This is a genomic window from Teredinibacter haidensis (assembly GCF_014211975.1).
GTDB lineage: Bacteria > Pseudomonadota > Gammaproteobacteria > Pseudomonadales > Cellvibrionaceae > Teredinibacter > Teredinibacter haidensis.
Genome location: NZ_CP060084.1, coordinates 4,287,468 through 4,345,138 on the forward strand (window position 1 = coordinate 4,287,468; position 57,671 = coordinate 4,345,138).

53 protein-coding genes and 1 other RNA gene (2 of these 54 cut by a window edge) are annotated in these 57,671 nt (G+C 49.0%); 31 read left to right on the forward strand and 23 right to left on the reverse strand.

Features of this window, described 5'->3' with window-relative positions; all coding sequences use genetic code 11:
* The 5 genes from gcvT to H5715_RS17500 form a co-directional block, all read left to right on the forward strand.
* Positions 1–1,048 carry the 3' portion of a glycine cleavage system aminomethyltransferase GcvT gene (gene gcvT / locus H5715_RS17480; RefSeq protein ID WP_075184816.1) on the forward strand. It extends 44 nt beyond the left edge of the window, so the window shows 1,048 of its 1,092 coding nt (coding positions 45–1,092); its start codon lies beyond the left edge, outside the window; its stop codon occupies positions 1,046–1,048.
* A 41-nt stretch (positions 1,049–1,089) separates the two neighbouring features.
* Positions 1,090–1,482 (forward strand): glycine cleavage system protein GcvH, encoded by a 393-nt coding sequence (gcvH, locus tag H5715_RS17485; RefSeq protein WP_075184817.1) that lies wholly within the window; start codon positions 1,090–1,092, stop codon positions 1,480–1,482.
* Between the two features lie 84 nt (positions 1,483–1,566).
* The gene (locus tag H5715_RS17490; RefSeq protein ID WP_185906566.1) at positions 1,567–1,755 is read left to right on the forward strand and encodes a hypothetical protein; all 189 of its coding nucleotides are present in this window, start codon (positions 1,567–1,569) and stop codon (positions 1,753–1,755) included.
* Between the two features lie 329 nt (positions 1,756–2,084).
* Positions 2,085–3,101: a hypothetical protein gene (locus H5715_RS17495; protein ID WP_075184820.1), complete on the forward strand. Its 1,017-nt coding sequence runs from the start codon at positions 2,085–2,087 to the stop codon at positions 3,099–3,101.
* Positions 3,102–3,112: 11 nt separating this feature from the next.
* A complete protein-coding gene (locus H5715_RS17500) occupies positions 3,113–3,538 on the forward strand; it encodes a type 2 periplasmic-binding domain-containing protein (RefSeq protein WP_075184821.1) in 426 nt (141 codons plus the stop codon).
* A gap of 393 nt (positions 3,539–3,931) precedes the next feature.
* Here H5715_RS17500 and H5715_RS17505 read toward each other — a convergent pair whose 3' ends face one another.
* The 4 genes from H5715_RS17505 to H5715_RS17520 form a co-directional block, all read right to left on the reverse strand.
* The gene (locus H5715_RS17505) at positions 3,932–5,551 is read right to left on the reverse strand and encodes a methyl-accepting chemotaxis protein (RefSeq protein ID WP_075184822.1); all 1,620 of its coding nucleotides are present in this window, start codon (positions 5,549–5,551) and stop codon (positions 3,932–3,934) included.
* A 282-nt stretch (positions 5,552–5,833) separates the two neighbouring features.
* Complete coding sequence (locus H5715_RS17510) at positions 5,834–6,709, reverse strand: HDOD domain-containing protein (protein ID WP_075184823.1); 876 nt, start codon at positions 6,707–6,709, stop codon at positions 5,834–5,836.
* A gap of 46 nt (positions 6,710–6,755) precedes the next feature.
* Positions 6,756–7,901, reverse strand: a complete 1,146-nt coding sequence (locus H5715_RS17515) for an imelysin family protein (protein ID WP_139309736.1) — start codon at positions 7,899–7,901, stop codon at positions 6,756–6,758.
* A gap of 38 nt (positions 7,902–7,939) precedes the next feature.
* Positions 7,940–8,593, reverse strand: a complete 654-nt coding sequence (locus tag H5715_RS17520) for a histidinol-phosphatase (protein WP_083607948.1) — start codon at positions 8,591–8,593, stop codon at positions 7,940–7,942.
* Positions 8,594–8,814: 221 nt separating this feature from the next.
* Between H5715_RS17520 and H5715_RS17525 the strand changes: the two genes are divergently transcribed.
* The 12 genes from H5715_RS17525 to H5715_RS17580 all read left to right on the forward strand — a co-directional run bounded on the left by H5715_RS17525 (position 8,815) and on the right by H5715_RS17580 (position 19,902).
* A complete protein-coding gene (locus tag H5715_RS17525) occupies positions 8,815–9,318 on the forward strand; it encodes an RNA pyrophosphohydrolase (protein WP_075184825.1) in 504 nt (167 codons plus the stop codon).
* Positions 9,312–11,573, forward strand: coding sequence for a phosphoenolpyruvate--protein phosphotransferase (gene ptsP / locus H5715_RS17530; protein WP_075184826.1), 2,262 nt, complete (start codon positions 9,312–9,314; stop codon positions 11,571–11,573). The genes H5715_RS17525 and ptsP overlap by 7 nt, the downstream gene beginning before the upstream one ends.
* Positions 11,574–11,681: 108 nt before the next feature.
* On the forward strand, positions 11,682–12,512 hold the full coding sequence (gene lgt / locus H5715_RS17535; protein ID WP_075184827.1) for a prolipoprotein diacylglyceryl transferase: 831 nt from the start codon (positions 11,682–11,684) through the stop codon (positions 12,510–12,512).
* A gap of 25 nt (positions 12,513–12,537) precedes the next feature.
* Positions 12,538–13,371 carry a thymidylate synthase gene (locus tag H5715_RS17540; RefSeq protein WP_075184828.1) on the forward strand — a complete coding sequence of 278 codons (834 nt, stop codon included), beginning with the start codon at positions 12,538–12,540 and terminating at the stop codon, positions 13,369–13,371.
* A 41-nt stretch (positions 13,372–13,412) separates the two neighbouring features.
* Positions 13,413–13,937: a dihydrofolate reductase gene (locus tag H5715_RS17545; protein WP_075184829.1), complete on the forward strand. Its 525-nt coding sequence runs from the start codon at positions 13,413–13,415 to the stop codon at positions 13,935–13,937.
* A gap of 329 nt (positions 13,938–14,266) precedes the next feature.
* Positions 14,267–15,052: a DUF3450 domain-containing protein gene (locus tag H5715_RS17550; protein WP_075184830.1), complete on the forward strand. Its 786-nt coding sequence runs from the start codon at positions 14,267–14,269 to the stop codon at positions 15,050–15,052.
* Entirely contained in the window at positions 15,049–16,437 is a 1,389-nt protein-coding gene (locus H5715_RS17555) for a MotA/TolQ/ExbB proton channel family protein (protein ID WP_075184831.1), read from the forward strand. The genes H5715_RS17550 and H5715_RS17555 overlap by 4 nt, the downstream gene beginning before the upstream one ends.
* 65 nt (positions 16,438–16,502) lie before the next feature.
* Positions 16,503–17,030: a MotA/TolQ/ExbB proton channel family protein gene (locus tag H5715_RS17560; RefSeq protein WP_075184832.1), complete on the forward strand. Its 528-nt coding sequence runs from the start codon at positions 16,503–16,505 to the stop codon at positions 17,028–17,030.
* A gap of 39 nt (positions 17,031–17,069) precedes the next feature.
* Positions 17,070–17,471, forward strand: a complete 402-nt coding sequence (locus tag H5715_RS17565) for an ExbD/TolR family protein (protein ID WP_075184833.1) — start codon at positions 17,070–17,072, stop codon at positions 17,469–17,471.
* Between the two features lie 8 nt (positions 17,472–17,479).
* Positions 17,480–18,085 (forward strand): energy transducer TonB, encoded by a 606-nt coding sequence (locus H5715_RS17570; RefSeq protein WP_075184834.1) that lies wholly within the window; start codon positions 17,480–17,482, stop codon positions 18,083–18,085.
* Between the two features lie 12 nt (positions 18,086–18,097).
* Positions 18,098–19,462, forward strand: a complete 1,365-nt coding sequence (locus tag H5715_RS17575) for a tetratricopeptide repeat protein (protein WP_075184835.1) — start codon at positions 18,098–18,100, stop codon at positions 19,460–19,462.
* 92 nt (positions 19,463–19,554) lie between these two features.
* On the forward strand, positions 19,555–19,902 hold the full coding sequence (locus tag H5715_RS17580) for an HDOD domain-containing protein (RefSeq protein ID WP_139309737.1): 348 nt from the start codon (positions 19,555–19,557) through the stop codon (positions 19,900–19,902).
* Positions 19,903–20,127: 225 nt separating this feature from the next.
* On the opposite strand, the gene ilvD is transcribed toward H5715_RS17580, so the two are convergent.
* The 5 genes from ilvD to H5715_RS17605 all read right to left on the reverse strand — a co-directional run bounded on the left by ilvD (position 20,128) and on the right by H5715_RS17605 (position 27,238).
* Complete coding sequence (ilvD, locus tag H5715_RS17585; protein ID WP_075184837.1) at positions 20,128–21,960, reverse strand: dihydroxy-acid dehydratase; 1,833 nt, start codon at positions 21,958–21,960, stop codon at positions 20,128–20,130.
* Positions 21,961–22,045: 85 nt separating this feature from the next.
* Positions 22,046–23,725, reverse strand: a complete 1,680-nt coding sequence (locus H5715_RS17590) for a response regulator (protein WP_075184838.1) — start codon at positions 23,723–23,725, stop codon at positions 22,046–22,048.
* A 155-nt stretch (positions 23,726–23,880) separates the two neighbouring features.
* On the reverse strand, positions 23,881–25,206 hold the full coding sequence (argA, locus tag H5715_RS17595) for an amino-acid N-acetyltransferase (RefSeq protein WP_075184839.1): 1,326 nt from the start codon (positions 25,204–25,206) through the stop codon (positions 23,881–23,883).
* 59 nt (positions 25,207–25,265) lie between these two features.
* Positions 25,266–26,435: an acetylornithine deacetylase gene (gene argE, locus H5715_RS17600; protein WP_075184840.1), complete on the reverse strand. Its 1,170-nt coding sequence runs from the start codon at positions 26,433–26,435 to the stop codon at positions 25,266–25,268.
* Entirely contained in the window at positions 26,432–27,238 is an 807-nt protein-coding gene (locus H5715_RS17605; protein WP_075184841.1) for a PhzF family phenazine biosynthesis protein, read from the reverse strand. The genes argE and H5715_RS17605 overlap by 4 nt, the downstream gene beginning before the upstream one ends.
* 80 nt (positions 27,239–27,318) lie before the next feature.
* Here H5715_RS17605 and tfpB point away from each other — a divergent pair, with 80 nt between their 5' ends.
* From tfpB to pflA, 4 genes are all read left to right on the forward strand, one after another.
* Complete coding sequence (tfpB, locus tag H5715_RS17610; RefSeq protein ID WP_075184985.1) at positions 27,319–29,094, forward strand: type IV pilus assembly ATPase TfpB; 1,776 nt, start codon at positions 27,319–27,321, stop codon at positions 29,092–29,094.
* Between the two features lie 650 nt (positions 29,095–29,744).
* Positions 29,745–32,033 carry a formate C-acetyltransferase gene (gene pflB / locus H5715_RS17615; RefSeq protein ID WP_075184842.1) on the forward strand — a complete coding sequence of 763 codons (2,289 nt, stop codon included), beginning with the start codon at positions 29,745–29,747 and terminating at the stop codon, positions 32,031–32,033.
* A gap of 319 nt (positions 32,034–32,352) precedes the next feature.
* Positions 32,353–32,775, forward strand: coding sequence for a hypothetical protein (locus H5715_RS17620; RefSeq protein ID WP_075184843.1), 423 nt, complete (start codon positions 32,353–32,355; stop codon positions 32,773–32,775).
* 10 nt (positions 32,776–32,785) lie between these two features.
* Positions 32,786–33,580 (forward strand): pyruvate formate-lyase-activating protein, encoded by a 795-nt coding sequence (gene pflA / locus H5715_RS17625; RefSeq protein WP_221892314.1) that lies wholly within the window; start codon positions 32,786–32,788, stop codon positions 33,578–33,580.
* Positions 33,581–33,648: 68 nt separating this feature from the next.
* Here the strand turns inward: pflA and H5715_RS17630 are convergent, their stop codons facing one another.
* The 6 genes from H5715_RS17630 to H5715_RS17655 form a co-directional block, all read right to left on the reverse strand.
* The gene (locus H5715_RS17630) at positions 33,649–34,953 is read right to left on the reverse strand and encodes a hypothetical protein (RefSeq protein ID WP_075184844.1); all 1,305 of its coding nucleotides are present in this window, start codon (positions 34,951–34,953) and stop codon (positions 33,649–33,651) included.
* Between the two features lie 87 nt (positions 34,954–35,040).
* Positions 35,041–35,766, reverse strand: coding sequence for a 16S rRNA (uracil(1498)-N(3))-methyltransferase (locus H5715_RS17635; protein ID WP_075184845.1), 726 nt, complete (start codon positions 35,764–35,766; stop codon positions 35,041–35,043).
* A gap of 7 nt (positions 35,767–35,773) precedes the next feature.
* Entirely contained in the window at positions 35,774–36,622 is an 849-nt protein-coding gene (gene metF, locus H5715_RS17640; protein WP_075184846.1) for a methylenetetrahydrofolate reductase [NAD(P)H], read from the reverse strand.
* A gap of 103 nt (positions 36,623–36,725) precedes the next feature.
* Positions 36,726–38,105, reverse strand: a complete 1,380-nt coding sequence (ahcY, locus tag H5715_RS17645) for an adenosylhomocysteinase (RefSeq protein ID WP_075184847.1) — start codon at positions 38,103–38,105, stop codon at positions 36,726–36,728.
* Positions 38,106–38,341: 236 nt separating this feature from the next.
* The gene (gene metK, locus H5715_RS17650; RefSeq protein ID WP_075184848.1) at positions 38,342–39,496 is read right to left on the reverse strand and encodes a methionine adenosyltransferase; all 1,155 of its coding nucleotides are present in this window, start codon (positions 39,494–39,496) and stop codon (positions 38,342–38,344) included.
* The gene (locus H5715_RS17655; RefSeq protein WP_075184849.1) at positions 39,496–40,482 is read right to left on the reverse strand and encodes an ArsR/SmtB family transcription factor; all 987 of its coding nucleotides are present in this window, start codon (positions 40,480–40,482) and stop codon (positions 39,496–39,498) included. The genes metK and H5715_RS17655 overlap by 1 nt, the downstream gene beginning before the upstream one ends.
* A 276-nt stretch (positions 40,483–40,758) precedes the next feature.
* On the opposite strand from H5715_RS17655, the gene tkt reads away from it, so the two are divergent.
* From tkt to H5715_RS17680, 5 genes are all read left to right on the forward strand, one after another.
* A complete protein-coding gene (tkt, locus tag H5715_RS17660) occupies positions 40,759–42,762 on the forward strand; it encodes a transketolase (protein WP_075184850.1) in 2,004 nt (667 codons plus the stop codon).
* 202 nt (positions 42,763–42,964) lie between these two features.
* Complete coding sequence (locus H5715_RS17665; RefSeq protein WP_075184851.1) at positions 42,965–44,140, forward strand: phosphoglycerate kinase; 1,176 nt, start codon at positions 42,965–42,967, stop codon at positions 44,138–44,140.
* Between the two features lie 323 nt (positions 44,141–44,463).
* Positions 44,464–45,462, forward strand: a complete 999-nt coding sequence (locus tag H5715_RS17670; RefSeq protein WP_075184852.1) for an alpha/beta hydrolase — start codon at positions 44,464–44,466, stop codon at positions 45,460–45,462.
* A gap of 93 nt (positions 45,463–45,555) precedes the next feature.
* On the forward strand, positions 45,556–45,822 hold the full coding sequence (locus H5715_RS17675) for a phenylacetaldoxime dehydratase family protein (RefSeq protein WP_139309738.1): 267 nt from the start codon (positions 45,556–45,558) through the stop codon (positions 45,820–45,822).
* Positions 45,823–46,257: 435 nt separating this feature from the next.
* Positions 46,258–46,872 carry a hypothetical protein gene (locus H5715_RS17680; RefSeq protein ID WP_075184854.1) on the forward strand — a complete coding sequence of 205 codons (615 nt, stop codon included), beginning with the start codon at positions 46,258–46,260 and terminating at the stop codon, positions 46,870–46,872.
* 50 nt (positions 46,873–46,922) lie between these two features.
* On the opposite strand, the gene H5715_RS17685 is transcribed toward H5715_RS17680, so the two are convergent.
* Together H5715_RS17685 and ilvA are read right to left on the reverse strand one after the other, a co-directional pair.
* A complete protein-coding gene (locus tag H5715_RS17685) occupies positions 46,923–48,236 on the reverse strand; it encodes a glycerophosphodiester phosphodiesterase family protein (protein WP_075184855.1) in 1,314 nt (437 codons plus the stop codon).
* A 292-nt stretch (positions 48,237–48,528) separates the two neighbouring features.
* The gene (ilvA, locus tag H5715_RS17690) at positions 48,529–50,043 is read right to left on the reverse strand and encodes a threonine ammonia-lyase, biosynthetic (protein ID WP_075184856.1); all 1,515 of its coding nucleotides are present in this window, start codon (positions 50,041–50,043) and stop codon (positions 48,529–48,531) included.
* Positions 50,044–50,221: 178 nt separating this feature from the next.
* Here ilvA and rpiA point away from each other — a divergent pair, with 178 nt between their 5' ends.
* Positions 50,222–50,893, forward strand: a complete 672-nt coding sequence (rpiA, locus tag H5715_RS17695) for a ribose-5-phosphate isomerase RpiA (protein WP_075184857.1) — start codon at positions 50,222–50,224, stop codon at positions 50,891–50,893.
* Positions 50,894–50,938: 45 nt separating this feature from the next.
* Complete coding sequence (gene serA / locus H5715_RS17700) at positions 50,939–52,174, forward strand: phosphoglycerate dehydrogenase (RefSeq protein ID WP_075184858.1); 1,236 nt, start codon at positions 50,939–50,941, stop codon at positions 52,172–52,174.
* A 157-nt stretch (positions 52,175–52,331) separates the two neighbouring features.
* Here serA and feoB read toward each other — a convergent pair whose 3' ends face one another.
* Positions 52,332–54,383, reverse strand: a complete 2,052-nt coding sequence (feoB, locus tag H5715_RS17705) for a ferrous iron transport protein B (RefSeq protein WP_075184859.1) — start codon at positions 54,381–54,383, stop codon at positions 52,332–52,334.
* A gap of 26 nt (positions 54,384–54,409) precedes the next feature.
* Positions 54,410–54,646 (reverse strand): FeoA family protein, encoded by a 237-nt coding sequence (locus tag H5715_RS17710; RefSeq protein ID WP_075184860.1) that lies wholly within the window; start codon positions 54,644–54,646, stop codon positions 54,410–54,412.
* 503 nt (positions 54,647–55,149) lie between these two features.
* Between H5715_RS17710 and H5715_RS17715 the strand changes: the two genes are divergently transcribed.
* The gene (locus tag H5715_RS17715) at positions 55,150–55,299 is read left to right on the forward strand and encodes a hypothetical protein (protein ID WP_175574242.1); all 150 of its coding nucleotides are present in this window, start codon (positions 55,150–55,152) and stop codon (positions 55,297–55,299) included.
* A gap of 92 nt (positions 55,300–55,391) precedes the next feature.
* On the opposite strand, the gene H5715_RS17720 is transcribed toward H5715_RS17715, so the two are convergent.
* From H5715_RS17720 to H5715_RS17735, 4 genes are all read right to left on the reverse strand, one after another.
* Positions 55,392–55,976 (reverse strand): 5-formyltetrahydrofolate cyclo-ligase, encoded by a 585-nt coding sequence (locus H5715_RS17720; protein WP_075184861.1) that lies wholly within the window; start codon positions 55,974–55,976, stop codon positions 55,392–55,394.
* 62 nt (positions 55,977–56,038) lie between these two features.
* Positions 56,039–56,216: non-coding RNA, 6S RNA (gene ssrS / locus H5715_RS17725), on the reverse strand.
* 71 nt (positions 56,217–56,287) lie between these two features.
* Positions 56,288–56,608: a cell division protein ZapA gene (locus H5715_RS17730; protein WP_425507000.1), complete on the reverse strand. Its 321-nt coding sequence runs from the start codon at positions 56,606–56,608 to the stop codon at positions 56,288–56,290.
* Positions 56,605–56,814 carry a TIGR02449 family protein gene (locus tag H5715_RS17735; protein ID WP_075184862.1) on the reverse strand — a complete coding sequence of 70 codons (210 nt, stop codon included), beginning with the start codon at positions 56,812–56,814 and terminating at the stop codon, positions 56,605–56,607. Before H5715_RS17735 ends, H5715_RS17730 begins: the two co-directional genes overlap by 4 nt.
* Before the next feature lie 171 nt (positions 56,815–56,985).
* Here H5715_RS17735 and H5715_RS17740 point away from each other — a divergent pair, with 171 nt between their 5' ends.
* The gene (locus H5715_RS17740; RefSeq protein WP_075184863.1) at positions 56,986–57,585 is read left to right on the forward strand and encodes a UPF0149 family protein; all 600 of its coding nucleotides are present in this window, start codon (positions 56,986–56,988) and stop codon (positions 57,583–57,585) included.
* Between the two features lie 14 nt (positions 57,586–57,599).
* On the forward strand, positions 57,600–57,671 hold the beginning of the coding sequence (gene pepP / locus H5715_RS17745; protein WP_075184864.1) for a Xaa-Pro aminopeptidase. The gene runs 1,260 nt beyond the window's last position; only the first 72 of its 1,332 coding nucleotides appear in the window; its start codon is at positions 57,600–57,602; the stop codon falls past the right edge of the window.

A 57,671-nucleotide genomic window follows, 5' to 3' on the forward strand; every position in this document is an offset into this window, starting at 1 on the left:
CGGCAAGCTGGTGGACTTTGGTGGCTGGAATATGCCGGTGAACTATGGTTCGCAAATTGAAGAGCACAAAGCTGTGCGCGAAGGTGCGGGCATGTTCGATGTTTCGCATATGACCATTGTGGATGTGGAGGGCGAGCAGGCGAAGGCGTTTCTACAGTATTTGCTGGCCAACGATGTGGCAAAGCTGGAGCTGCAGGGTAAGGCGTTATACACGGGTATGCTGAACGAAAACGGCGGCGTGATAGACGACTTGATTGTGTACTTGATGGCATTTGGCTATCGGTTGGTGGTGAACTGCGGAACCCGGGAAAAAGATCTGGCGTGGATTAACCAGCAGGCCGGTAGCTTTAATATCCGTATTACCGAGCGCGACGAGTTGGCGATGATTGCGGTGCAGGGCCCACAGGCGCGGGATAAGGTCGCGGGTCTGGTCGATGCTTCACCGATTGAAAACCTGAAGGTGTTTCAGGGAGCTTTTCTGGCGGATGCGGGTAAGCAGGATTGGTTTGCCGCCCGCACGGGCTATACGGGTGAAGACGGCTACGAAATTATGTTACCCAACGAAGCCGCAGCCGGTTTCTGGCGCTCACTGGCGGAGGAGGGTGTTCAGCCCTGTGGTTTGGGTGCACGCGATACCCTGCGCCTGGAAGCGGGAATGAACTTGTATGGTCATGAAATGGATGACGATACTTCGCCGCTGGTAGCAAATATGGCTTGGACCGTAGCCTGGGAGCCCGGCGAGCGTAACTTTATCGGTCGCGACAGAATAGCAGCTGAAAAAGTTGCTGGTATAAGCCACAAGCTGGTGGGTTTGGTGCTGTCAGATAAAGGCGTGTTGCGCGAGGGACAACCGGTTGTGTGCGACGGGGTTGAGGGAGCCGGGGTGATTACCAGCGGTACTTTCTCGCCCACCCTGGGCTGTTCCATTGCGCTCGCCCGTGTACCGGTTGGTTTCGGTGGGCAGGCCGTTGTGCAGGTGCGCAAGCGAGAGCTACCGGTGGCAATTGTTAAGCCTTGTTTCGTGCGTAATGGCAGTAAACTGGTTTAAAATACCCGCTTTTTAAGATTGACCGTTTTAAGGAAACCAACATGAGTGAGATCCGATCCGAACTGAAGTACATGTCCAGCCACGAGTGGGTGCGAGTGGAGGAAGATGGCACTGTAACCATCGGTATTACTGACCACGCGCAAGAGGAACTGGGCGATGTGGTGTATGTAGAAACACCGGAAGTCGGCAGTGCGGTGCATGCTGGAGAAGAGGCCGGTGTGGTGGAGTCGGTTAAGGCGGCTTCCGATATTTATGCGCCTGTGAGCGGTACGGTCGTTGCTGTTAACCAAGCATTGGAAGATGCACCGGAAACGGTTAATGAATCACCTTTCGATGAGGGCTGGTTCTTTAAGGTTAAACTCAGCGAGCCTTCCGAGCTGGAGGGTATGCTCAGCGTTGAAGGATATAAAGATTCTATTGAGGCTGACGACTAGCAGGCTTCAGCGTAGAACGACTATTGATTCCCCAAAAGCCCGCCGGTGAAAGCCTGCGGGCTTTTTTGTTCTTTAACGGTTCGTTTGCTTGTAGATGGCTCCCGAGCAGAACGGTCCAGCGCAGCCGTATTGATGTGGGTGATGGTGTTGGGCTTGCTGGATACGCGTTCTTTTGCGTCGGCGTTGTTCGCTTCTTTGGGCAGGGCTTCCCTGCCGCTAATGATTGGCTTGGGTCTGCACGGTTTAACCGGGCTGCACAATCTTCGAGAATAACCCTAATCGTTGTGCGTTCAACTTGACTTAAGAGGCGCCAATTTGACGTCAAAATATTTATTGGTGTCCCTTTTTGTTTTGGACCGTTCCGTTTTCTATGCAGACTCGATCAACAATAAATACAAATTTCGAAGGGAAAATAATGTGGTTTTTTTTGAGAGTAAAAAATTTATTATCCTTTTTTTATTAGTTGGGGCCGCAATCAGAATACGGCTCTCGTAAAAAAATATCTTGTCTATACTTTGAGCGAGAGGCGGGGAATTTATTTCCAGGTCACACAATAATCTAGGGAAATGTATCGCATCAAGATACATGAGGGAGTCGCTTATATGAAAATGGCAAAAACATTAACAGGTTGTCTAGCTGGCGCAGTTTTGTGTGCGCCAATGGCATTGGCATCGGAGATCAAATGGAGCGGTTTTATGTCGGTGGCCACAGGTATTACGCTCGATGATGATGATACGTACCAGGTTGAACCCACAACCGGGGGGACCTATGACAAGGATTTTCGCTTTGATCCGGAATCCTTGGTTGGTATTCAGGCTCAGGCGATTATTACTGATCGTTTGCGCGGTACGGTGCAGATGGTTGCAAAGGGCGCCAATGATTATGATATGACCGTCGACTGGGCGTACCTATCCTATGATATTACCGAAAAATTAGCGCTTAATGCTGGCCGTTTCAGGTTGCCGCTTTTCTACTTTTCTGACTTTTTGGATGTGGGTTATGCCTACTATTGGATTCGCCCTCCTGTTGAAGTGTACAGCACCTTCACCGCTGCACTTGAAGGCGTGAATTTGTATCATTCCACATACGTTGGTGATCTCGGTATTGAAAGTCAGGTTTGGTATGGCGCGATCGATGCGGAAACAGAAGGGGGTAACTTTGATACCTTGAACAATCAGGGTTTAAACGCGGTGTTTAGTTATGACTGGATGAAGTTTCGCCTGCTGTATAACACCACAGATATTGGTGTTGAGTTTCAAATTGGTGATGATGTTATTGTTAGTGAGTTGCCTGTTACGTTTAAGGCGGCTGCTTTTATGGCGGATTACGAAAATTTTCTCTTTAGAAGTGAATACACGCTGGCGGATACCGGGACGGAAACCTCTTCCTGGTACGTTTCAGCTGGCTATACGCTCGGTGATTTCACACCTCACTTTACTCACGCGATAACGGATCCAGATGGCGATGCCAATACGTCTTCGAGTACGCTTGGTGTAGCCTGGAACTTTCATTCTTCTGCGGTATTCAAACTTGAATTTACTCAGTCTGAAAACGAGACTGCAGAAGGTATGATGAACGACGTAGATTTATTGTCTACCTCTATTGATATTTTGTTTTAAGGAGAGCAGACATGAAAATATTTGGATCAAAAATACAGTTGGGCATATTGCTATTAGTATTTGTGTCTTCTTTTGGCTTCGCTGAATCGGTTGTTATTGTTCACCCGGAAAATGACGCTAGTATTTCTGCAGGTGATGTGGAGAAGCTTTATCTTGCAAAAGTAAAAGCCTTTCCGGGCGGGTCGTTGGCGTTGGCGTTAAATCAGACGGAAGGTTCTGATATTCGAAAAGCATTCGATTCTGGTGTTATTGGGAAAAGCGAGTCGCAAATGAAATCTTATTGGGCTAAGCTGGTATTTACTGGGAAGGCGGTGCCATTGAAAGAATTGGCGAGTGATCAGGAAGTGGTTGAGTTGGTTTCTAAGAATCCGAGCACCATTGGTTATATTGATGCCAGAAGTGTTACCGATGCCGTAAAGGTTGTTCACCGCTTCTAAAATATCAGTACTGAAAAATAATAAGCCTCGGTCATATTGAATGTCCGGGGTTTTTTTTGGGTGGGGATTGTGCCAGCCTTCTGTATTGTTTGCGCTGCTTCGGGAAGCTTCTGCTCGCGGGCAAGACCAGTAGCCGCGGAAGAAGGTAAGGTGGTGGCGCGTGAGTAGCGGATTTGCTCTCGCAGAGAAGCTGAGAGCTTGAAATGCGAAGATTACGGTGTGTCGTTGCGGGAATACGCCTGTCTTTCAAAAGAGGCTAGGCGGAGATTGGGAAAGTCAGCAGGCCCGGACGGCGCGATCAATGCGCCATTTACGGTGTTGTACTTCTTGCTCGGGACCTTAAAACCAAGGAAAACCTTGCAGGGCGGTACCCCCCCCGCAATTCAACGCTGCCTAGACTTTAAATTGTCGGGTAATGTGTTCCAGGCTCAGTGCGAGGGAATTCAGCTTTTCGCTGACTTCATTCATTTGATTGGCAGAACCTGCCGTTTCCTGAGACTGTTGGCTCATGCGCTCGGCTTCATCAACAAGTTCCGACGAAATGCATTGCTGCTCTTCTGTAGCGCTGGCGATTTGTTCGTTCATGGAGTTGATGGTGTTTACTGTATCGCCGATGGTTTGTAGGCTGTCCCCGGCAAGGTTGGCTTCGGCAACCGATTTTTCTACCGCTTCGGTACTTTCCTGCATTGTTTTCACTGCTGCCTGAGAGGCCGATTGCAGCTGCGCCAATATGGTATTAATTTCTTCTGTTGATTCCTGGGTCCGCGAGGCGAGCCCTCGAACTTCATCAGCAACCACGGCAAATCCTCGGCCCTGTTCACCGGCGCGTGCGGCTTCGATGGCGGCATTTAGCGCCAGTAAATTGGTTTGCTCGGCAATGCCCTTAATAACGTCCAGTACCACGTTGACGCTGGTCGTATCCTGTTCCAGTTTGGAAATTACATTGGACGCTTCTGCAATACTCTTGGAAAGCAGCTGAATGCTCGACACCGTATTGCTCACAATCTCCTGTCCTTTGCCGGCAGATTCGTCGGCAATACGAGCTGAGTTTGCGGCTTCCGCAGCATTTTGCGCAATCGTCGTAACGCTGTGGCTCATTAATTCGATATTGTGTTTAGATTCGGACACGCTGCGATTCTGTTGCTTTAAGGTGCTAGTAATATCGATAGATAAACCATTAACGTCGTTCGCTAGTGAAGCAAGGGGCGGCGCTGTTTCCACAACCTGTTGAATGGTTTTTTGCAGTTTATCCATAAAGCCGTTGAAGTAATTAACCAAGTCGCCAATTTCATCTTTTTGCCGAGTCATCAGGCGAACAGTTAAATCACCGTTATCCTCGGCTATGTTGCGTAAGCGTTCGGTTAGTCTATCAATGCTGTACTTGATCATATTGCTGATAAGTATGCCAACACCGATTAAAAGCGTGCTTGTTAAGACGCCAATTGCAATGCCTACGGTAAAAAGTGTATTCGCTTGGTTGTTGGCGCTATCAAAGGCATTGTTGAATGTTTGCTGGCGGCTGTCGTAAAAATTGTTTAGCTCAGTTTTAAGCTCCTCCAGATGAGTACTCATTTGCGCGCTACGTGCACCCACTTTGGAAAAGTCAACAGAACCGTCGATCATCCCCTTTGATATTTCAAATGCGATCGAGTAATAGTTCTCAAAGTTTTGGCGAATGGTGCTTAGTTCGGGTTTTAGCTCCGGTTCAAGCGCGATTGCGGCCTGTATATCGTTGCGAAATTGGGCGGCAATATTTTGCGCGCCATCAAGTACGTCAATTTCTGCAGACGTCACGGCATAGGCCATGGTTTCCTGGATTTTTTCAACGCGTGCAATATTTTCGTTTGCGGTTTGTAAGAGAGGAAATTCGGTGTTTCGAGCATTATCCAAATGCTCAATTGCAATTCCCAGCATGTGAATACTGGTGAGTAGATAGGTGAAAAAGCCAAGCGCGCCCACAATAGGGATAAGCAATATTTTTTTTCGTATAGATAATTGTCTAAAAAAATCCAAGGTGTTGCTCCCAGCAATAATGTTTTTTTTAAACAGGTTTGTTTGAAAAACACTGTTGGTTTCAGTGTAGTTCAGGGCTTGTTAAATGCAATTGGCATAAAAACGGTATGGGAATGCAGGGTTGTCGCGTAAATTATTTACAATATGGGAGCGGTGTTTACGAATGAGACAGGGCTCCGCCCGGGTATTGGCGCCAATTATATTGAGCTATAGATTCCATCTCGTAGTTATCTATCCTGGGTGGAAGCCGGTAGCTTGTGCCGATGCTGTGGAGCTGAAGAGTTAGCCGTAATAGGGGTTGTTTCCCAGGCCGAGTTCGGTGATATGGGCTTCGAGGTTGGCGTATTCATATTCGCTGATGCCGAGATAAAGGAGAACTGTGTCGGCGATGCGAAGCCATTCGTGATCAATGTCGTGTTGTCCCAGTACTCGATAATTACCGCAGATATGTTCGGCCATTTTTAGTATGGCTAGCAACGTCTTTTTACGACCGTTGGCGTGTTCGTCAGAGAGGGTCTGAATAATGCGGTGGTGTTCGTGAATAGCCTCGCATAAATAGCGGGGAAGGTTCCAGGATTTACCCACGTAATAGCCGACCACGGCGTGGTTGGTGTTGATTAATGTATTTTCGACCTCGGTAATGCCAGCGGTTCCGGTGGCATAGCTTTCAATCAATACGTCGCTATAGTGAGCGAAGCGGGACATCAGCAGAGGAATCCCGCAGTTATGGAACAGACCCAGTGTGTAGCACTCTTCTGGGTTGGGCACGCCAATTTGTTTGGCGATAAGGGATGAGGTCAGGGCAATGTCCATCGCCATATCCCAAAAGTGGCCGAGGGAAATAATATCGTGGTCCGAAAGCGCTCCTTTTATGGTAAGCGCGTTCACCAAATTCACGACACTGTTAACGCCCAAGAGGTTCACGGCCTGAACAATGGAGGTGATGGTGTTGGCGTGTTTATATAGTGGGGAGTTAACCGTTTTTAGAATGCTGCCGGAAAGCCCAACATCCTGGCTGATCAGGCGAGCGATTTCGATAATGCTACAGTCGGGGTTGAGTTGTTCCATCTGTAGGTCGACCATTACCTGCGGCTGAGGTGGTATGGCGATGCCTTGCAGAACTTTCTGAATTTGTTCCTGGGTTAGCTCGGTGGACACGGACGACCTTTAGGTTGTGGCAAAGTAGAAAGTGGCTCCGTTTAGTTTAGCCCTGTTCGGGCCGATCTACTGAGAAAACATCAATTTTTCGCCTGCAGGCGTCCATCGCCGCCTTAGTGGCTTGGTAGGTTTGCTGCCAAAGCACTTTATTCTCGCTTTCGGTTACCAGCTGTTGCAAGAGGGTCTCCGCCCGCTGTAATTGCTGCGAAACGTCGTTGCGCTGTGCCTCGGTTAGCCATGGGCCGATGACTGTGAGTGAATGTATATCCGCGGCTAATCGCTGTATGTCCTCTGTGCTTGCAGGTTCTGCATCCTCCTGTGGCGCGAGGGTGGTGATCTGCAGAATAAGTTGGGTCAGGGCGCGCTCGAAGGTTTTGCGTACCGTTTTGCGTTTGGTGTTTGCCGTAAGGTCCGTCCACTGAGCCTTTAGTGAGCCACTGTTGCTCGCTTGCCAGAGGTCGGCCAGTTGTTGAATGTCGGCCTTCAGAATGTCGCTTTGCAGTTGGAGCAGGTGTCGGCGGCGATTGTTGGGCGTTTCCTCTACTGTTTTGTAGCCGGTTTGTTTTTGGTGTTGGTTAAGGGTAAGCGCGACTTCATAATCGCTTATCGGGCGCGTATGGTTTTCACCAAAGAGCATATATTCGATGGCATAGAGGCCGAGGGCGACATCTTCGGGGTCCGTCATTCCGTGCGAATGCATAAGGTTTTCTGCGCTGAGCTGTACGCTGATGTCGTGTACCAAGCCGGAGTATTGATAAGCGCCAAAATAGTCCAGATAGCCGGGCTGAATGGGGTGTGCCGCAAGTGAAAAGCAGGCTTTTGTCAGCGGTGTAAATATCTCGGGGGCCGCAATACCCAGTTGGCTGTGGAAAAAGAATTGTCGGTAGGCCAGCTCAGCGGGCTTCCAGGATTGCTGTGCATTTAACAGGTTTTCTTGGGTTGGATTTAGCAGCAGTGTTTCGATTTTTTGATTTAGCTCGAGGCCTGCTTTTAGGCTGCTGTTCAACGCTTTGGTGCCCGCCAGCCAGAGAATGTTAGTGGCCTCTATCGCTGCTTGTGGTGACAGTTCGCTTTGTGCGTTGGGGGCTATATCGGCTGCTGTTTTGTCGGTTGTTTCTTTTTTTGATTCGCAGCCGGCGAACGAAAATGAAAGCACGCTTAAGGCTATGATGGCTAACAGGCGAGATGCCATATTGGTTGTATCCTTGCTGGTATTTTTAGAGTGCTTGTCTAGCGCAAGCTGATTATGGCCCAATTGCGCTCGTTTGCCACTTGACGTAGTTTGTCGTCGGGGTCGACGGCTACCGGAGTTTCAACTGTTTCTAGTAGAGGTAGATCGTTGGCGGAGTCGCTGTAAAAATGACTGCCGCTAAGACTTTCACCTTCTTTTTCAAGCCATTGGTTTAACCGTTGTACCTTACCTTCTTGGTAGCAGGGGGTACCCGTGGGCTCACCGGTGTAGCGGTCGTTAACCACCTCTCCTTCACTGGCAAGCAGCTCGTGTATACCTAGAGCTTGGGCGATGGGCTCGGTGATAAAACGGTTGGTGGCGGTAATCACGAGTATTCTATCGCCTTTCTGCCGATGTTCTGTGACTAAGGCCTCGGCTTTGGGGAGTAGAATCGGTGTAATTTTTTGGTCGAAAAAGATGCGGTGTAGTTCGCAGAGTTCAGTCATGGAAAAGCGGGTAAGCGGTTGCAGAGCAAAGCGTAAATAGGCGTTAATATCGAGAGTTCTGTTGAGGTAGTCCTGGTAGAACTGGTCGTTGGCCTGTTTGAAGGCTTCACCATCGACGATGTTTTGCTCTATTAGGAACTCGCCCCATGCGTGATCACTGTCACCGGCAATCAACGTATTATCTAGGTCGAAAATTGCTAAACTCAAAGAGTTACTCCCATAATGGCAGGTTGGGCTGAATTGCTGAGAAATGCTTCTTTGTGAAACAATAGGGCGGCGATTATAACAACATTTATGGGGAAGCCTGGTGTGGGGCTGTTGATGGTTGGAAGAGCAGCATATTCGCCACTGTTTGCCTGGGCGGTGTTGATCCCGGCGAGCTTTCTGAATATTCAATTGAAAATGCAGGTTTTCTGGAGAGGTTTTGCGTGATCGATAGCGACGGTTTTCGTCCAAATGTTGGCATTGTGCTGGCAAATGGCAGTGGTAATGTTTTGTGGGCGCGTCGTGTGGGTGGGCAGGATGCGTGGCAGTTTCCCCAGGGTGGGATTAAGGAACATGAGTCGCCCGAGGACGCGCTCTATCGCGAGCTTCACGAAGAGGTGGGCCTGCTGTCTGCGGATGTTGATGTGCTTGCGGTTACCCAGGGCTGGCTTCGATACCGCCTGCCCCACCGCTTGGTGCGCCAGAAGGAACCCCTTTGTGTGGGTCAGAAGCAAAAATGGTTTTTATTGCACCTGAAAGCGAGTGACAATGCGGTAAAACTCAATGTCGGTGGTCCGCCAGAATTTGATGACTGGCGCTGGGCGAGCTATTGGTACCCACTGTCAAATGTGGTCGCATTTAAGCGCGAGGTCTACCGTCGGGCAATGAAAGAGCTGGCGCCCGTACACAATCGTCTGACCGCTGCTGCCCAGGAGGCTGCATGCTAAATTCGCTGCGCAGTATTGTTCAAGAGGTTAATGCCGCAGCAGATCTGCAGTCTGTACTGGAGATTATTGTTACCCGTATTCAGGAAGCGATGCACACCGAAGTCTGTTCGGTGTACTTGCGCAACGCTAATGCTACTTTTACATTGATGGCAACGAAAGGTCTGCACAAAGATGCGGTAGGCCAGGTAAAGTTGTCGCTGAACGAAGGTCTTGTTGGTTATGTGGCGGCTAGGGAAGAGCCGCTTAACCTGGAAGATGCCGAATCCCATCCCAAATTTCAGTATTTTCCCGAAACCGGAGAGGAGCGTTTTTGCTCGTTTCTAGGTGTGCCCATTATTCATCACCGCCAGATACTCGGTGTTCTCGTCGTGCAGCAACGAGCAAAGCGTAAGTTTGACGAGGGCGAAGAAGCCTTTCTGATCACGATGTCGGCACAGTTGGCGGCGGTCATTGCTCACGCGGAAGCAACCGGTGCTTTGCGCACAATAGGGCAAAAATCCGAGGCCCGCTTTATGGGGGTGCCGGGCGCGGCTGGCGTGGCGATTGGCCAGTGCGTGGTGGTGTCGCCATTGGCCGATCTGTACTCGGTTCCCTATCAAACGTGCGATGCGGTCGAGGATGAGCTGCTTTTCTTTCAGCAGGGTTTGGCTGCTGTTCGAGAGGATATTAAAAAGCTTGCTGCCGAGCTGGAAAATCGACTCAATAAAGAAGAGCGTGTGTTGTTCGATGCATACATCGGTATGCTTGATGACACTGCGTTGGGCGGTGAAGTTACCGAAAAAATTATGAGCGGCCTCGGGGCAGCTTATGCCTGGAGTGAGGTGATTCTGGATCACGTAAAAACGTTTTCCAGTATGAGTGATCCGTATCTGCGAGAGCGTGCGTCCGATGTAAGAGATCTGGGGGGGCGGGTGCTGGCCTACCTGCAGGAATCGGCGAAAAAAGAGTTGATTTACCCTGAAAACACCATCCTGGTCGGTGAAGATTTGACCGCTTCGGTATTGGCTGAAGTACCAGAGGGCCGCTTGGTGGGTATTGTCTCCACGCGGGGCTCAAGCAATTCCCATATCGCCATTCTTGCCCGCTCTATTGGCATTCCCACGGTTATGGGGGCTGTTGATTTGCCCTTTACTCGCCTAGAGGGGCGAGAAGTGATTGTCGATGGCTATCGTGGCAGTGTTTACAGCGATCCGAGTGATGGTCTTAGAGAACAGTATCAGGCCATAGTTGATGAAGATGTCGAGCTGGTTGCCGGCCTGGAGGTATTGAAAGAACTTCCCTGTGAAACCACTGATCATCATCGAGTTGCCCTGTGGGTGAACACCGGATTGATGGCCGATGCCATGATTTCCATCGAGCGTGGCGCGGAAGGTGTGGGCCTTTATCGTACCGAAATTCCGTTTATGCTGCGCGATCGCTTCCCGAGTGAAGAGGAGCAGCGGCAAACCTACCGCGACCAACTGGCCGCCTTTGCACCTCATACGGTCACGATGCGAACGCTGGATGTGGGTGGAGATAAATCTCTACCTTACTTTCCTATCGAAGAGGAAAACCCGTTTCTCGGCTGGCGAGGTATTCGCGTTACACTCGATCACCCTGAGATTTTTTTGGTGCAGATTCGCGCCATGCTTAAGGCGAGTGAAGGGCTGGATAATCTGCGAATTATGTTGCCAATGGTGAGTAATATCAGTGAGCTGGAAATTGCTCAAATGCTCATTCACCGGGCCTATGGGGAGTTGCTGGAAGAGGGTCATCGCATCGAGATGCCTCCGTTGGGGGTGATGATCGAAGTCCCCTGTGCGGTCTACCAGACGAGAGACTTTGCCGCCCGCGTAGACTTTCTTTCAGTGGGCAGCAATGACTTAACTCAGTACTTGCTGGCGGTTGATCGCAACAACCCACGGGTGGCTGATCTCTACCATTCCATGCACCCGGCAGTGTTGCGCGCGTTGTATCAAATCGTAAAGGATTCCCACAGTCAGGGTGTGTCGGTAAGCATCTGTGGTGAGCTGGCCGGTGACCCGGCCGCAGCGTTGCTGTTGATGGCCATGGGCTACGATGTGTTATCTATGAGTGCCACCAGTTTGCTCAAAGTTAAATCGGTTATTCGCAGTGTCAGCCTGCAGCAGGCGGAGACATTGCTTGAAGAGGTGATGATTCTGCCCGATACGGAATCCGTTAATCGCTGTATAGATGCCGCTTTGCGTCAAACTGGCCTTTCACGCATCATTCGCCCTTTGGAAAGCGAGGATTAGTATCCATCCTTTATTCATAATCCCACGTCGCAAATCTCCACCTCGGTCTGCTATGATCTGGCCGCTCCCAGAATTAATATTATTTTTAACCGTTAAGTGTGACTACGAATGCTGACTTACCCTGAAATTGACCCTGTAGCCATTTCCTTAGGAACGCACACGATTTTTGGCAAAACTATCGCTCTGCCAGATATTCACTGGTACGGTTTGATGTACCTGTGTGGCTTTGCCGCCGCGTGGTTGTTGGGGCTCTACCGAGCGGGAAAGTCTTATACCGCGCTGAAAAAAGCACAAGTTGAAGATATGATTTTCTACGGCGCGCTTGGGTTGGTCATTGGTGGCCGCGTCGGATACGTCTTTTTTTACAATTTTGGCGATTTTGTGGAAGACCCCATCTGGCTGTTTCGAGTCTGGGAAGGGGGGATGTCTTTCCACGGTGGCATGTTGGGTGTGCTTGTTGCCATGCTGGTGTACGCGCGAAAAGTGCAGGTAAACTTCCTCGATTTAATGGATTTTTTGGTGCCCTTGGCGCCCATTGGCCTAGGCTTCGGACGAATCGGTAATTTTATTGGGCAAGAGCTTTGGGGTAGAGAAACCACCGCTACGATTGGAATGATTTTCCCCAAAGATCCAGATGCCCTGATTCGTCATCCGTCGCAACTCTATCAGGCCTCACTCGAGGGCTTGCTGTTGTTTATTTTGCTGTTTTGGTACTCGAGCAAGCCAAGACCTCGCGCCTCGGTTGGCGCACTCTTTTTAATTCTCTATGGTTGCTTCCGTTTTATCGTCGAATTTTACCGTCAACCGGATGCCCATATCGGCTTTGATCTATTTGAATTTTTCACCCGTGGTCAACTGCTTTCCCTGCCGATGATCTTTGTCGGAGGGCTCATTATGTTTTGGTCGTATCACAGAGCAGCGCGGCAGGCGAAGGTGTAACAGCTTTTTAGAGGTATATAGATAAGTGCAGCAATATTTGGATTTAATGCGCCATGTGCGCGATACAGGTGTGCGTAAAGAGGATAGGACGGGAACGGGAACGGTCAGTGTGTTTGGCTACCAGATGCGCTTTGATTTAAGTGAAGGTTTTCCGTTGGTAACAACTAAGAAATGTCACCTAAAATCCATTATTCATGAGTTGCTTTGGTTTCTGCAGGGTGATACCAATATTGCATACCTTAAGGAAAACGGGGTAAAAATTTGGGATGCCTGGGCGACAGAAGAGGGCGATCTTGGGCCTGTCTACGGTGCGCAATGGCGTTCCTGGCCCGCAGGCAATGGCTTGGTCATCGATCAGATCAGTGAGCTGTTGAGGCAAATAGAGGCCAAACCTGATTCGCGGAGGCTTATTGTTTCCGCGTGGAACCCGGCACTGCTTCCCGATGAGAGCGTGTCTCCCCAGGCGAATGTGGCGCAGGGGAAAATGGCATTGCCTCCCTGTCATACGCTTTTCCAGTTTTATGTCTTGGATGGCAAACTTTCTTGCCAGTTATATCAACGTAGCGCGGATATCTTTCTCGGGGTTCCGTTTAATATTGCCTCTTACGCATTGTTGACCATGATGATTGCACAAGTGTGCAAGCTGCAACCGGGTGATTTCGTCCATACATTTGGGGACGCCCATCTGTATTTGAACCACCTGGATCAGGTTGAGCAGCAATTAGAGCGAAAACCCCACCCTTTACCGCGCATGGCGATAAATCCAGACGTAACAGATTTATTTTCATTTACTTTCGACGATTTTGAGTTACAGGGCTATCAGGCACAGCCACATATTGCCGCTCCAATCTCTATTTAGGTTAAAAACTGTACAGCCTGAGGGTTGATTGGGGAAAAAATATGAAAAATGCAGATTTTATTGATTTAGCTATTGTTGTTGCTGTGGCTGAAAATGGCACAATCGGTCGCGATAACGATCTACCTTGGTTTTTGCCAGAGGATCTTAAGCATTTTAAGCGTGTAACCATGGGTCACCCCATTGTCATGGGGCGAAATACTTTCGATTCTATTGGTAAGGCGCTACCGGGCCGCACGAATATTGTTGTTACTCGTCAGCGTGACTGGAATGCCGAAAACGTCGTTGTAACTCACTCTTATGAAGAAGCCTTAGAGGCGGGGCGCGATGCTGCGCGATCCATGGGGGTGACAGCGGTGATGATCATCGGCGGTGCCGAATTTTATCGCCAAGTGTTACCTCAGGCGCAAAAGCTCTATCTGACGCAAGTACATGCAGAGATAGAGGGAGATGCTCATTTTCCCGAACTGGATTTGGGGCAATGGCGAGAGCTGGAACGCGTTAAATATCCTGCAGATAGTAAAAATCCTTACTCGTATTCATTTGTTACGTTGGAGTGGCGGAAATAACTGCTAGACTGTTGGAACACTGACCGAGGTGGAAGGCTCACGAACCGAAACCGACGCCCTGGTGGCGTATGAAAACTGATCTTGTGTTACCGAAGTGTTACCTGTGTCACACAACTACAGTTTTAAGTGTTACTTTTCGTTATGGTTGGTCGACCCGAAATTGTGCGTTTTTTTTAGTGTTTGAATGTTTATGAATGGTCTTATTAAAATGCGCAACTTTGGCGATTACCGAGTCTCAACTTTTTTATTAAAACACTCTGGATGACAACATTTTTTATGTTTAATCTGGTCGCAATCTTTTCACTGTACGCACCCGAGTTGGGGGAATTATGAAGAAGCAGCGAATCAAAGCTGTGGCCTTAACCACAGTCCTTTCTGCTGGAGCGCTTTTAGTTGGCGCTGCTCACGCGGATCAAACCCTGGATAGTATTATGCAGGTAAGTCAGGCCAAGACTACATCTGGCCAACAATCACAAAAACGTATTGACAAGCTTCAAGCAGAAACTACGACTCTGTTACAGAAGTTCAAAATCGTTAATAAAGAAATCGATGGTTTGAAAGTTTATAACTCTCAGCTGGAAAAGCAGCTGGGTAACCAACGTAAAGTGATTGAAGACCTGAATATGTCTATCGATCAGGTGACTGTGATTGAACGACAAATCCAGCCTCTGATTTTGCGTATGCTCGACGGTCTTGAGCAGTTCGTAAAGCTGGATGTTCCTTTCCACTTGGAAGAACGTCTCAATCGCGTTGAAACTTTGCGCGATAACCAAGATCGTGCCGATATCTCCGTTGCTGAGAAATTTCGTCAGATTCTTGAAGCTTACAATATTGAATCCGAGTATGGCCGCAAGGTCGATACTTATGTGGATACCCTCGAAGTAGGCGGTCAGGAACGACAGGTAAACATATTGGCTGTTGGTCGTGTTGCTCTGATGTATCAAACAACGGATACCAAGCTTTCCGGTGCTTACGATAGTACACAGGGTGCGTTTGTTGAGCTGGATTCTGGTGAGTATCGTGCCGCTATCCTAAAAGGCATTCGAATTGCTAAGAAGCAGGCAGCCATCGACGTATTAGAATTGCCCGTTCTTGCTCCGGAGGCAGCACAATGAAAATGACTTTTAAGCAAAAACTGATTGCCTTTGCGGCAGCTGGTACATTGGTTCTGTCAGGTAGTGTTTTCGCTCAAGGTGATAAAGCCGCTACCTTGGAAGAACTGCTGCAAATGGTAAAAAACAGCCAGGTTTCCGAAACTAAGGAGCACCGCCAGCGCGAAGCTCAGTTCCGTAAGCAAAAAGGCAACCAGGCGACTTTGCTGAAGCAGTCCGAAGCCGAAAAATTGGCTGAAGAACAGCGCTCCGAGCGTTTGGAAAATCAGTATAAAGAGCAAGAAGTTCTTGTTCAGGCCAAGCGTCTGCAGTTGGACGAGCGTCTGGGTTCTTTGAAAGAGCTTTTCGGCCACTTGACTTCCACAGCAGGTGATCTGCGTACAGCAATTGACACTTCTATTGTAAGTGCTCAGATGCCTGACCGTACTCAGTTTATCAACGACCTGATCGATAAAATGAACAGCGAAACCAAGCTGCCGTCTATCGAAGAAATTGAGCGTCTGTGGTACGAATTACAGCGTGAAACAGTAGAGTCCGGCAAAGTGGTTAAGTTTACCGCAACCGTTTCTGATCCTTCAGGCGATAAAGCTGAACGTGAAGTGGTTCGTATTGGTAACTACAATCTGGTTTCTGATGGTAAGTACCTGACTTACGACGTGAAAAGTGCGAGCTTGAACGAGTTGCCCCGTCAGCCAGCTGGTAAATTCCTGAAAGGCGCTATCAGTCTGCAAAATAGTACTGAAGGATTTTCCAAGTTGGGTATTGACCCAACGGGCCCTTCCGGTGGTACTTTGATGAAGGCTCTAATCAACAGCCCATCAGTAAGCGATCGTTGGCATCAGGGTAAGCTGGTTGGTTACATCATTTCTGGTGTAGGTGCATTTGCTCTGTTACTGGCTCTCTTCCGCTTCATTATCTTGAGTGGTCTGAGTAGTAAGGTTAGTCGTCAGCTTAAGAGCGATACAGCTAATACCAACAACCCACTGGGTCGTGTATTGAAGGTTGCTTCTGACAATCCAAATGCCGATACCGAAACGCTGGAACTGAAACTGGAAGAAGCGATTCTGAAAGAGGTTCCACCGATTGAAGCTGGTCTTAACATTCTTAAGATTATCTCGATGGTTGCGCCTTTGTTGGGTCTGCTGGGTACTGTTACCGGTATGATCGTAACCTTCCAGGCGATTACAATCTTCGGTGCGGGCGATCCCAAGACGATGGCGGGTGGTATTTCCGGTGCTCTGGTAACCACAGTGTTGGGTCTGGTTGTTGCCATTCCAACAGTTCTGCTGCATACCTTCTTGAACGGTAAAGCCAAGCGCGTTATCCATGTTCTGGAAGAAGAAAGTGCTGGTCTGATTGCTGAGAAATCAGAACGCAGCAGTAAGTAACACCCTTGGTGCTGGGTGGCAGCTAGAGTTGCCACCAGTCAACTGATTTACGAGAGGAGATAGACATGCTGGCATTGATGGAAGCACTTGCAGCCATTAAAGCCTTTGTGGCGTCAGGCGGACCAATTCTGTACTGGATCGCCGCATTGGCGTTCGCCATGTGGACTTTAATCTTCGAACGTCTCTGGTTTTACAAAGGATCTTTAGGAAAAGTTAAGGGTCAAACTGTGGATGTATGGGAAGCGCGCCCCGAGCGCAAATCCTGGAATTCGCGCCAGATTCGTACTGCATTGATTTCTCGCGCAGCCGATAAAATAAACCAGAACCTCGATCTGCTTGGCGTTATGGTAACCCTCTGTCCACTGCTTGGGCTGTTGGGTACCGTAACTGGTATGATCGAAGTGTTTAACGTGCTTGCTGTTACCGGTGGTGGTGATGCCAAATCGATGGCAGCAGGTGTGTCCCGTGCGACCATTCCCACAATGGCCGGTATGGTGGCGGCACTATCCGGTGTGTTCGGAACTACCCTGGTAAACCGAATTGCCGAACGCGAAAATCATTTGCTCGAAGACCAACTGACGATGGACCACTAAGGTAACATCACAATATTGGCCTGAATTAAGAGAGAAGCCATGAGCAGGAAAAAGAATGCAGATGAAGAAACAGGGGCAATTGATTTAACGCCCATGCTCGACGTGGTGTTTATCATGTTGATCTTCTTCATCGTTACTGCGTCATTTATCAAAGAACCCGGTATTCAGGTAAATCGCCCAGACGCCACAACCGCCGACTACAAAAAGAATGCCAACATTCTGGTGGCGATTAATGATGACAATGAAATCTGGATCAACAAGAATGAAGTTGATCCGCGTCAGGTGAAAACCCAGATTCAACTGCTGCTAGCGGAAAATCCCAAAGGTGCAGTTGTTATTCAGGCGGATAGCGATTCCAACATCAAGACACTGACCGACGTTGCCCAGAAAGCTCGTGAAGCTGGTGTTGCTGATGTGTCGGTTTCCGCAGAGAACAAGTAGGATTCCAAATGAGCATAGCAAGATTATTATCATCCCTGGCTCCAGCGGCACTTGTCACTCTCGGATTGCTGCTATTGATGCACTTTCTGATTCTCCGCAATATGACAGCGCCGACAGAAACCACGGAATTCAAAATCCCTGAGATTCTTATGCCTGACCGGGAAATTAGTACCGAGTATGATACCCGCAAACCAGACAAGCCCGACGAGCCGGAAGAACCACCACCCGAATTGCCGGAACCAGAGTACGAAACCCCAGATGTGGAAGCTAATATTTCATTCGCACCACAAATTGATACGGGTGTGCAGATTTCTGGTATTGGCGGCTTCTCCAGCGACGGAGATTACTTGCCGATCGTAAAGGTTGCACCAAAGTATCCAGCTCGCGCAGCTAACCGTGGCTTAGAAGGCTACTGTACGGTTGAATATTCAGTAACCGTGACTGGCGAAACCCGCGATGTGACTGTTGTGGATTGTCCGCAGAGTGTGTTTGCCAGCGCCTCTGTAAAAGCTGCCAAAAAGTTTAAGTATAAGCCGAAAGTTATCGATGGTGAGCCAGTTGAAGTTGCTGGTGTACGAAACCGATTTACTTTCGAAATGGCGAAAGAGGATTAATAGGTGAGTAGCATGAAGAACTTAACATTCGCTAAATCAGTGCGCACTATTAATTCACTTGTGTTAGCACTTGTTGCGGTTACCTTTTTCGTTCCGGCTGTCGTTGATAAGGCCTTGGAGGTTGTCGGATACGACAATCTCCTGATGGCTGATGCATTGGCGCAAGGATCGAAAAAAGAGAAACGCAAATTGCCCGGCATGAGCGAGTCCATGTTCAAAAAGTTGGGCAAAGTTACAGAAGCGGCTTCGCCAGAAGAAGGTTCAGGCAAAGAACCGGATTTTGCGCTAGCGATTAAGGAACTGAAAAAGATTGAGAAGGGTTGCGAAAAATGTAACGCCTACGAAGTTGCTCAGGTGTATAACTACTTCGGGTGGGTTTACTACTCGATGGAGGACTACCCTAACTCAATCAAATACTACAATTTAGTGGTTAAGCAGTCTCCGAACATTCCATGGGGTATGGAATTGCAGAGCATTTATACTCTGGCTCAGTTGGAATATACCCAGGAACGTTACGCTAAAGCGATTGCCCATTTGGATAAATGGATGGAGCTTTCCGATACCGTCGGTGCTGATGTTTACAATCTTAAGTCCAGTATTTGTTATCAGATGGAAGACAAAAACTGCGCAATTAAGAACATCAATATCGCGATCAATATGGTCGAGGAAAAAGGAAAAATCGCCAAAGAAGCTTGGTACAGCTTGAAGCGGTCTCTCTACTTAGAGAAGGAAGATTATAAGTCTGCGTTGCCGATTTTAGTGAAGCTTGTTCGTCACTACCCCAAGAAAGCCTATCACCAGCAGCTCGCCAGCGTTTACGGTATGCTGGAGCAGGAGAAGATGCAACTTGCGGCGCTTGACGGCCTATACCTTATGGGTGGTATCGAGAAAGAGCAGAAGCTTCTGAACTTGGCTTATCTGCTGATTCAAGGCGAATACCCTTATCGTGCAGCCAAGATTCTGGAAAAAGGTTTCGCTGATAAAATGCTTAAGCGAAACGAAAGAAATCTGGAAACTCTTGCGAAAGCTTGGGGGCAGGCACAGGAAAAGCGCAAAGCTATACCTATCATGGAAGAAGCAGCTAAATTGTCTGATAACGGCGATCTTTTCGGTACTCTGATGGGCCTTTACCTCGATATAGACGATAGTAAGAAAGCTATCAAAGCGGGTAAAGATGCGCTGAAAAAAGGTAAGTTGAAGCGCGTAGGTGACATTAATCTGAATATTGGTGTTGCCTTACTCGATATTGGTAATTTCGGCGATGCTATCTCTTACTTCAAAGAAGCGAAGAAGGATAAGAGAACCAAGCGCTTTGCTGAAACTTGGTTGAAGTATGCTGAGCGAGAAGAGTATCGTCGGAAGCAGCTCGAGAGCTAGGTAATAATACCGTCTGTAAAAGGGGGAGCTTAACGCTCCCTTTTTTTGTGCCTTGAATAGATGGGCTTCACTATGAGCGATGGCTTCAGGGAGTGCGTGACTCAGATGGCAGTATAATAGCGATTGTAAGAAAAGCTATGCTTGCCTCGGAGCAACTACCTGAGCCACCGGCTATGACTCTCGATACCCGTTCGGCTCTAAACGATAATGATACTGCCAGCGAAAAATTGGCGAGTAGTTACCTGCGTGACCCGGCCTTCGCCGCTTTGCTAGTGGCAATCGTTCCTAGCCCTCTCTATTTACAGTCAACACCAGCAACGATCTTGGCTGCTTTTATTGCACTATTGGGTATGCCGAAGGTGGCTAGCTTAGCGAAAGGCCGCTCCGTAAAAAGCCTATTTATTGTCCGCAGCGCTAAGGTGACCAAGCTTCATCAGTAAATCTGGCAACGAACGTTTAATGATTCAGTCCGGTATGGGGAGCTTTCTGGTGTTGCGCAGGATAAGCGAAGTATGAGTATTGGCGATTTTGAGCGCTTTGAAGGATCAAAAATATTTCCTCGACAGTAGTCCTTTTACCTGTGTTGTCGCGACAATAGTAAGTGGGAAATTGAATCGAGATAAAAAGTACTGGCGTAGTTTGGCGCCAGTACTTTTTATCGCTTATCAAAGCTTGCTAAGATCGCGAACGGCGCCTTTGTCTGCGCTGGTTGCCAGCAAGGCATAGGCTTTTAGTGCTGCTGAAACTTTTCTTGGGCGTTCCTGTACAGGCTTCCAGCCACTAGCTTTTTTTGCTTCTCGGCGTGCCGCCAATTCGCTAGGAGTGAGTTTTACATTGATGCTACGGTTAGGAATGTCGATATGAATGAGGTCGCCATTTTCAACCAATCCAATTGCACCGCCCGCTGCGGCTTCTGGGGAAACGTGACCAATAGAGAGGCCCGATGTGCCGCCAGAAAATCGACCATCGGTTAACAGCGCGCAGGATTTTCCCAAGCCTTTGGATTTCAGGTAGGAGGTCGGATATAGCATTTCCTGCATGCCTGGCCCACCTTTTGGACCTTCATAACGAATTATAACGACTGATCCCGCTTTTACTTTACCATCCAAAATATCTCGTACGGCGTCGTCTTGAGATTCTGTAATATGTGCTGGGCCGTCAAAAACTAGGTTTGAGTCATCTACGCCCGCGGTTTTAACTACACAACCATCTTCTGCGATGTTGCCGTAAAGTATCGCCAGGCCCCCTTCTTTGCTAAAGGCATTTTCATAATCGCGAATACATCCCTGCGCGCGATCGCCATCTAATGTTGGCCAGCGGGTGCTCTGGCTAAAGGCTGTCTGCGTGGGTATGCCTGCTGGTCCGGCGCTATAAAATTGGTTTACCTTTGGATCATTCGTCGATTTGATATCCCACTGTGCAATTGCATCGGAAAGGGTTTTGCTGTGAACGGTAGATACGCGGGTGTCGAGTAATCCAGCCCGGTCAAGTTCACCTAAAATGGCCATAATGCCGCCGGCCCGGTGTACATCTTCAACGTGGTATTTGGGCGTATTGGGCGCAACCTTACAGAGCTGAGGTATAACACGACTTAAACGGTCGATGTCCTGTAAGTTAAAATCAACTTCGGCTTCTTGAGCAAGCGCCAACAGGTGGAGAATGGTGTTGGTAGATCCGCCCATTGCGATATCTAGAGTGATGGCATTTTCAAAACCCGCTTTAGAGCTAATGCTTCGGGGGAGGACAGAGCTGTTGTCGTTCTCGTAATAGTCGCGGGTGATATCCACGATTAGTTGACCTGCACGCTCGAACAAGGCCTTTCGGTCGGAGTGAGTGGCCAGCATAGTACCGTTGCCTGGTAGGCTAAGGCCCAGAACTTCGGTTAAACAGTTCATGGAGTTGGCCGTAAACATCCCAGAGCAGGAGCCGCAGGTGGGGCAGGCACTGCGCTCGTATTCGGCAACCGTTTCATCGTCGGCAGAATCATCGGCGGCAATCACCATGGCATCTACCAAGTCGAGCCCGTGTTCTGAAAGCTTGGTTTTACCCGCTTCCATCGGCCCTCCGGAGACAAATACCGCAGGTATATTTAAGCGCATGGCAGCCATAAGCATACCCGGAGTGATTTTGTCACAGTTAGAAATGCAAACCATGGCATCGGCGCAGTGGGCGTTAACCATATACTCTACAGAGTCGGCGATAATATCGCGGCTGGGGAGGCTGTAGAGCATGCCGTCATGCCCCATAGCAATACCGTCGTCTACGGCAATAGTATTGAATTCTTTGGCAACGCCACCGGCTTTTTCAATTTCTCGGGCCACCAATTGGCCGAGATCTTTGAGGTGAACGTGGCCTGGCACAAATTGCGTAAAGGAGTTAACGACAGCAATAATCGGCTTTTGAAAGTCGTCATCTTTCATTCCTGTCGCGCGCCAAAGAGCGCGAGCTCCAGCCATATTACGTCCGGCTGTGGTTGTTCTAGAGCGATATTGCGGCATCTGCTTAACCCTCAAAAAAAGCGTGTTGATAAAGTGGTCGAGAAGGATAGCAGAAACACTGTTAAATTTCGTTAGGGAATGGGCCTCAACTCACCGCATTTGGGTAGTGCCTTTTTATCTGTTTAGACAGGAAAGTGAAACGTTTGTACTGTTTGTTGTCTGGCCCTATCTGCCCTACAGCGCGCAGGCACCTGCGGCAGAGACGCTCGTAGCGCTCATTAAATCCATTTGCGTCTGTGTCGGCAATAATCGCTTGAATCAGATTAAGGTTGAGGCCTGAATGGCGAGGGTAGGTGGCGAGGGCTTCGATAAACACATCGATAGATGTATCGAAAGATTTATTTTCGTAGGAGGAAATACCCTCTTTGGTCAGTTTTGCGGCGATTACCTTGCCTGCTTCACTGAATGGTTCTGAGCTTATGCCATCGATAAGCTGCATAACATCGGGATCATTTGTGTGGCGGGCTGCCAGCTGTGCGAGAATTTCCGATGCATCTCCTTCCTGGTTCATGGATTGTAGTGTTCGAGCATATTCAAGGCTGGTTTCAATGGGTGGTGCAGCCAAATTTTGGTACATGTTTTTGGCTTTGTCCGCAGAGAGTTTGGCTTTTACTTCGTCGCCCAAGCCAATAAGCACCTGTGTTTCCACCATTTGTGCTTGCGTCACAACTTCGGGGCGATCTGAATAGCGCTTGCGAGCCCGATCCAGAAAGCTGTTGGCTTGGCGCCCGAGCATTTTTGCATCGGTTGAGTCATCGCCTTTAATCACTTCAGACGCTTTGCGTGCATAATTAAAGTAGTCCTGTTCCGATTCATGACAGGAATTGAGCCCCCATTTGATCGCATATTGATGGGATTTTAAGGCGGTGTCATCGTCTTGGTTGTATTCGGCCAGCGTCGCAAGCCTTCGATGTCGTAATACAGCTTTAGGAGATATGCGTGTTCCGTTTTCAGTTGCGTGCTGTGCGGCGGCCATATCTTTTCTTTTGACGTGGACTTCTGCCAGTACGTCGTGGGCTTCGATATAGCGGTCGTCTTCGGCGATAATGGATTTGAGTACATCCTCTGCAGATTCTAGGTTGCCTAGTTCCAACTGTGTTTTCGCCAGGCCCAATTTAGCCCACACCATGGGCTTTTTAGACAGCACACTTTCGTACATCTGCTTGGCTTCTTTCAATTGCTTGAGTAGGAAGTGCAGCTGGCCCTTCATCTTTAAGCAATCTGCAGCATAGCGACTGCCTTGGCCAATAAGTTCGTTACAGCTATTCAACGCTTGTTGGTACTCGCCGTCGGAGATGTTCCTTTTTATATGGATAAGCGCCTCGTGGCGAATGATGGCTTTATTGAGCCTTACCTTTAATGACTGTTGGGTGTAGGGCTTGGTAATGTAATCGTCGGGCTGGCATTCCAGGGCGCCGAGTACCATTTCCCGAGAAGATTCACCGGTGATCATGACAAATAAACTGGTCATAAGCAGTACACGCAGAAAGCGTACTTCTTCAAGAATTTGCTGCCCGTCTTTGCCCGCGCCTAAATTGTAATCACACAGCACAATATCGTATTTTCGTTTGCCGCAGGCCTTAATGGCCTCTTCGCCATTAGCGGCTGTATCGACACTATGAACGCCAAAGTTTTTGAGCGTGCGTGTCAGAGATCCCCGAATTTCTGGGAAGTCGTCAATTACCAGGCATTTTTTATTGCTGTAGATCTTAACTATATCGATCTGCCGTATGTCTTGTAAGCTGGTATTAAGCAGTGGGTTCATTCTCTATTGCCTGGCAAACGTAATATGTAGATAAAACTTTTTTTACTTTTGTTTTCGTCGGGTGAATGTATGAAGTCTAGGCAATAAATGAAGGGTCTGCTGGATTAGGGCAGATAGAGGGAGGTAAATGTGAGCTTACCCAGTAGCTCAATAGGCTACTGGGTAACATCTTTTAATAATATTTTCGATTTTCTTTGATAGTTATACAGCGCTTGTCTTTCGCCGGGCAGCTGTTCGAGGCTTGTTTCGGCAAATCCCTGTTCGATAAACCAATGTGCGGTCTGTGTAGTTAGAGCAAATAGTTTAGTCATTTTCAACTTATGGGCTTGTCTTTCAATGTGGGTCAGCAGTTTCGCTGCACGTCCACCACTCTGATAGTCGTGGTGTATCGCCACACAGGCCAACTCACCCGCTTGAGCTGTTTCGATTGGGTAGAGAGCGGCACAGCCAACAATCAGATTGTCCTTTTCCATGACCGTAAAAAAACCAATCTCGGTTTCCAGAAGATCGCGTGAACGCTTAACCAGAATGCCCTTGTTCTCTAGCGGCTCTATCAAATTGAGAATGCCAACGACATCTTCTATGCGCGCGCGTCGAATGGTTTCGTAGCTATCACGGTACACCATGGTGCCCGAGCCATCGCGGGTATAGAGTTCCTTTAACAGTGCGCCATCTTCCGCGGCTGATACCACATGGGCGCGGGATACGCCGCCATCACAGGCTTGGTAGCAGGCGCGCAGGGAAAAATAGGTGTTACTCAGGTTATGCTGTTGTTGTTCTACCAAAAAACGTTCGCATTGCAGTAGGGTCAGTTCTCGAAATTGCCGTTTGTTTTTGTCGATGATAGGGCCATCGTCGTTATAGGCAATCAGCTTGTCGGCCCGTATAGCGGTGGCAATATGGATAGCAACATCGGCGAAGCTTAAGTTGAAAGCTTCCCCTGTGAACGAATAGCCGAGAGGCGATACCAGCGTAAGGCTGTTATCGTTTAATAGTTTGGTAATCGCTTCGGCATCGACGCTTCTTACTTTACCGGTTAAATGGAAGTCCACCCCATCGATAACACCCTGTGGCATTGCGGTGACAAAATTGCCGCTGCGCACGCGAATTTTGGCCCCGTACATGGGGGATTCTGGTAAACCACAGGAGAAGGCTGCCTCGATTGCAAAGCGGGTTTCGCCGGTGGCTTTCATGACATCAACCAAGTGTTCGCGCTCGGTAATGCGAACGCCCTTGTAGAACTGGGATGTCACGCCGGAAGCAAGAAGTTGCCGCTCTATTTGAGGTCGGGCTCCATGCACAACCACCAGTTTGACGCCTAAGCTGTTTAGCAGGGCTAAATCGTTAATAATATTGGGAAAACTGTCCTGCGCAATACAGTCTCCCGGCAGCATTACGACAAAGGTTTTGCCTCTGTGGCTGTTGATGTAAGGCGATGTCTGGCGGAACCATTGAATGTATTGATCGGCTTGTTCAGTCACGGTTTTTTCTTATGTCGTATTAATGAGTTTGGCAAGTATAAGGTAATTGTTTTTCGGCGTCAGACCTTTGCTGAGTGAGGCGTTAAACACAGTTGCGTAATCAGTTCGCGTATACAGTTTACCGCCGGAGTTACCTGGCTTTGTTCCATGTACTCGTTGGGTTGGTGTGCCTGATCAATTGAGCCTGGCCCCATCACTAGTGTTTGCATACCGAGTTTCTTCAAATAGGGTGCTTCGGTTGCAAAGGCCACTGAGCCGGCGCTGTGGCCGCTCAGCTTTTCTGCCAGTGTTACCAGTTCGCTGTCAGCTTGCTGTTCGTAGGCGTCGATGCCGGGAACCAGGCAATCTAGAGTCAACGGTGTATGGAATGCCTCTCCGATGGGGCGAAGTCGCTGCTCCAGTGTGTTGCGAAGCTCTTGCGGGTTCATACCCGGTAACGGACGTAGGTCGAAGTGAATTTCGCAGTGCCCACAAATGCGGTTGGGGTTGTCGCCACCGTGTATATGCCCCAGGTTTAGGGTGGGAAAATCCACCGCAAATCCGGGGTGGCGATAATTTTCTTTTAGCTGGTTTTGGAAGTTCAGCAGCTCGCTCATCACCGCATGCATGGTTTCCAGGGCGTTGTGCCCCAAGCTAGGATCGGATGAGTGACCGGCAAGCCCCTGAATTCGAACCGCTTCCATCATAATACCCTTGTGCATACGAATAGGCCTCATACCGGTTGGCTCACCGATAACGGCATAACGGGCCTTTGGGCGGCCGGCGAGGGCCAGTGCGCGGGCACCATTCATGGAGGACTCTTCGTCAGAAGTGGCCAGTATGATCAGGGGTTGCTGAAGCCTATTTAAACTGCCCTTAAGGGCATCCAGTGCAGCGAGCACGACGGGGAAGAAGCCCTTCATATCGGTTGCCCCCAAACCGTAGAAACGGTTGTCTCGCTCTTCCAGGGTGAAAGGGTCCTGTTGCCAGCGTTCGGGGTTGCAGGGCACCGTGTCTGTATGGCCTGCGAGTACCAGGCCGCCGGAGCCTGAGCCCAGCGTCGCGATCAGATTGGCCTTGCCATCCGCAACCTCCATCAACTCAATATCGAAACCCAGGGGGCTGAGCCAGTTGGCGAGTAGCTCAACCACGGGGCGATTGCTCATGTCGAGTTTTGGCGAGGTACAGCTTACCGAGGGCAAGGCTATCAGCTGGCCGAGTCGATGGCTAAAAAGCTGAGTGTCTATCATAAATAAAAGGTGCCTTTGATCACGGTAACCGCTTCGCCTGCAATTTTTATCCGGTCGTTCACCCGTGTGAGTTTTAGTTCGCCACCCCTGCTTGAGAGTTGACGGGCGTTGAATGTCTGTTTGTTTAGCGTGTCCGCGTAGTATGGCACAAGTGATGTGTAGGCAGAGCCGGTTACAGGATCTTCGTCAATACCTGCTGCTGGAGCAAAAAATCGGCAGACAAAATCTACATCTTTGTGATCCCCTGTTCCAGGTGCTGTGCAGCAGATTCCAAATTGTGGAAATTTCTTGAGCAGGCTTGAATCCGGCTGCAATTCGAGTATCTGAGCACTGCTTTCGTACACGAGCTGCAGACGCTTGTCGTTGGCCATTGCCTTGGCAGGCAATGAGCCTAAGGCTTTTTCAAGCTGGGGGTCAATGGCGATAGGGTCAAGCAATTGAGCTGGGAAGTCGAGCTGGAGCTGCTGCTCTCTGTTAATCTCACAGCTGAGAATGCCACTCATGGAGTGGAAGTTAATCTGTTTATGGCTGAAGCCCAGATATTTAAACAAAACATGAGCCGATGCGAGTGTGGCGTGACCGCAGAGTTCGATCTCAACGGTGGGGGTAAACCACCGTATAGCGTAGTTAGCACCCTTTTCGTCAGTTGGGCCAACAAAGGCTGTTTCGGATAAGTTCATCTCGCCTGCAATGGCCTGCATCTGATTTTCGCTAAGCCAGCTGTCTAAAACGAACACCGCTGCCGGGTTTCCGCCAAAAGTATTATTAGTAAATGCATCGATCTGGTAAAAGGTAAACTCCATGGGCTTTGCTCCTGTTGCTATTATTGGATCCGGAAAAACAGCTACAATCGTCTCAAACTAATGATAATACCTGTGTGAACATGAAATCAGATTTTGTTGCCGAACGCTCACTGGATTTACGATCCATTTTACTAAATCTTGCCGATGAGGGAATTGTGCCCAGGGAAGAAGCTAATTTGCTGACGGGGGCCCATCGTACCCGGGAGCAAACCATGATGCCCCCGCTTAGCTATATTGCGTCGGAGGCTTTGGATGATTTGCGTAACCCCGGTAAAAAATTGGATGAAACACACCTAGCCGAGTGGATGGCACAAAAGTGTGGGTTAAGTATGTTCCATATCGATCCGATGAAAGTTCCGGTGGCTGAGGTTTCGGATGTAATGTCCTATCAGTTTGCCAAGCGCCACGGCTTGTTGTGTGTCGGTATTAGCGCCGAGGTGGTTACTATTGCTGTCACTCAGCCGTATTTGACCGATTGGGTGCCCCAGCTGGCGCAAACGGTAAGGCAGCCCATTAAGCGAGTGATTGCTCTACCCTCGGATATCGAACGTTATCGGGTTGAGTTTTACTCTCTGGCGCGTTCTATTTCCGGCGCAGAAGATGGTGGTGGCAACAAGCCCTCCGGTGCAGCCAATTTCGAGCAGCTTTTAGAGTTGGGCAAGCTGAAAGATCCTGAAGCCAACGACCAGCATGTGGTGAATATTGTCGACTGGTTGCTGCAATACGCCTTTGATCAGCGCGCCAGTGATATCCATATTGAACCGCGCAGAGAAGTTTCCCGTATGCGCTTTCGTATCGATGGGGTGTTGCACAGCATCTACGAATTTCCTGCGAACGTCTCTACGGCGATTGTTAGTCGCTTAAAAATTCTCGGTCGCATGAATGTGGCCGAAAAACGCAAACCGCAAGATGGGCGATTAAAAACAAAACGGCCGAACGGTATGGAGGCCGAGCTGCGTTTGTCTACTCTGCCTACGGCTTTTGGCGAAAAGCTGGTGATGCGTATTTTTGATCCCGATGTACTTTTTCGCACCTTCGAAGAGCTGGGATTAATGGGTGAAGATTATAAGCGCTGGCAGGGTATGACCGAACAGCCGCATGGTATTTTGCTGGTGACGGGCCCCACCGGCTCTGGTAAGACCACAACGCTCTATTCTACCTTGCGTCAATTGGCTACTGAGCAGGTTAATGTCTCGACTATTGAAGACCCTATTGAAATGGTGGAAGAGGCGTTCAATCAAACCCAGGTACAGCACAATATCGAGTTCGATTTCGCCTCTGGCATACGCACACTGATGCGGCAAGACCCGGATATTATTATGGTGGGCGAGATCCGGGATAAAGAAACTGCACAAATGGCGGTACAGGCGGCATTAACCGGTCACTTGGTGTTGTCCACATTGCATACTAATGACGCCTCTGCCGCAATTACTCGCCTGTTGGATTTGGGTATTCCCAGTTATTTGTTGAAATCCACCGTATTGGGGGTAATGGCCCAGCGACTGGTACGAACGCTTTGCCCCCATTGCAAGCGCGAAGCGCAAATTAGTAATGCCGATTGGGATATGCTGATTAAGCCCTGGAAAGTGGCCAAGCCCGCTGTAGTCTACGAGCCCGAGGGCTGCCTTGAGTGTCGCAATACGGGTTATTTGGGGCGTCAGGGTATATATGAGATTCTTTCTCTTAGCGAATCCGTACAATCCCATGTAACGGCTGAGTTGGATTTGCAGGCAATGCGCCAGCAGGCAATGCGTGAAGGAATGCGTACCTTGCGGCTCTCTGGAGCACAAAAAATTGCCCAGGGGAAAACCACCTTGGCAGAGGTTCTGAGGGTTGCGCCACCTCCGGAAAAATAACCTGTTGGTCGATTAGAAACCCAAGCTATCTCAGCGTTAATTTGGCGCTGGCCGCCATTAAGGGCACGGTTTTCAATATGTACGTCGTTACTTTCCGCTCAACCGCCAAGCTTGAATTTCCGCTAGTCATAGCTTGCAAAAAAATTGTGTGAGACAGCTATGAAGTATTTCGGTTGTATGGAATTTGTTGCGTATATGAATGGAGGTGAAGATGTGGTGTCATGCTACGGGCCTAACCTTGAATTCATACGCCGCTAGCGAGCAAAAAGTAGAGCAAGAATTGGGCCGTGATTGCTGGTGTCGATGCCCATGTATAGATATTGCGAATGCTGTTGATGTCCGGCATTCACCAAACAAATTGCAATAGTGAGAACCTCCAGGCGTATGATCTATGTCAAACAATGTATGGATTAGGGGCGTACAATGTCCATAACAAGAGTTTAAAACCCCTTGGGTGTTGCATCCGTCGTGCTGTTCTTGAGTCTTCAACTCAATACTTATAACGCCGAACCCCGTGCCAAAAAGAGATCTCCATGATGAGTCATTGTAGGTTGGCGGCGGCAATATCCGTGTTTTTTTAATCGCCTGAATCAGGCAAATAACCATGATCGATAGCGGCCCAAAAGGCGGTGAGATCTAAAGAGGCTTCCATGAACATTAAAGCGGATATACCCAGCAAGGACACAGCCAACTCAATAGATGTGCCGCTGGCGAACCCTTGGGAAAATTTTGCCCCCGGTAACTGGCAGGAAAATGTCGATGTAAGAGATTTTATCCAGCAGAACTATCAGCCCTACCAGGGCGACGACTCCTTTCTTTCTGGCCCAACCTACCGCACAGAACAGCTATGGAAAGAAACGCTCGAATTATTGAAAGCGGAGCAGGAAAAAGGTGGCCCTCTGGATTTTGACGTTGATACACCCGCTTCTGTTACCTCCCATAACGCCGGTTATATCAATATGGCGCTGGAGGTCATTGTTGGCTTGCAAACCGATGCCCCTTTAAAGCGTGCGATTGTCCCCTACGGCGGCATTCGAATGGTACAGACATCCTGCGAAACTTACGGCAAATCCCTCAATCCAGACGTTCTGGAAACGTTCACCAAATACCGTAAAACTCACAACAACGGCGTGTTTGATGCCTACACTCCAGAAATTCTACGCTGCCGTAAGGTGGGCGTGATTACTGGTCTGCCCGATGCATACGGCCGAGGTCGTATTATTGGTGACTACCGTCGTATCGCCCTCTACGGCACAAATTTCCTAGTTGCAGCCAAGAAAGCCGAAAAAGTTGAAACTGAATCCTGGGTCATGAACGCCAAGACTATCCTGTTGCGTGAAGAGCTATCCGAGCAAATGCGCGCGTTGGAAGATATTAAAGTTATGGCCGAAAGCTACGGTTTTGATATCAGCCGTCCGGCGGCAAACGCCCGTGAAGCGGTTCAGTGGGCTTACTTTGGATACCTGGCTGCCGTTAAATCTCAGAATGGCGCTGCCATGAGCTTTGGTCGTACCAGTACTTTCCTTGATATTTACATGCAGCGTGATATCGACGCGGGCCGCATTACTGAAGCCGACGCTCAGGAAATGATTGACGACCTGGTTATCAAGCTGCGTTTGGTTCGCTTCCTGCGTACCCCTGAATATGACGAACTGTTCTCCGGCGACCCCACCTGGGTAACCGAGGCTATCGGTGGTATGGGGCTTGATGGCCGCGCACTTGTAACTAAAAGTTCTTTCCGTGTTCTGCAAACCTTATACAACCTGGGGCCAGCACCAGAGCCTAATCTGACCGTGCTTTGGTCTGAAAGCCTGCCTATAGGCTTTAAAGATTATTGCGCCAAGGTATCGATCGATACTTCGTCCATTCAGTATGAAAACGACGATTTAATGCGAGACAGATTTGGTGATGACTACGGTATTGCCTGCTGTGTATCTGCTATGCCTATTGGTAAGCAAATGCAATTCTTTGGCGCTCGCGCCAATTTGGGTAAAACTCTGCTGTACTCAATTAATGGTGGTGTAGATGAGAAGACCGGTATGCAGGTGGGTCCAAAAGCCGATGTGATGGCTGATGACGTGCTAGATTACGACAAGGTCATGGCCCGCTTCGACGACTATATGAGTTGGCTGGCTAAAACCTATGTGTCTGCTTTGAATATCATTCATTTTATGCACGATAAATATGCATACGAAACACCGTTAATGGCGCTGCATGATCGTGATGTGCATCGTACACTGGCTTGTGGTATTGCTGGGTTGTCTATCGTTGCTGATTCGTTGAGTGCTATCAAGTACGCCAAAGTTAAGCCAATTCTGGGTGACGATGGCTTGGTGAAAGACTACGAAACCGAAGGTGATTTCCCTAAATATGGTAACAACGATGATCGTGTAGACAGCATTGCCTGCGATATCGTTTCTCGTTTTATGGATCATGTTCGCTCCAACGAAACCTACCGCGAGTCAGAGCCTACTCAGTCTGTATTAACGATCACATCCAATGTGGTTTACGGTAAAAAGACCGGTAATACGCCTGATGGACGTCGTGCAGGCGAGCCATTTGCTCCGGGTGCGAACCCTATGCACGGTCGTGACACGAATGGTGCGTTGGCCTCCTTGTTGAGTGTTGCCAAGCTTCCGTATGAAGATTCTGAAGATGGCATCTCCTACACCATGAGCATGGTGCCAAACTCACTGGGCAACGAAGCCAAAGAGAAAGCCAGTAACTTGGTCGGCCTCTTGGATGGTTACTTCGGTGCAAAGGGTCATCATATCAACGTTAATGTGATGAACCGAGAGTTGTTGTTGGATGCCATGGATAACCCTGAAAAGTACCCACAGCTGACGATTCGTGTTTCTGGTTATGCGGTTAACTTTAACAAGTTAACCAAAGAGCAGCAGCAGGATGTTATCGGTCGTACTTTCCACGCTAGCCTGTAAAGCATTAAATGTCGTCGGCCGCTTCGGTGGCCGCTTCTGAACTTTATGGTATTGTAGTAATCCAGAAACAGCAGGAATCCGAAAGGGTTCCTGTTTTTTATGGACTTGATTTGCGTCTTCTTTGTAACGAGAGGGGCACTGAATATCGAATGTATGCCTTTACGGTGTAAAGGCACCGTGGAAGCCACAGGGAAAGTGCACAGTATCCTTTGGCCGTTGAGAGTTGTGGCGCAGCTATGCCCCAAATTTCGCAACCATTTGATCCACTTCGAACAAAAAAACAGCGATTCCGAATACACTCTCCGTTGGAGAATCCCCTATGCCGCATTGTATTTCAGATATAGATAAAAGCTTCCTATCCGCCTTCGAAAACAGCACGCTTGAGGTGACGGCTTTTCATCACCGAGAACATGTCAGGCTGGCCTATATTGAGCTGGTATTGAATGACGTGAATGGTGCACTGCAAAAAATCAGAAATGGTTTGTTGCGTCTTTTGGAGCAAAATGGAATTGATAAATCCCAGTACCACGAAACTCTAACGTTTGCCTGGGTGAGAGCCATTCGTCACTTTATGTCTCTTACGGAGAATACCAAGTCTTCGGAAGATTTTGTTCGTCAGAACAAATGGTTACTGGATAAAGAGGTGATGTTCAACCATTATAGTCGCGCGCTTATATCGCAGGAAAAATCTCGATCAGAGTATGTTCCTCCAGATTTACAGCCGATTCCGGAGCACTGTTAATTTTTTATATATGAACCGATTTCAAGATATTAATTTTGTCGATATTGACCAAGAGCATATGCTCGGTCGTATCCACTCGTTTGAGAACAGCAGCGCGTTAGATGGCCCAGGCCTGCGTGTCGTTGTGTTTATGCAGGGTTGTCAGTTCCGCTGTAAATATTGCCACAACCGGGATAGTTGGGATCTTCGTGCAGGCAGCTTATACAGTGTTGCGGAAGTTGTTGAGCGCGTATTGCCGTTTCGCCCGTTTCTGCAGGCCTCGAATGGTGGTGTGACAGTTTCTGGTGGTGAAGCTTTGCTGCAGCCAGAGTTCGTTACCTTGTTGTTTAAACAGTTAAAAAAGCTAGGTTTTCACACTTGTCTCGATACTAATGGCTATGTCTCCGATCACCTTTATGGTGAAAAGCTGGATGAGCTGCTGTCTTACACGGATTTAATTCTGTTGGATCTCAAGCATATTGATCGGCTTAAACATGAAGCGCTCACTGGAGTGGGGAATGATAAGCCCCGGAATTTTGCTCGTTTTCTCGCCGATATTGAGCACCCCATCTGGATTCGCCATGTGCTCGTGCCAGGCTATACCGATGAGGAAAATGATCTAAGATCGTTGGCGAAATTTCTGTCGCCGATGAAGAATGTGAAGAAAATCGAAATTCTTCCCTATCATCGCTTGGGTAAGCCAAAGTGGGAGGAGATGGGCCTGGAATATCCTCTGGCACATGTAGAGCCCCCCAGCCGAGAGTCGATTAAGGGTATTATTGAAATGTTTAAACAGGATTACGGGCTGAACGTAGTTTCACCCTAATGATTATGTGCGGAAAGCGTGAATAGCCAGCCTTAATCCGCTGGCTATTTTTTTGTTTGTATAAAGGCTTAGTGAGGCCGCCTTTCGAAGTCACGCGGGTTGATGGGCATTCTTTGGCTTACATTGTTTGGCTTTGAAAGCCCTGCTGAGGTTGATGCTATACACCAGTTAGAGCCTGATTGGTTGAGCTGCGGAGCCGCTAGCTCTTGGTAAAACATGGAGAGATCAAGCTCTGGCGTTAATTCGTTTGTGACAAATAGGGCTCGATTTTTCACGTCGGTGTCTCCAATCCAGCCGTACGCGCCCCAACCGATGATGTAGTCATCGCAGTAATACTCGGCGCCGGTTGGTTCGACAAATGCCACCTGATAGTCCAAATCCCAGTAATACTTCATCAGAATAACCTCAAATAACATGGCTAGGTCTTCGAACTGGTTGCTGTAACTATAGGCATCGGCGGCGGCATCCGTTTCGAATTCTTCACCAACTTCCGTAGCAGTCATATATTTTTGTGTAAATGAGGCCGTGGTCCCATGGAACATGACTTTAGCAAGGTCCTCTAATAGGTCAGAGTGTAGTGGGCTGTATTCGCTTAGGCGATCAGATAAGCGCCCATCGACTAAAGACTGTATGGCCTGTAGCACGAGATAGTTGCGGTTGATATTGTCGTAGCTGCTGGGTGGTAAAAAATCGTTTACGTGTGCAAGTTCGTGAATAAGCAGGCGGGCGCTGATCAAGACCGTATCCTGCATAGAGCGAGGCTCTTCGTCGTCAAGTGCACCATAGGAAAAAGCATAATCGCCGTTCTTTAGGTAGCGTCCCCAGGCCCGGAAAGAGAGTGGATCAGAGTAGCTTGAGCGGTAATCTTCTTTCGGGTTGATGGTGATTTTTTCTTCGTTGTTGGTCCACAAATAAAAGGGATCAAGATAAATTGCACCGGTTTCGCTTCGGTAGTGTGCCGGGCGGATGTCATCGTCGATAACTATGGCGGTGAGGCCCTTAAATAGTTGCAGCATACTGGGTGGGTATTCGGCTAGCAGAGCCTCAAAACGTGTGCCCATCCAATCATGGGAGACCAGAACACGCGTCATAATATCGTTTATGCTTGGGTTTTCGGCTTCCATACCGAGAAGAGGCAGGGTGCTTAGCGTACACAGCTCCGCAGTTGTGTCGGCGAGAGCACAACCTTTGATAACGTCGCTATAGGTGGATTCGAGCACCGGGCGAATATCTTCCAGGCTGTCGTCGGGGGCAGGAGTTGTGTTGGCCCCGTTCCCACCATCGTCTCTAGCTGCACTCCCACCACCGCCACAGGCGAACAGTAAGGTAAAATTCAGCAGTAACAATAATTTTAGAGCAATCTTAAACTTCATTATTCTTCCTTGTTGCGACAATGCATTAGTGAGGAAAGATTATGGCAAGTCTAGTCATTGAGAAAAGTAAAATGGCGTAAAATTTTGTTATATATCACCCCAGAGGGTTTGGAATATAGCCAGAGTTGCGATAGGGGCTGTTTCTGTACGCAATACCCTTGGGCCTAGTGCTAATGATGTGAAGCCACGGGCCTCCGCCTGCAATATCTCATCGCTATTCAATCCTCCTTCTGGGCCAATTAGAAGTGATACCGAGCTAGGCTTGTTTAATTCAGCGAGCCTAGTTTCTGAGCGGTGGTGAAGAATAAATTTATAGTCGGTATCACAGTTGTCGAGGTAATGCTGTAAAGGTGTTGCTGGTAGGAGGTCGGGCAGCGTGTTGCGCTGGCACTGCTCACAGGCGCCAATAAGAATTTTTTCCCATTGTTGTTGGCGCTTCAGTAAACGTTCGTTGTTTAATCTTACTTCAGTACGTTCGGTAAAAAGCGGCACAATACGGGTTACCCCCAGTTCCGTGGCTTTTTGCAATACCCAGTCGAAACGGTCTCCACGGGAAATACCGATGGCCAATTCGGTCATAAGGGGAGACTCTCTATTGAATGGTATTTCCTCTCCTACGGAAACGACCGCAATTTTTTTCCCAGATTGTTCAATAACCGCGGGAAATTCAATGCCGGAATTATTAAATAGAATCAGCTCCCGTCCAGCCTGCATGCGCAACACTTTTAACAGATGATGGGAAGCACCTTCTTCCAGTTCGAGCAGGGAAGAAGGCGTGATGGCTTGTGGTGTGTAGATGCGAGGGATACGCACAGTGTATTTATTCGCTCAAGCCGAGGTTTAAGACAATTGAACGCGTAGGTTCTATTTGATTCATGGTGTAAAAATGTAAGCCGGGCGCTCCGTTTTCCAATAGTGTTTCACACAGTTCGGTAACTAGATCGGTAGCAAATGAGGTTAGGCTTTCGTTATTGCCGCTAAAGTCGTCCAAACGTTTGCGAATCCAGCGCGGAATTTCGGCACCGCAGGCATCGCTAAAGCGAGCGAGGTTTTGATAGTTGGTAATGGGCATAATGCCGGGAATTATCGGTGCATCAATCCCTTCTTTTCCGCATTCTTCCAGAAAATAAAAGTACGCGTCGGGATTGTAAAAGTACTGGGTAATGGCGCTGTTTGCACCCGCATCGAATTTTCCTTTCAAGTAGCGGACATCTTCTCTGTAGCTTCTGGCTTCGGGGTGAATTTCAGGATAGGCAGCCACCGAAAGATGAAAATGGTTACCAAATTTTTCGCGGATAAATGCGACTAATTCATTGGCATACACCATTTGCATGGCGGCTCCCATACCCGAGGGCATGTCACCACGCAGGGCGACAATTCGATCGACTCCAATGCTTTTATAGCCGTCGACCATTTCATACATGGTTTCTTCGTGGTCACCACCAAAAGATAGGTGCGGCGCAGCGGGCAAGCCCTCCTCGCGCATGGCTTTAATCACGCCTTTGGTGTTGTCTCGGGTAGAGCCGCCGGCGCCGTAGGTGACCGAAAAGAAATCGGGGTTCAGTTTGTTGAGCTGGGTGCGAACCGCTTTAAGCTTTTCCTGGCCTTGCTCCGTTTTGGGTGGGAAAAACTCGAAGCTTAGGTTGATATCTTTATCTTCGTTACTCATGGCAATATTCCGTGTGCTTGTGTTGAGGCTGAGCCTTGCTCAGCCCAACCTTGGCCTTGATGTCGACATATCGGTTGGGCGAAGAAAATCTATCTCAACACCATTAATATTTATAAAATTCCGGCTTATAAGGCCCATTAACATCGACGTTAATGTATTTAGCTTGTTCTTCTGTCAGTTGTGTCATTACGCCGCAGAAGCCTTCGACCATCGCTTTGGCGACTTCTTCGTCGAGTTTTTTAGGCAGGACTTTTACGTAAAGTTGTTGGGATTTTTCGTGGGAGGGGAAGTCGGCAAATTTGTTCTCATACAAATAGATTTGCGCAAGTACCTGGTTGGCGAAGGAACCATCCATAATGCGTGAGGGATGGCCTGTAGCGTTTCCTAGGTTTACGAGACGGCCTTCGGATAACAAAATGAGATGGTCGTTCGTTGGTTTGTTGCGATATATCTTATGCACCTGGGGTTTGATTTCATCCCACTCCCAGTTTTTACGCATAAATGCAGTATCAATTTCATTATCGAAGTGACCGATATTGCATACTACGGCACCATTTTTTAGCGTTTGCAGCATTGCTGCATCACATACATTGGTGTTGCCCGTGGTGGTGACAATTAAATCCGTTTTGGTTAACAGGTCGAGATTAATATCCCCGGCTTTGCCGGTGTTAATCCCATTGTTGTAGGGCGAAACCACTTCAAAACCATCCATGCAGGCCTGCATGGCGCAGATCGGGTCGATCTCGGATATTTTAACGATCATTCCTTCCTGGCGAAGTGAGGCTGCGGAGCCTTTACCCACATCACCGTAACCGATCACAAGCGCCTTTTTCCCGGCGAGAAGGTGGTCCGTACCGCGTTTAATAGCGTCGTTCAAGCTGTGGCGACAGCCGTACTTGTTGTCATTCTTAGATTTAGTGACGGCATCGTTGACGTTAATGGCGGGAACTTTTAGTGAGCCCTCTTCCAGCATTTCCATTAAGCGGTGAACACCGGTGGTAGTTTCTTCCGAGATGCCGTGTATGTTGTCGAGCATTTCGTGGAATTTATCGTGTACAACAAGGGTTAAATCGCCGCCATCATCGAGAATCATATTGGCATCCCAGGGTTTGCCGCCTTCAAGAATGGTTTGTTCTATACACCACCAGAACTCTTCTTCAGTTTCACCCTTCCAGGCAAATACGGGAACGCCAGCTGCAGCAATAGCGGCGGCGGCGTGATCTTGAGTGGAGAAGATATTACACGAACTCCAGCGTACTTCGGCACCTAGTTCGATCAGGGTTTCGATCAGGACGGCGGTTTGGATTGTCATATGGATACAACCCATAATTTTTGCGCCCGCGAGCGGCTGTTCGGCCTTGTAGCGTTTGCGCAGGGCCATCAGCGCGGGCATTTCGCCTTCGGCAATATCAATTTCTTTTCGGCCCCATTCGGCCAGGGAGATATCGGCGACTTTATAGTCGGTGAATGCTGATGTGCTCATGGTGTTCTCCGTTTTATCGCCGAGCTTTGGCTCGGCCTATTAAATTTTGTGATTCATTTTTGGCACTAATTTTTTGCGATTTGAATCGCCCGGTAGGGCGATTCAAATACCGATTAGCTCTCTTAGTGTCTTGCCGACCGCAATATGTGCTCGGTCGGAGGGGAGCCAAAGGCCTGCAGCAAGCGATACATCTAAAAATTACGCGCTGAGCTTGCGGGCACCAATCCCAGTAAAACTTAAAGCGCTGCTTTCAATTCTTCAGTCTTGTCCGTCTTCTCCCAAGTAAAGTCTGGCAGCTCGCGTCCAAAGTGACCATAAGCCGCCGTCTGCTGGTAAATCGGGCGTAGTAAATTCAACATCTCTATCAAACCCCGTGGGCGCAAATCAAAATGCTCATTTATTAGAGCTTCTATTTTTTCGTCAGCAATTTTCCCGGTACCGAAGGTATTAACAGAAATAGACGTTGGTTTAGCTACACCAATAGCGTAGCTGATTTGAATTTCGCAGCGATCCGCAAGGCCAGCAGCGACAATGTTTTTAGCTACGTAACGACCGGCGTAAGCGGCAGATCTGTCAACCTTGGACGGATCCTTGCCAGAAAATGCGCCGCCGCCGTGACGAGCCATGCCACCGTAGGTATCGACAATAATTTTTCGGCCGGTTAAGCCGCAGTCGCCTACCGGGCCTCCGATAATAAACTGACCGGTGGGGTTGATATGGTACTTGGTATCGCTGTGCAGCCACTCTGCGGGAAGGACAGGCTTGATGATGTCTTCCATTACCGCTTCGTGAATATCTTTTTGGGCGACGTCGGGTGAATGTTGGGTAGAAAGAACGACCGCATCAACGGCAACGGGTAGACCGTTCTCGTAGCGCAAAGTCACCTGGCTTTTTGCATCGGGCCTCGACCAGCTATGCGTGCCATTTTTACGCATCTCGGCCTGCTTTTCTACAAGGCGGTGTGAGTAGTAAATGGGGGCTGGCATTAATACAGCGGTTTCGTTAGTGGCGTAGCCGAACATCAAGCCTTGGTCACCGGCGCCCATATCTTTGTCTGTGGTTTCATCAACACCCATGGCAATATCGGAAGACTGTTTGCCAATAGCGTTAATCACCGCGCAGGAGGCGCCGTCAAAGCCGACGTCACTGGAGTTGTATCCAATACCGGTAATCACGTCGCGAATTAAATCTTCGAGATCGACATAAGTGGAGGTGCGCACTTCACCAGCGACAATCGCCATCCCTGTTTTGACCATGGTTTCTACGGCAACGCGGGAGTTGGGGTCGTCTTTGATAATGGCATCCAAAATGGCGTCAGAAATCTGATCTGCCATTTTGTCTGGGTGGCCCTCGGAAACCGACTCCGAGGTAAACAGAGAGTAATGAGCCATTAGGCTTGCTCCTTTATAAATTGTCGTAATTGAATTTGAAAACCATTGCGCAGAGCGAAGTAAACACTGTGCCCTTCGCGAAAACCGCTGTCTCTTGCCCAGCGTCCAAGATCTTGAGGATTGAAGCCTAGCCAGATATCACCACAAGCATCGCGCGCCCAATCCTGATCGTGGTTGCAGAGATCGCAAACCAGCAAAACAGCTGAGGGTTTCAGCGCGGCACTAACATCAGAAAAGATTTGTGCGGGGGAGGGGGTATGGTGCAGCACCATGTTTATCACGGCGCAATCGAAAACAGGGCCAATAGTTTTACAGTAGCGAGTATCGTTATGCACATAACTGATGTTGTCAAAGTTTTGGGATAGCGCGTATTCCCTGGCGGCATTGAGCATTACCTCTGAGTTGTCGAGCGCAGAGACCTGCCCAAACCTTTTCGCAAGTTCGGGCAGAAAAATACCCTCGCCGGGGCCGACCTCCAACGCCTGCTGACTTGCGGGAATCGAGCTCGATGCGAGTAGCTCCGCTACCTGATCGCCGTATACTCCGTAGGCTGCAATCAGATCCTGCTTTTCTTTAAATTCGCTAATATGTTCCGCAAAAAAGACCTCTGAGGCTTTCGCTCGTTGCTGATGGATATGTTCAATGCGCTCCTGCAAGTCTTTGCGTGGCGTTATTTGGTCTATAGTTTCGTGCAGAGCGTTTTGTAATTGTGCCGTCGGTTCGTGCTTGTCGCCATGATTTCGCAGGTAAAAAATGGAGTTGCCTTCGCGCCGAGTGGTGACCAGTCTGGCTTTGGCCAGTACTTTTAGGTGGTGACTCATGCTCGACTGCTTTATTTCGAACAGGAGGCAAAGCTCTGTCACACCGTACGAATCCGTTGCCAGCGCGCGCAGAATCTCCAGGCGCAGGGGGTCACCCGCCGCTTTAAGCAGAGGTGAAAGCGTGTTGGCATCAAGTGGTGTCGGTGGTTGGACAAGGGCATTCATGGGTTGGAGTCTAGCAGGCTGAAAAATCTATATCAAAATATTTTGATATAGATTTTGAGTTTCATGGGGCGTGAAGCAGAATTCGGATCGCTGAGTAAATAAATATCGATGAAATTTGAGCTAAATGTCATTGTGACTATAAGATTCCGGTTTACCTGTGCTTCCAAGTAGGGGAGAATACGCGCTCTAAAAATCCGTCTTATCCCGGCCGGTATCAGTAGTTTTCATAGTGTGCCGGGAGTCCTTTCATATTGTCATATCAGGAGTCATTGACACATGCCTTCACGCAGAGATCTTGCCAACGCGATTCGTGCCCTTAGCATGGATGCCGTACAAAAAGCCAACAGCGGACACCCCGGCGCCCCCATGGGCATGGCCGACATTGCCGAAGTGCTGTGGAACGACTTTTTAACGCACAATCCACAAAATCCGGATTGGAGCAATCGCGACCGTTTCGTGCTGTCCAACGGCCACGGCTCCATGCTGATTTACTCTTTGCTGCACTTAAGCGGCTACGATCTACCCATAGAAGAGCTGGCCAATTTCCGTCAACTGCATTCTAAAACCCCGGGTCACCCTGAATACGGCTATACGCCGGGTGTGGAAACCACCACTGGCCCTCTGGGGCAGGGTATCTCTAATGCCGTGGGTATGGCGATTGCAGAGAAAACTCTGGCAGCGCAATTTAACCGCGATGGTCACGAAATTGTTGATCATTACACCTACAGCTTCCTGGGTGATGGTTGCCTGATGGAAGGTATTTCCCATGAAACGTGCTCTTTGGCGGGCACCCTTGGTTTAGGCAAGTTGATTGCCTTCTGGGACGACAACGGTATTTCCATTGATGGTAAAGTGGAAGGCTGGTTCACCGACGACACACCTAAGCGTTTTGAAGCCTACGGCTGGCACGTTATTCCTGGTGTTGATGGCCATGATGCAGCGGCCATCAAAGCGGCTATCGAAGCCGCCAAAGCAGAAACCGGCAAGCCAACCATGATCTGTTGCAAAACCACCATTGGTTTTGGTTCGCCCAACAAGCAAGGTACTCACAACTGCCACGGCGCACCTTTGGGTGATGATGAAATTAAAGCAGCCCGTGAATTCCTTAACTGGTCACACGCGCCTTTCGTTATTCCAGCCGATGTCTACGCTGGCTGGGATGCAAAGACCAAGGGTAGCGACGTTGAGCAAGCCTGGAACGTCAAGTTCGACGCCTATAAAGCCGCCCACCCAGAACTGGCCGCCGAGTACGAGCGCCGTGTGATCAACAACGAACTACCTGCGGATTTCGATGCGAAGTCCAATGCCTTTATCGAAGAATGCCAGCAGAAGATGGAAAAGATTGCCAGCCGTCAGGCTTCGCAGAAAACCATCGAAGCTTTTGGTGGCTTCCTGCCAGAAATGCTGGGCGGTTCCGCTGATCTCGCCGGTTCAAACCTCACCTTGTGGTCGGGCTCCAAAGGTTTAACCGCCGAAGATTGCAGTGGTAACTATATTTACTATGGTGTGCGTGAATTCGGTATGAGCGCCATTATGAACGGCATCTCTGCCCACGGCGGCTTTGTAAACTATGGTGCTACCTTTCTGATGTTCCAACAGTACGCTGCCAACGCAGTGCGTATGTCGGCGCTGATGAAGCTGCGCAACGTATTCGTTTACACCCACGACTCTATTGGTCAGGGTGAAGATGGCCCAACTCACCAGCCTATCGAAGTGCTGGCGACCTTGCGTGCTACGCCCAATATGGATACCTGGCGCCCAGCAGATGCCACCGAAACGGCTATAGCCTGGAAAGCGGCGGTTGAACGTAAAGATGGGCCAACCTCATTGATCTTTAGTCGTCAGGGTTTAGATCCCTTGACTCGGGACGAAGAGCAGTTGGCGAATACCCGCAAAGGTGGCTACATTCTGAAGGACAGCGCCGGCGAGCCAGAGCTGATTTTGATTGCGACCGGTTCTGAAGTGGGTATTACTATGAAAGCTGCCGAACAGCTGGCGGGCGAAGGTAAGAATGTACGTGTAGTTTCTATGCCCAGTACTTCAACATTTGATCTGCAGGATGCCGCGTACAAGGAATCTGTATTACCATTAGCGGTATCTGCTCGTGTTGCGGTAGAAGCCGCTCATGCGGATTGCTGGTGGAAATATGTTGGCATCGACGGACGTATTGTCGGTATGACCACGTTTGGAGAATCGGCACCTGGTGGCGTTTTGTTTGAACAGTTCGGTTTTACCGTCGACAACATTGTTAACACTGCAAAAGATCTCTTAGAAGATTAATTCAATTATATCGGGCGCGGTTACGGCCGTAGCCCGGGCTTGCAGACTAGTCTGATACCTGCCCTGGACACATTCGTTTAGCCAGGCGTAGGTATAGCCAGCTAGTGGCGCGCGAGCCCCTTCCCTATATTCTCAACCTAAATCTGATGGCTGCTGTTTCGCTGTCAATGTAATTATTTATGTTTATCTACTGGAGAAAACCATGTCAGTAAAACTCATGAAAGACTTGGATCTGAAAGGCAAGCGCGTACTGATTCGTCAGGATCTCAACGTACCCATTCAGGACGGTAAAATCACTTCCGACGTTCGCATTCGGGCATCTCTGCCAACCATTAAACTGGCCATCCAAGCCGGCGCAAAAGTTATGCTGATGTCTCACCTGGGTCGTCCAACCGAAGGTGAATACGAAGAGACGTTTTCTCTTAAGCCGGTAGCGGCGCGTTTAACCGAGTTGTTGGCTCAAGATGTTGCGGTTGCCAAAGACTGGCAGGCCGGTATTGATATCAATGACGGCGAGGTTGTACTTCTGGAGAATGTTCGTTTCAATAAAGGTGAGAAAAAAGATAACGAAGAGTTGTCCAAAGCCTACGCGTCCCTGTGTGATGTATTTGTTATGGATGCCTTTGGTACTGCTCACCGCGCTCAGGCCTCTACCCACGGTGTTGCCAAGTTTGCCCCTATTGCCTGCGCTGGCCCCCTATTGTCGGGTGAGTTGGATGCCCTGGAAAAAGCACTGGCCAAGCCTGCTCGTCCCATGGTCGCACTTGTCGGTGGTGCCAAGGTGTCTACCAAGTTAACTGTTCTGGATGCGCTGTCTAAAATTTGCGACATTCTGGTTGTTGGTGGCGGTATCTCCAATACGTTTGTGGCAGCTCAAGGGCACGAAGTTGGCAATTCTCTGTACGAAAAAGATCTTATCCCTGAAGCTCAGCGTCTGACTAAAGAGACCGAAGTGGTCTTTGCTACAGACTGCCGAACTACAACAGATTCTTTCGGTGAGTGGGCTCACGATTCTGCAGTTGAGGTCAAATCGACGAGTGAAGTTAAGCCCGGTGAAGAAATTATCGATTACGGCCCCGAAACGGCAGAGAGGGTTGCCGCTATCTTGAAAGATGCCAAAACCATTTTGTGGAACGGCCCTTGTGGTGTTTTCGAGTACGATGCTTTTGCTAAGGGCACTGAAATCACGGCTCGCGCCATTGCGGAAAGTGAAGCCTTTTCCCTGGCCGGGGGTGGCGATACCTTGGCTGCCATTGATAAGTATAACCTAGCCGATAAAATCTCCTACATCTCCACAGGTGGTGGCGCTTTCCTTGAGTACGTAGAAGGTAAAGTTTTGCCCGCCGTTGCCATGCTAGAGTCCCGAGCTGCCGAATAATCCATCGCAGCTGCAAATCAGAAGCCAATCTTTTTCGCGAAGATTGGCTTTTTTGTGCCTGGCTACAAGATAATATTTCCGAGCCGCAGACTTTTGAATCTTTCGTCTATCAAAAGGAGGATAAGCCATTTTGGTTTGTTTTCTGCTGGGTTATCGGCGTTCTATTCCTTAAGATGCATAGCCGAAAAATCAGAATTACGGCTTTCTCAAAAAACAATTAACGGATTTGAGAGAAAGTCCAAGTCCCTGCAAAAACAGTTTAATCCGGAATGTGGAGGGGAATATCAAGTACCCTTGTGAAATATCCGGGCTAGACTGTAATTATGGATCAATCCGATAGACGTTATTTTCGTCAGCAGCTTCCAGCGCTGCAATTTGAGACGCCTTTCCAGCTCGACGCCTGCGCGCCGGAGTTGCAGGAATTATTTCGTCTTTATGGCTACGATCAAATCGTTCGCCACACTCAATGTACACATTATGCCGGCCAGGTACGTTTGGGAGGCTTTAAATGTGTTGCGCACTGTTGGCTGCCTAAAAATCATGAGACTAATGCGCAGAGGCAAACGGTTGTGGTCAGCCACGGCCTGTTCGATCACAGCGGCCTTTATTTGAAGTTGGTTGAAAGTTTGTTACGCGCGAATATTTGCGTCTTTATGCCAGATTTTCCCGGCCATGGAATTAGTGCGGGTGAGCCTGCTGCTATCAACGATTTTAGTGAGTACGCCAGTGTTATCAGCGATAGCGTGCTAATGCTGAACCAGCAAAAGGACGTGTTTGGACCTGTTTCTCTCGTGGGTCAGAGCACCGGGGCGGCAGCGATATTGCGTTACCTTTTAGATCAGGTTTACGACAGCGGTATTCGTAAGGTCGTGCTTTTGGCTCCATTGATAAAGCCTAAAAGTTTTTGGTTTATTCGATTGGCTTTTCCTTTTGTACGCTACCTGGGTATTCCAATAAAACGACGGTTTAACAATAATTCACACGATAAGGAGTTTTGCCAGTTTCTCGCGCAAGACGATGCCCTACAGCCGCAATCAATCCCCCACACTTGGTTGCAGGCCCTGTGTGACTGGGTTGAATGGTATGAGGCAAAGTGGGAGCGCATTGCCTCTGGTAGCGAGCGTAAGTTACAAATACCAACGCTTATTGTGCAGGGGCTTGCAGATAATACCGTTGATTGGCGTAACAATCTTCCCAAAATAGTCTCAATACTTGAAAACCCAAAAGAAGAGCATATCCCTGGGGCGCGCCATCACTTAGTAAACGAAGCGGGTTCATACCGGCCGAAAATTTTAACAGCCATTCTAAAATTTCTGGCGTAAACTACCCGAATTGATAAATCGGGGACAGGTTATATGCAAGTAGGGAAAATATTAGGGGTGGTTCTGGCGGTCTGTTGCTTGGCGGCGTGCGCAGTGCAGAAGCAGAAATCTTCCTCCAGCGATATCACGCAGGCCTTCGCTGATTTTAAAGGGGTGAGTTTAAATACATCCCAATTCACCATAGTTGAACAGAACACGGAGCTTTCTAGAGCTCTCTCCAAGTCTGGCTTTGCAGAATCCCGCTTTTTTGTTTCCTACTGGCCAACGCCTGAATGTGTAGAGGGGTATACGGTATTCGAAAAATGCGGAAAGCAAAGCTGTAACTTCAAGTTTGAATGGGTTGAAGGTGTTTGTGACTAGTGCTAGCGGCTTGCTGAATAATGTAGGCGAGGTCGTCAGCGCAAGGGGAAATGGGTGAAAAAGCGGAGTTTATAGTGAATAAATGAGCATTTTAAATCCACCGTTAACCTCTCGCTGGCAACACAACAGGTCGTTTTTTTAAAGCTTGCTAATATCGGCTACACGACCTTTCTACCGAACTGAATCAACCCACCGCAGTCCCCGTTCGAGAGCTGTAGAGTGTGGCGGGCCAGTGGGTGTGGTTGAATAGGGTGCCTAAACACTTTTAAACTTCCTTGTATCTACTTCAGCGGTTCACGGTCTGTTGTAACGTATGCAGTAAAGATTGTTAAACATGCCTGAATAACGCCCACAGGAAAAACATCAATTTGTGCCACGGAACTCTTTGAACCGGTATGCTAGTCTTTCGCGAATTGCCCACTAAAAGGAATTTATATGAAACAATCCCTATTAAAATTCACGTGTTGTTGTCTTCTTGCCGTTAGCTTTTCTGGTGTATTTGCCGACAGCACTGCACCGCTTAGCAACTCGCTTTTAGATAAGATGTCGAAAGTTCAGACGCAATTGCTATTGCTAGCGGATCGTTATCCGGAACTCGAAAATGACAGCATGGATAAAATGGAGTTCGGTGATGGTGGTAAATCCATGGCGGCCTTCTTAAAGGGAACTCCCGTGTACAAAGAGTTGTTGAACACCGTGGAGGCCAACGGTTTTACGTCGTTGGAAGAGTTTACCGCTGTATATAGCCGTGTATTTGTGGCGATGTTGAGTTTAAAAACGGAGCAGCTTTCGCCCAAAGTGACGGAGCAGTTTAGTGCAGACCGGGTGGCGGAAATGAAAAAGCAACTGTTGTCCAGTGGCCTGCCAGAAGAAATGATTGACGAGCAGGTTAAACACATGACTGCTGCGATGAATATGTACTCGAAGGCAACAGCGGCTGCAAAAAATGCGGATCCAAAGGATATTCAATTCGTCCGTGATAATGCGGCTCAAGTCGCACAATTATTTAATGATGGTGATGACGAAGGTGAAGCCTTCGAGGACGAGTAGCGGAAAGGTCTGTTAAAAAGAGCCGGTGTAATACCGGCTCTTTTTTGCCTCTATTTTAAGTTCATACAACTTGCGTAATAGCTCACCGTTGCTGGCCAGTCCGAAAATACGCCTAATACCCCTACATCCCGGGCGAGAACATCCAATATCTCCATCATATCGCCATCGTTATTTATCACGCTGGGCTGTGGGTTAACTGAGTCGGTGTTTAGGCCATTCAGCGATTGATAATACCAGCCACCACCATTTGCCAATGGGCCTGCGCGTTCGAATGACCAGGCAATCATATCCAGGCCCGCAGCCTTTGCCGATTCGGCATAAATCGAGGGGGCGATGTCACCGTCGATAACGTCCACCAGCATCCATATGGGTGGCGCAATAATACTTACGCCATCCGCTGCTATCTTGGCCATGGAAGGTTCGTAAGTACTTGGATCACGGAAGTTAAAATCAGGATCATCGTAGCGGCCATCGAGAAATACAGCTTGATGGCCGTACGTGGGCTCACTATCTATCCAGTAGAGTACGTCGCTGTAGTTAAACGATTGTGGCCAGACAAAGTGAGGGGGAACCCAAGCTTGTTTATACTCTTCAATCATTTTTTGTGCGTAGTCTTGCTGGGAAAATCCATTGAAGGGCATTTCCACGCTGGGTGACTTTAGTTCCGGTGTCATCTTGGTTCCGAGCCGGGTAAATAACTGAATACTTTCTTTATGGCTGAGCAGAGTTCCGCGGCCGGCGTAGAGGTCGGTGCGCCAATTTGCCGTTGCATCGAGGTACTCTGCAACCGTTGTGGCTGCAGAATTTCCCGCATCCATCTTGCCCTTAAGTGTTTTAAATTCTTCCAGGGTAATATCGCTGGTGCAACAGCGAACGGAAGCGGATTTGATAACGTTACCGTCGGCATCGACCTCTGCGGGCTCAAAGGGCACACTGCATTTTTCAGCCAGGGGGGTTTCAAGGATATTGGTTGTGGTATGTAAGTCACATTGGGAGTGACGGCAAACCAACTCTTTATCTTTCGTAAAGGTGACATCACACTCCAGAATGCCTGCGCCCATACGTGCAGCCGCTTCATAGGATTCTTTTGTGTGCTCAGGGAATTGCAGTGGTGCGCCTCTGTGGCCAATGGAAAAATCAGACCTGCGTGGTTTTTGGTTTTGGCAGCTAAGAAGCTTTTTCTTGAGCGGCGATACATCCATATCTTTGACCAGAAAGTAGGGGCGTGGTCCCAGTTGCACATTAGAGCCGAAACCATGGGAAGCAAAAGGCTTGTGCCAGTCAAAGTGTTTGCTGCTGGCAAGGCTGGGGAGAGATGAAGCAGATAAAACGGCTAGAATTAACAGCGTAATACAGTGGCGCATGGCGGCCTCCAAAAGAATTATTCGATGTGTAAATGGAACCAGTGTTGAGTAGAGGAGGCTAGAAGTTAAGTGTGTCGCCTGTATGCTGAATTTGTGAAGACTGGATTAAATTGCTGTTGCAGTTTCTATTGATGTGTAAGTTGTGTGAAAGGGTTCTCGGACAGCGGTGGCCAAATAGCGCTGCTGTCCGATAGTTCTCAAAGGGAGGTCGCCCGAGGGAAATCGCAAAGCGCCCTCGGGCGATCAAAAGTGCAGAAAAGCACTGGGCTTAAATGGCGCCCCTCGACAGGGTTTAACTCAAAAAATACCGGTAGGCTTCGTTATCGGTTTCATCCCAGTAGGGGTAGCCCAGGTCCTTCAGCAGGCCTTGCAGTTGTTTGTGTTCTTTTTTCGGTACCTGCATGCCAACCAGTACCCGGCCAAATGCTGCACCGTGGTTGCGATAGTGGAACATGGAAATATTCCAGCGACCGGCCAGCTTGGTTAAAAAGTTCAGCAACGCGCCGGGTCGTTCCGGAAACTCGAAGCGGTAGACGATTTCGTCATTGGCCTGAGGCGCATGACCGCCGACCATATGACGAATATGGAGCTTAGCCACTTCGTTATCGGTCATATCGACAACTTTGTAACCTTTTCCTTCCAGAGTTTGAACCACCTCCGCGCGATCGTCTTTGTCTGGAGCCACCTGTAGACCGACGAAGATATGGGCGTCGCGATTATCGGCAAAGCGATAATTAAATTCAGTAATGGAACGTTTGCCCAGCAGGCCACAGAACTTGCGATAGCTACCGGGTTCTTCTGGAATGGTCACCGCAAAGATTGCTTCGCGCTTTTCGCCGATTTCAGTGCTTTCCGAAATAAAGCGCAAGCGGTCGAAATTGGTATTCGCTCCGCTGGCGATGGCGACCAGGGTTTTTCCTTCGCAGCCGGTTTCGGCAACGTATTTTTTCAGGCCTGCGAGCGACAAAGCCCCTGCGGGCTCAGTAATGGAGCGTGTATCTTCGAAAATATCCTTAATCGCAGCGCACATTTCATCGGCATTGGCGGTAATAACACCGTCGATGGTCTGTCGCAAAACGCGGTAGGTTTCTTTTCCAATTTGCGCTACAGCAACACCTTCGGCAAATATACCTACCTGAGGAAGTGTTACCCGGCGGTTGGCATCCATGGCGGCTTTCAGGCATGCCGCATCGTTGGGTTCTACGGCGAAAACCTTGGTCTCTGGGCGCACATACTTTATGTAGGCGGCCATACCGGCACACAGGCCGCCGCCGCCCACGGGGATGAAAACAGCGTCTATGGGCCCGGAATACTGGCGCAACAGTTCCATGGCAACGGTACCCTGGCCAGCAATAACATCGGGGTCGTCGAAGGGGGGGACGTAGGTCATCCCCTTTTCTTCAACCAGTTTTTTGGCATGAGTGGCCGCTTCGTCGTAGGTATCACCGGTCAGAACAACTTTTGCTCCACGGCGTTTTACCGCCTCCACTTTAATCGCCGGTGTCGTACGGGGCATAACAATTGTGGCTTTCACGCCTAGATGCTGTGAGGCCAGCGCCAGACCCTGTGCATGGTTGCCTGCTGAGGCCGCTACGACGCCTCCAGCTCTTTGCTCCTCACTCAACTGCAGGAGCTTATTGTAGGCTCCGCGAATTTTAAAGGAAAACACGGGTTGCAGGTCTTCGCGCTTAAGCAGTACCTGGTTGTTGGTGCGGTCAGAAATCAGCGGTGCAGCATCCAGTGGTGTTTCTACGGCCAGATCGTAAATGCGGGCGTTGAGTATGCGTTTCAGGTAGGACTGGGGCATGGCAGTTCGTTATATTTTCAATTTGTTTATTGAGCGGCAATGGTAAAGGATGCGAGACGTCAAGTCATTGAATTTGCTTTGATGGAGTGTTATTTGTGCATGCGCTCGGCGGCAGTTTTTAGTAAACTGCACCGCCTCTCCCGCTGTCCTCTATATTAACCGGAATTGATTGCACCCCATGACCCAGGACGAACTCAAAAAAGCTGTTGCCCAGGCGGCGGTTGAATACATTTTGCCAAAGCTCGAAAGTGACACCATTGTGGGAATCGGTACTGGTTCTACCGCTAACTTTTTTATTGATTTTCTGGCTGAGCATAAGGCTTTGTTCGATGGCGCGGTTGCCAGTTCGGATGTTTCTGCTGAGAGGTTAAAAAAACATGGTATTCCCGTCTATGATTTAAATTCAGTTGATCAGTTGGCGGTGTATGTCGATGGAGCGGATGAAAGTAACGCGAAATTGCAGCTGATTAAAGGCGGTGGTGCAGCGTTAACACGGGAAAAAATTGTAACCGCCAGCGCCGACGAATTTGTGTGTATCGCCGATCAAAGCAAGTGGGTCAAAACCCTGGGAGCCTTCCCGCTGCCGGTCGAAGTGATTCCGATGGCTCGTGCTTATGTCGCTCGTGAGCTGATAAAACTGGGTGGCGATCCCGTGCACCGCCGGGGGTGTATTACCGACAATGGTGGTGAGATTCTGGATGTTCACGGCCTAAACATTGAAGATGCCCCCGGTTTGGAAGCTGCAATCAACCAAATTGTGGGAGTTGTCAGCAATGGCCTGTTTGCCAGGCGCCCGGCTGATGTTTTACTGCTTGCAACCGAAACGGGTGTGCAGACGTTACGCGCGTAAATCGCGCTATATTGAATATTTATTTTTAGCTTGTGAGACTTAACTATGACGGCTCCTCTGACTTCCCTGAAAAAAGAAAAAATTAAATTCCTATTGCTTGAAGGTGTTAGTCCCTCGTCTGTTGAGAGCCTAAAAAATGCAGGCTACACCAATATCGATTATGTAAAAACGGCGCTGGCGGAAGATGAGCTGATTGATCGAATTAAAGATGCACATTTTGTTGGCTTGCGTTCTCGTACACAGCTAACCCGACGAGTATTCGAAAGCGCTCCCAAATTGGTGGCGGCGGGTTGTTTTTGTATTGGTACCAATCAAGTTGATCTGGAAGCTGCGCAGGAGCATGGTGTAGCGGTTTTTAATGCGCCCTATTCCAATACCCGAAGCGTTGCTGAGCTAGTTATTGCGGAAGCAATTTTATTGCTGCGGGGTGTGCCCGCCAAAAATGCAGGTTGTCATCGCGGCGAATGGAATAAATCGGCAACGGGCTCCTTTGAAATACGTGGTAAAACACTGGGGCTGATCGGCTATGGCTCAATTGGTAGTCAAGTCAGTGTATTGGCCGAATCCCTGGGTATGACGGTGATGTTTTTCGATGTAATTAACAAGCTGCCACTGGGCAACGCAATACAGTGTAAATCGCTAACGGAGTTGCTGGCCAAATCAGATATCGTTTCCCTGCATGTGCCGGAAACGGCTGGAACTAAAGATCTTATTGGTGAGCAGGAAATCGCGGCCATGAAAGCGGGGGCAATTTTAATAAACGCGTCCCGTGGAACAGTGATCGATATCGAGGCTTTGGCCGTAGCGATGGAAAGTGGGCATATTTCCGGAGCAGCAATTGACGTTTTCCCTGTTGAGCCAAAAGGCAACGATGAAGAATTTGTATCGCCTTTGCGGGCGTTCGATAATACGATTCTCACACCGCATATTGGTGGCTCCACTATGGAGGCTCAGGAAAATATTGGTTTCGAAGTTACCGAAAAACTGATTAAGTATTCTGATAACGGCACGACTATTTCTTCGGTAAACTTCCCCGAAGTGGCGCTGCCCACCCATAGAAATGTTCATCGTTTACTGCACGTTCACAAAAACGTACCCGGCGTACTGACGGCGATTAACAAAATTTTCTCTGAAAATAATATCAATATTACTGGTCAGTATTTACAGACCAATGAGAAAGTGGGTTATGTCGTGGTCGATGTGGATTCTAAATACAATAAATCGGCACTTAAACAACTCAAAAGCGTAGAGGGTACGATTCGTTGCAGAGTGCTTTTTTAAGACACAAAAAAAGGTTTTGAATAAAAAAGGAGCGATTGATTCGCTCCTTTTTTATTCAAGCTGGGAAAGGTTGGAATTGTTTTTCCTGCTCGAGTCCGGTGCTTTGGTGGATAAATTAGATAGACAATAGTCGTGAGACTTGCGTTGCCGATGTTGCTTATCCGGGGAGGTTGACGACCGGGATATGTTCGCTCATCCCCTTTTTCATATAGTGGATAATGAAGCGGTAACTGGCGTAGAGTACCAAGGAGGAGAGAGCAAGCCAGCTGCTTGCGACCACAGGAGCACTGGCGAGCAGGCAGAGATGCCAGAGAGCGCTGGCGAGCCAGTAAGACAGCAACAGACTCCAAATAATCGAAAAGCCCATCCACACATGACCAGCCTCCCTTTGCATTACGCCGATAGTTGCCACGCAAGGAGCGTAAAGTAGGATAAATACAAGGTAGCAAAACGCTCCCCAGCTAGAGGGAAAGAGCTGTTGCATGGCAGCGTAGCTATGGGGTTGTGAGCTGGTGGCGTCTTGCTGAGCTGAGCCGATACCTAGGGGGTCTGTAAGGGCATCAACTAAACCGGCAGAGTTTTCGATAATGCTGGTAAAGGCGGCTTTTATATCGCCAAGAAAATCGGGTCTTTCGGTTGAGGGCTCTTCTGTTTCCGGTGGGGAGTAAAGGGTGTCGAGAGTGCCCACAACGACCTCTTTTGCAAATAAGCCGGTAAATAGACCTACGGTTGCAGGCCAGTTTTGTTCCCCTATCCCCATGGGAGTGAAGACGGGCGTAAGCCACTTGCCGGTTGCCGAAAGCGCTGATTTTTCTGTGTCCTGATTGCCCCAGCTGCCATCCGTACCAAAGGAGGACAGTACCGATAGTAGTAAAACGACAGCAACGATGCGCCGCCCTGCTCGCCAGATAAAGGAATAGAGCCGCAGCCAAGTTTGCGTGAGTACGTTGCGCAACAGAGGGCGGTGGTAGGCTGGCATTTCTGTGATATTGGCCCCAACAAGTCCAGAGAAAAGTTTGTGGCGTAGAATCCAGGCAGAGAAAATCGCCACAAGAATACCCAGGATATAGAGGGCGAAAATGGCGTTTTGCGATTGGCTGGGGAAAAAGGCAGTACCTACAAACACGTATACGGAAAGCCGTGCGCCGCAGCTCATAAAGGGCGCAATAAAAATGGTTGTCAGGCGGGCGCTGGCCTGCCCGAGCGCCCGCGAGGCCATTACCGACGGAACATTGCAGCCGAAGCCAATAATAAGGGGAATAAAAGCTTGTCCGGGAAGACCAATTTTGGCCATTAGACGATCAATAACAAAAGCTGCGCGGGAGAGGTAGCCGGAATCCTCGAGAATAGACATGCACAGATAAAGGCAGCCGATAACGGGAATAAAGGTGCCAACCAACTGAATGCCTCCGCCGACACCATCGGCAATCACCGCCTGTAGCCACTCCGGGGTACCGATACTACCGAGTAGCCAGCGGCTGCCATCGATAAACAAGCTACCTAGAACAATATCGAAAAAGTCGATAAATACGGCGCCAAAATTTACCGCAATCGTAAACAGGAGATACATCACCAGCAGAAAGACTGGTAATGCCAGCTTGGGATGAAGCAGCCAGCGGTCGATCTTTTCTGTACGGCTCTTTTGTTCGGTGGTGTGGTAGCAAGCGTCGGCAATCTCGGCGATGTTCAGTCGAGAGGGATTGACCAGGTTGTAATGCTGTAAAGCCTGGCTAATTTTCTGCTTGAGTTCCGGGAGGCCTACACCCGTTGAACCGATAACGCCTGCCACAGGAAGGCCTGTTTTTTGTTCCAGGCCTACAAGGTCGACATGCATGCCCTCTGCTTCGGCGCTGTCGAGCATATTCACCGCCAGTACCACGGGGATACCTGTGCTTAAGAGCTCGGGTAGCAGCTCTAGCTGCTGCGGCAGTCGGGTGGCATCAATCACCAGCAACACCAGCTCGGGCTTGCCGCTATTAATATAGTCGAACGCAATGCGAGCCTCTAAGCCCTGGATGTCATCGTGGAGAGTGTAAACGCCGGGAAGGTCGATCAGCAGGGCTTTTTCACCATTGATATCGAGCTTGCCATCTTTGCGCTCTACCGTGACGCCGGGCCAGTTGCCAGTTCGCTGGCGCGCGCCTGTCAGACGGTTAAATAGAGTGGTTTTGCCGCAGTTTGGACTGCCTATCAGGGCGATTTCTTTCAAGCGCTATCTCTTGGGTTGGTTGGGGGTCAGGCTTCGGTAGTGACACCTATGTAGGCTGCTTCATCTGTGCGTATGGAAAACAGTGTTCCGCGACATTTGATTTGCATAGGGCCTTTACTGCGGTTTTTGTGAAGTACTTGAATACGAGCTCCGGGTTTTAAGCCGAGGGCGCCACACTGGCGGTGCAGTGCTTGGTTGTTACCGAGCAATGTGTGAACGGTGGCGATGGCGCCGATGGCCAGTTCGTTAAGTGTCATAGACATAGAAGTAAAGCAACTCCACAGTGTGAGAGGGTCAGCCCCTAACAATAATAATTCTTATTATCGGTTGCTTATTGATATTCATCAAGCAGTGGTTTTTATTTTTTGAATCGGTAATCGTAAGGGGTATAGATGGTTGAACCAAAGGGTGGTGAGGCCTATATTGGCACTCTAGCTTTGTGCAATTTTACAGGCCAATTGACACCGTCGACATGTTTTAGTAACCGTTGACGTTAATAATTGGCGCGTCATAAGGAATTGTGTCACGCTTTTGAGTGAGTGTTCACTTATTCTGTGAGGCAGTAAACACTAGGGTGTGTGGAGGGCTGGAAGTTCTGTTATCTGCAAGTAAACTTGAGTTTGAGATATGAGGTTGGTTCGGGTTTTGGCTGCTTAGCACCTGAATTGTTCTAGATAAATTGTGCTCCTACTCGATAAGTTGGCTTTCCGATAATGAAGCGATTAAAAACTAAAATAAACACGATTAGAGCGCAGAGAACGTAAGCATGAAAACTGATGCACTAACTCTAGCCGCCATAATATTTGTTGTTGGATTATTGGCAACAGGATTGAGCGTAACTGATAGTAGTGACAGCTCAGCATTGGATGCACCTGCCGCAGAACTCCACCAAGGTGTGGTAGTCGTAAAGCAATAGCGGTTAGGCTTCAACAGCGTTCATTAGACAGTATTAACCGATCAGTCAGCTCCCAGGAGGGGTGTGGGTGACTGGTTGCTTTCGCTTGCGCGTTACCATCTGCGATGGCGAACAGTGATCACTTCTTTATCGGTGGCAATCATATCGAGCGGAATATCCCAGGCTTCGGTAATTAACTGTCCTTGCTGCTGCAGTTGGTGTGCAAGCCCGATAAGCAGCGGTCGCACAAACGGGCTTTGGTTTTTAAATGCAAAGGTTCTGTCGTAAAAACCTCCACCCATTCCCAGGCGATTCCCCTCCTCGTCGAAGGCTACCAGCGGTAAAAAGACAATATCCAATTCGCGAACTTGTCTCGCTCGGTAGCGGGGGAGAGGTTCTGGTATATTGAAACGGTTTTTCATCAATTTTTGGCGACCCTTATAGGGTCGGAATATCATCTGTTGACGAGTGAGTACTGGGTAATAGGTTTTTTTTTGCTGGCTTCTGGCGGTTTGGCCTAAGTGGTGAGGCGAAATTTCACCATCATTGGCAAAATAAAGGGCTATATGTCTGGCTCGTTTGTATTCGGGAAGTTTTACGATTTGGTTGCATAGGTTGGAAGCGGCGGTACGCTGCTGCAGCGAGCTAAGCGCGTTGCGCTGGCTGCGGATATGCGAACGCAGGGCTGCCTTATTCATTAACTCTTGTCTATTGGTTTGCTGGTGATTCCAGCACAAGGCATCAAACGATCTGATGCGGATAAAATCCCGGGAATGCCGCTGTTGACCTTACCTTGGACCCGATGATCCAAGGGGGAGGGAACTGTTATACGTTAGGCTTTCCGTCGCGCGGACATGCACACAGCACAAACACGTAGCCTCCTTAAAAACGCTTACGGGCTCAGGGATTCAGCCAACTGGCAAACACCCCAGGTACTGTCAGTATAGCATCGAGAATCTAGCTGAACAGTCTTGACTTTTTTCGAGAATCGCGCAGTGGAAAAGCTTGTTTAGTCGTTTAGCGTCTTGGCCAGCTTTGCCGCCATGCGCTCTAGTGCTTGGATGTTGGTTTGGGAGTTGCCGCTATTGCTTTTTTCTTGTTGCAGTTCGTAGCAAAGGTTGAGTGCAGCCATAACGGCGATGCGTTCCAGGCCAATAACATTGCCGCTGCTACGGATCACCCGCATGCGTTCGTCCAGTTCTTCGGCTGCGCGGTGAAGAGCTTCCCTCTCGTTGGGGGGGCAGGAGATTTGGTAGTCTTTCTCTAGGATGTTAACGTGTACGCGCTGTTGCTCGCTCATGGCTGCTTGTGATTCTTCTACTGTGCTCAAGATTCCGCCTCTAGGCTTTTCAGGCGAGTAATCATGGCCTCGACACGGTTGCGGGCCAACTCATTTTTCTCGATCAGGCGTGCACGCTCCTGTTGCCAGTCGGTCTCTTGTGAGCGCAGCGTGGAATTTTCCTTTTCGAGGCGATCGCATAGGCTGATCAGTTCGTCCAGTCGGGCTTCAACTTCGTGTAACAATTGGTTGCTCATGTTCGATATTGTGCTGCCGTTTACTATAATGTCCAGCTTTTAACGCGTCTTGTTTGGATGCGTCCTGATGCATGTTAATCGCAATTTTGGAAAAGTATAGTGCTTTCTTCTCCTCCTGAGGTGAGGAACGCCGAGAATAATGGCGCTTTGTGAGCCGCAAGAGGTTTTTATATGAGTAGTTTGTTCGAGTTTCACTTTGTTAATGACCAGTTAATGAATATGGGAAGTGTGAATTCAGTGGCGGAGTTGCAGGGCTTATTGTGTGGCCGTTTGTGTGCCGGAGATCGTTTGGATGCACAACAATGGCAGCAGGTAGCGCTGGAATTTCTGGAGTTGGACTTCATTACCCCAAACGAAGAGCAGGAAGCGCTATTCAAACTTATACTGGAGAATACCGATAAGTTGCTCAATGATCAGCAGTATAGCTTTCAGCCCCTTTTGCCGGATGATAATGCCAGCCTGGAGCGGCGGGCGCAGGAGCTGGCCGGTTGGTGTGAAGGTTTTTTACACGGCTTGGGGCAGACGATTGGAAAGTCCGGTTTAGGTCAGGGGGCAGAGCTTCCCAAGGACGTTGCCGACGCCTTGCGCGATATGGCTCATATTTCTCAGGCGGCTGTCGACGCGGAGTTGGATGCAGAGCAGAACGAAACCTACTGGGTTGAACTGGTGGAGTATGTCAAAGTTGCGGTACTGACTGTTTACACTGAACTTTGTATTGCCAAGACATCAAGCGAATCGCCTGCCGCCGACAGCCCGGATACATTTCATTAAATAGATGGCATTTTATGAGTATTACCAAGCAAGAGTTTGCTCGCCGCCGTAAGGCTCTTATGGCGTTAATGGAGCCCAATAGCATT

Excerpts from the sequence above, each read along its gene's own strand:
- gcvH (WP_075184817.1), top strand. The coding sequence starts at position 1,090 with ATGAGTGAGATCCGATCCGAACTGAAGTACATGTCCAGCCACGAGTGG.
- H5715_RS17495 (WP_075184820.1), top strand. The coding sequence starts at position 2,085 with ATGAAAATGGCAAAAACATTAACAGGTTGTCTAGCTGGCGCAGTTTTG.
- H5715_RS17500 (WP_075184821.1), top strand. The coding sequence starts at position 3,113 with ATGAAAATATTTGGATCAAAAATACAGTTGGGCATATTGCTATTAGTA.
- H5715_RS17515 (WP_139309736.1), bottom strand. The coding sequence starts at position 7,901 with ATGGCATCTCGCCTGTTAGCCATCATAGCCTTAAGCGTGCTTTCATTT.
- ptsP (WP_075184826.1), top strand. The coding sequence starts at position 9,312 with ATGCTAAATTCGCTGCGCAGTATTGTTCAAGAGGTTAATGCCGCAGCA.
- lgt (WP_075184827.1), top strand. The coding sequence starts at position 11,682 with ATGCTGACTTACCCTGAAATTGACCCTGTAGCCATTTCCTTAGGAACG.
- H5715_RS17545 (WP_075184829.1), top strand. The coding sequence starts at position 13,413 with ATGAAAAATGCAGATTTTATTGATTTAGCTATTGTTGTTGCTGTGGCT.
- H5715_RS17550 (WP_075184830.1), top strand. The coding sequence starts at position 14,267 with ATGAAGAAGCAGCGAATCAAAGCTGTGGCCTTAACCACAGTCCTTTCT.
- H5715_RS17555 (WP_075184831.1), top strand. The coding sequence starts at position 15,049 with ATGAAAATGACTTTTAAGCAAAAACTGATTGCCTTTGCGGCAGCTGGT.
- H5715_RS17560 (WP_075184832.1), top strand. The coding sequence starts at position 16,503 with ATGCTGGCATTGATGGAAGCACTTGCAGCCATTAAAGCCTTTGTGGCG.
- H5715_RS17565 (WP_075184833.1), top strand. The coding sequence starts at position 17,070 with ATGAGCAGGAAAAAGAATGCAGATGAAGAAACAGGGGCAATTGATTTA.
- H5715_RS17570 (WP_075184834.1), top strand. The coding sequence starts at position 17,480 with ATGAGCATAGCAAGATTATTATCATCCCTGGCTCCAGCGGCACTTGTC.
- H5715_RS17575 (WP_075184835.1), top strand. The coding sequence starts at position 18,098 with ATGAAGAACTTAACATTCGCTAAATCAGTGCGCACTATTAATTCACTT.
- ilvD (WP_075184837.1), bottom strand. The coding sequence starts at position 21,960 with ATGCCGCAATATCGCTCTAGAACAACCACAGCCGGACGTAATATGGCT.
- H5715_RS17590 (WP_075184838.1), bottom strand. The coding sequence starts at position 23,725 with ATGAACCCACTGCTTAATACCAGCTTACAAGACATACGGCAGATCGAT.
- argE (WP_075184840.1), bottom strand. The coding sequence starts at position 26,435 with ATGATAGACACTCAGCTTTTTAGCCATCGACTCGGCCAGCTGATAGCC.
- H5715_RS17605 (WP_075184841.1), bottom strand. The coding sequence starts at position 27,238 with ATGGAGTTTACCTTTTACCAGATCGATGCATTTACTAATAATACTTTT.
- tfpB (WP_075184985.1), top strand. The coding sequence starts at position 27,319 with ATGAAATCAGATTTTGTTGCCGAACGCTCACTGGATTTACGATCCATT.
- pflB (WP_075184842.1), top strand. The coding sequence starts at position 29,745 with ATGAACATTAAAGCGGATATACCCAGCAAGGACACAGCCAACTCAATA.
- H5715_RS17620 (WP_075184843.1), top strand. The coding sequence starts at position 32,353 with ATGCCGCATTGTATTTCAGATATAGATAAAAGCTTCCTATCCGCCTTC.
- pflA (WP_221892314.1), top strand. The coding sequence starts at position 32,786 with ATGAACCGATTTCAAGATATTAATTTTGTCGATATTGACCAAGAGCAT.
- H5715_RS17630 (WP_075184844.1), bottom strand. The coding sequence starts at position 34,953 with ATGAAGTTTAAGATTGCTCTAAAATTATTGTTACTGCTGAATTTTACC.
- metF (WP_075184846.1), bottom strand. The coding sequence starts at position 36,622 with ATGAGTAACGAAGATAAAGATATCAACCTAAGCTTCGAGTTTTTCCCA.
- ahcY (WP_075184847.1), bottom strand. The coding sequence starts at position 38,105 with ATGAGCACATCAGCATTCACCGACTATAAAGTCGCCGATATCTCCCTG.
- metK (WP_075184848.1), bottom strand. The coding sequence starts at position 39,496 with ATGGCTCATTACTCTCTGTTTACCTCGGAGTCGGTTTCCGAGGGCCAC.
- H5715_RS17655 (WP_075184849.1), bottom strand. The coding sequence starts at position 40,482 with ATGAATGCCCTTGTCCAACCACCGACACCACTTGATGCCAACACGCTT.
- tkt (WP_075184850.1), top strand. The coding sequence starts at position 40,759 with ATGCCTTCACGCAGAGATCTTGCCAACGCGATTCGTGCCCTTAGCATG.
- H5715_RS17665 (WP_075184851.1), top strand. The coding sequence starts at position 42,965 with ATGTCAGTAAAACTCATGAAAGACTTGGATCTGAAAGGCAAGCGCGTA.
- H5715_RS17670 (WP_075184852.1), top strand. The coding sequence starts at position 44,464 with ATGGATCAATCCGATAGACGTTATTTTCGTCAGCAGCTTCCAGCGCTG.
- H5715_RS17680 (WP_075184854.1), top strand. The coding sequence starts at position 46,258 with ATGAAACAATCCCTATTAAAATTCACGTGTTGTTGTCTTCTTGCCGTT.
- H5715_RS17685 (WP_075184855.1), bottom strand. The coding sequence starts at position 48,236 with ATGCGCCACTGTATTACGCTGTTAATTCTAGCCGTTTTATCTGCTTCA.
- ilvA (WP_075184856.1), bottom strand. The coding sequence starts at position 50,043 with ATGCCCCAGTCCTACCTGAAACGCATACTCAACGCCCGCATTTACGAT.
- rpiA (WP_075184857.1), top strand. The coding sequence starts at position 50,222 with ATGACCCAGGACGAACTCAAAAAAGCTGTTGCCCAGGCGGCGGTTGAA.
- serA (WP_075184858.1), top strand. The coding sequence starts at position 50,939 with ATGACGGCTCCTCTGACTTCCCTGAAAAAAGAAAAAATTAAATTCCTA.
- H5715_RS17710 (WP_075184860.1), bottom strand. The coding sequence starts at position 54,646 with ATGTCTATGACACTTAACGAACTGGCCATCGGCGCCATCGCCACCGTT.
- H5715_RS17715 (WP_175574242.1), top strand. The coding sequence starts at position 55,150 with ATGAAAACTGATGCACTAACTCTAGCCGCCATAATATTTGTTGTTGGA.
- H5715_RS17720 (WP_075184861.1), bottom strand. The coding sequence starts at position 55,976 with ATGAATAAGGCAGCCCTGCGTTCGCATATCCGCAGCCAGCGCAACGCG.
- H5715_RS17735 (WP_075184862.1), bottom strand. The coding sequence starts at position 56,814 with ATGAGCAACCAATTGTTACACGAAGTTGAAGCCCGACTGGACGAACTG.
- H5715_RS17740 (WP_075184863.1), top strand. The coding sequence starts at position 56,986 with ATGAGTAGTTTGTTCGAGTTTCACTTTGTTAATGACCAGTTAATGAAT.